The organism is Oceanobacillus luteolus (assembly GCF_042678205.1).
In the GTDB taxonomy this organism is placed as follows: Bacteria; Bacillota; Bacilli; order Bacillales; family Amphibacillaceae; genus Oceanobacillus; species Oceanobacillus luteolus.
Genome location: NZ_JBHUDE010000040.1, coordinates 57,672 through 115,342, shown reverse-complemented (window position 1 = coordinate 115,342; position 57,671 = coordinate 57,672). Strand labels below are relative to the sequence as shown.

59 protein-coding genes (2 of these 59 cut by a window edge) are annotated in these 57,671 nt (G+C 38.6%); 4 read left to right on the top strand and 55 right to left on the bottom strand.

Annotated features, from left to right (window positions below; all coding sequences use genetic code 11):
* The 27 genes from fliF to smc all read right to left on the bottom strand — a co-directional run.
* Positions 1 to 443, bottom strand: the 5' end (the start) of a protein-coding gene (gene fliF / locus ACFSBH_RS08465) for a flagellar basal-body MS-ring/collar protein FliF (RefSeq protein ID WP_251510778.1). 1,159 nt of this gene lie to the left of the window's left edge; only the first 443 of its 1,602 coding nucleotides appear in the window; it begins with the start codon at positions 441 to 443; its stop codon lies beyond the left edge, outside the window.
* Positions 444 to 512: 69 nt separating this feature from the next.
* A complete protein-coding gene (gene fliE / locus ACFSBH_RS08460; RefSeq protein ID WP_251510780.1) occupies positions 513 to 812 on the bottom strand; it encodes a flagellar hook-basal body complex protein FliE in 300 nt (99 codons plus the stop codon).
* A 21-nt stretch (positions 813 to 833) separates the two neighbouring features.
* Positions 834 to 1,286 (bottom strand): flagellar basal body rod protein FlgC, encoded by a 453-nt coding sequence (gene flgC, locus ACFSBH_RS08455; protein ID WP_251510782.1) that lies wholly within the window; start codon positions 1,284 to 1,286, stop codon positions 834 to 836.
* Between the two features lie 2 nt (positions 1,287 to 1,288).
* Complete coding sequence (gene flgB / locus ACFSBH_RS08450; protein WP_251510784.1) at positions 1,289 to 1,684, bottom strand: flagellar basal body rod protein FlgB; 396 nt, start codon at positions 1,682 to 1,684, stop codon at positions 1,289 to 1,291.
* A 423-nt stretch (positions 1,685 to 2,107) separates the two neighbouring features.
* A complete protein-coding gene (codY, locus tag ACFSBH_RS08445) occupies positions 2,108 to 2,887 on the bottom strand; it encodes a GTP-sensing pleiotropic transcriptional regulator CodY (RefSeq protein ID WP_379597047.1) in 780 nt (259 codons plus the stop codon).
* A 27-nt stretch (positions 2,888 to 2,914) separates the two neighbouring features.
* Complete coding sequence (gene hslU / locus ACFSBH_RS08440) at positions 2,915 to 4,306, bottom strand: HslU--HslV peptidase ATPase subunit (RefSeq protein WP_379597045.1); 1,392 nt, start codon at positions 4,304 to 4,306, stop codon at positions 2,915 to 2,917.
* Between the two features lie 19 nt (positions 4,307 to 4,325).
* Entirely contained in the window at positions 4,326 to 4,871 is a 546-nt protein-coding gene (hslV, locus tag ACFSBH_RS08435) for an ATP-dependent protease subunit HslV (RefSeq protein WP_285853512.1), read from the bottom strand.
* Between the two features lie 27 nt (positions 4,872 to 4,898).
* Positions 4,899 to 5,810 carry a tyrosine recombinase XerC gene (gene xerC, locus ACFSBH_RS08430; protein WP_251510793.1) on the bottom strand — a complete coding sequence of 304 codons (912 nt, stop codon included), beginning with the start codon at positions 5,808 to 5,810 and terminating at the stop codon, positions 4,899 to 4,901.
* Between the two features lie 487 nt (positions 5,811 to 6,297).
* Positions 6,298 to 8,376: a type I DNA topoisomerase gene (topA, locus tag ACFSBH_RS08425; RefSeq protein ID WP_251510794.1), complete on the bottom strand. Its 2,079-nt coding sequence runs from the start codon at positions 8,374 to 8,376 to the stop codon at positions 6,298 to 6,300.
* Positions 8,377 to 8,652: 276 nt separating this feature from the next.
* Positions 8,653 to 9,570, bottom strand: coding sequence for a DNA-processing protein DprA (dprA, locus tag ACFSBH_RS08420; protein WP_251510796.1), 918 nt, complete (start codon positions 9,568 to 9,570; stop codon positions 8,653 to 8,655).
* Positions 9,571 to 9,700: 130 nt separating this feature from the next.
* Positions 9,701 to 10,603, bottom strand: a complete 903-nt coding sequence (gene sucD, locus ACFSBH_RS08415; protein ID WP_251510798.1) for a succinate--CoA ligase subunit alpha — start codon at positions 10,601 to 10,603, stop codon at positions 9,701 to 9,703.
* 54 nt (positions 10,604 to 10,657) lie between these two features.
* On the bottom strand, positions 10,658 to 11,818 hold the full coding sequence (gene sucC / locus ACFSBH_RS08410; RefSeq protein WP_251510801.1) for an ADP-forming succinate--CoA ligase subunit beta: 1,161 nt from the start codon (positions 11,816 to 11,818) through the stop codon (positions 10,658 to 10,660).
* Between the two features lie 100 nt (positions 11,819 to 11,918).
* Positions 11,919 to 12,194, bottom strand: a complete 276-nt coding sequence (locus ACFSBH_RS08405) for an EscU/YscU/HrcU family type III secretion system export apparatus switch protein (RefSeq protein ID WP_251510803.1) — start codon at positions 12,192 to 12,194, stop codon at positions 11,919 to 11,921.
* On the bottom strand, positions 12,191 to 14,014 hold the full coding sequence (locus ACFSBH_RS08400) for a hypothetical protein (RefSeq protein ID WP_379597041.1): 1,824 nt from the start codon (positions 14,012 to 14,014) through the stop codon (positions 12,191 to 12,193). Before ACFSBH_RS08400 ends, ACFSBH_RS08405 begins: the two co-directional genes overlap by 4 nt.
* Positions 14,015 to 14,028: 14 nt before the next feature.
* A complete protein-coding gene (locus ACFSBH_RS08395) occupies positions 14,029 to 14,835 on the bottom strand; it encodes a ribonuclease HII (RefSeq protein ID WP_379597039.1) in 807 nt (268 codons plus the stop codon).
* On the bottom strand, positions 14,832 to 15,689 hold the full coding sequence (ylqF, locus tag ACFSBH_RS08390; RefSeq protein ID WP_251510809.1) for a ribosome biogenesis GTPase YlqF: 858 nt from the start codon (positions 15,687 to 15,689) through the stop codon (positions 14,832 to 14,834). The genes ACFSBH_RS08395 and ylqF overlap by 4 nt, the downstream gene beginning before the upstream one ends.
* Positions 15,690 to 15,698: 9 nt before the next feature.
* Positions 15,699 to 16,259 carry a signal peptidase I gene (gene lepB / locus ACFSBH_RS08385; protein WP_251510811.1) on the bottom strand — a complete coding sequence of 187 codons (561 nt, stop codon included), beginning with the start codon at positions 16,257 to 16,259 and terminating at the stop codon, positions 15,699 to 15,701.
* 154 nt (positions 16,260 to 16,413) lie between these two features.
* Complete coding sequence (gene rplS, locus ACFSBH_RS08380; RefSeq protein WP_251510813.1) at positions 16,414 to 16,758, bottom strand: 50S ribosomal protein L19; 345 nt, start codon at positions 16,756 to 16,758, stop codon at positions 16,414 to 16,416.
* Between the two features lie 637 nt (positions 16,759 to 17,395).
* A complete protein-coding gene (gene trmD, locus ACFSBH_RS08375; RefSeq protein WP_251510815.1) occupies positions 17,396 to 18,130 on the bottom strand; it encodes a tRNA (guanosine(37)-N1)-methyltransferase TrmD in 735 nt (244 codons plus the stop codon).
* Positions 18,130 to 18,642: a ribosome maturation factor RimM gene (rimM, locus tag ACFSBH_RS08370; RefSeq protein WP_251510817.1), complete on the bottom strand. Its 513-nt coding sequence runs from the start codon at positions 18,640 to 18,642 to the stop codon at positions 18,130 to 18,132. Before rimM ends, trmD begins: the two co-directional genes overlap by 1 nt.
* 13 nt (positions 18,643 to 18,655) lie before the next feature.
* The gene (locus tag ACFSBH_RS08365; RefSeq protein WP_285853514.1) at positions 18,656 to 19,048 is read right to left on the bottom strand and encodes a YlqD family protein; all 393 of its coding nucleotides are present in this window, start codon (positions 19,046 to 19,048) and stop codon (positions 18,656 to 18,658) included.
* A 111-nt stretch (positions 19,049 to 19,159) separates the two neighbouring features.
* Entirely contained in the window at positions 19,160 to 19,387 is a 228-nt protein-coding gene (locus ACFSBH_RS08360; protein ID WP_379597034.1) for a KH domain-containing protein, read from the bottom strand.
* Positions 19,388 to 19,396: 9 nt separating this feature from the next.
* Positions 19,397 to 19,672, bottom strand: coding sequence for a 30S ribosomal protein S16 (rpsP, locus tag ACFSBH_RS08355; RefSeq protein ID WP_251510823.1), 276 nt, complete (start codon positions 19,670 to 19,672; stop codon positions 19,397 to 19,399).
* Positions 19,673 to 19,770: 98 nt separating this feature from the next.
* Positions 19,771 to 21,123 carry a signal recognition particle protein gene (gene ffh, locus ACFSBH_RS08350; protein WP_251510825.1) on the bottom strand — a complete coding sequence of 451 codons (1,353 nt, stop codon included), beginning with the start codon at positions 21,121 to 21,123 and terminating at the stop codon, positions 19,771 to 19,773.
* A 13-nt stretch (positions 21,124 to 21,136) separates the two neighbouring features.
* Complete coding sequence (locus ACFSBH_RS08345) at positions 21,137 to 21,454, bottom strand: putative DNA-binding protein (protein ID WP_251510827.1); 318 nt, start codon at positions 21,452 to 21,454, stop codon at positions 21,137 to 21,139.
* An 81-nt stretch (positions 21,455 to 21,535) separates the two neighbouring features.
* Positions 21,536 to 22,531: a signal recognition particle-docking protein FtsY gene (gene ftsY, locus ACFSBH_RS08340; protein ID WP_379597031.1), complete on the bottom strand. Its 996-nt coding sequence runs from the start codon at positions 22,529 to 22,531 to the stop codon at positions 21,536 to 21,538.
* A gap of 13 nt (positions 22,532 to 22,544) precedes the next feature.
* Positions 22,545 to 26,111, bottom strand: a complete 3,567-nt coding sequence (smc, locus tag ACFSBH_RS08335; protein ID WP_379597029.1) for a chromosome segregation protein SMC — start codon at positions 26,109 to 26,111, stop codon at positions 22,545 to 22,547.
* 362 nt (positions 26,112 to 26,473) lie between these two features.
* Here smc and ACFSBH_RS08330 point away from each other — a divergent pair, with 362 nt between their 5' ends.
* The gene (locus tag ACFSBH_RS08330; protein ID WP_379597027.1) at positions 26,474 to 26,698 is read left to right on the top strand and encodes a DUF1128 domain-containing protein; all 225 of its coding nucleotides are present in this window, start codon (positions 26,474 to 26,476) and stop codon (positions 26,696 to 26,698) included.
* Positions 26,699 to 26,727: 29 nt separating this feature from the next.
* Here ACFSBH_RS08330 and rnc read toward each other — a convergent pair whose 3' ends face one another.
* From rnc to ACFSBH_RS08275, 11 genes are all read right to left on the bottom strand, one after another.
* Positions 26,728 to 27,417 (bottom strand): ribonuclease III, encoded by a 690-nt coding sequence (rnc, locus tag ACFSBH_RS08325; RefSeq protein ID WP_379597025.1) that lies wholly within the window; start codon positions 27,415 to 27,417, stop codon positions 26,728 to 26,730.
* Positions 27,418 to 27,472: 55 nt separating this feature from the next.
* Complete coding sequence (gene acpP / locus ACFSBH_RS08320) at positions 27,473 to 27,706, bottom strand: acyl carrier protein (RefSeq protein ID WP_251510846.1); 234 nt, start codon at positions 27,704 to 27,706, stop codon at positions 27,473 to 27,475.
* 31 nt (positions 27,707 to 27,737) lie between these two features.
* The gene (gene fabG, locus ACFSBH_RS08315) at positions 27,738 to 28,478 is read right to left on the bottom strand and encodes a 3-oxoacyl-[acyl-carrier-protein] reductase (protein WP_251510847.1); all 741 of its coding nucleotides are present in this window, start codon (positions 28,476 to 28,478) and stop codon (positions 27,738 to 27,740) included.
* Positions 28,479 to 29,417, bottom strand: coding sequence for an ACP S-malonyltransferase (gene fabD, locus ACFSBH_RS08310; protein ID WP_251510848.1), 939 nt, complete (start codon positions 29,415 to 29,417; stop codon positions 28,479 to 28,481).
* A 5-nt stretch (positions 29,418 to 29,422) separates the two neighbouring features.
* Entirely contained in the window at positions 29,423 to 30,418 is a 996-nt protein-coding gene (gene plsX, locus ACFSBH_RS08305; RefSeq protein ID WP_251510849.1) for a phosphate acyltransferase PlsX, read from the bottom strand.
* Positions 30,419 to 30,994: a transcription factor FapR gene (gene fapR, locus ACFSBH_RS08300; RefSeq protein ID WP_251510850.1), complete on the bottom strand. Its 576-nt coding sequence runs from the start codon at positions 30,992 to 30,994 to the stop codon at positions 30,419 to 30,421. It lies immediately after the preceding gene.
* 97 nt (positions 30,995 to 31,091) lie between these two features.
* The gene (gene recG, locus ACFSBH_RS08295; protein WP_379597021.1) at positions 31,092 to 33,125 is read right to left on the bottom strand and encodes an ATP-dependent DNA helicase RecG; all 2,034 of its coding nucleotides are present in this window, start codon (positions 33,123 to 33,125) and stop codon (positions 31,092 to 31,094) included.
* Between the two features lie 18 nt (positions 33,126 to 33,143).
* Entirely contained in the window at positions 33,144 to 34,019 is an 876-nt protein-coding gene (gene sdaAA / locus ACFSBH_RS08290) for an L-serine ammonia-lyase, iron-sulfur-dependent, subunit alpha (protein ID WP_251510852.1), read from the bottom strand.
* A 14-nt stretch (positions 34,020 to 34,033) separates the two neighbouring features.
* Entirely contained in the window at positions 34,034 to 34,696 is a 663-nt protein-coding gene (sdaAB, locus tag ACFSBH_RS08285) for an L-serine ammonia-lyase, iron-sulfur-dependent subunit beta (protein ID WP_251510853.1), read from the bottom strand.
* Between the two features lie 302 nt (positions 34,697 to 34,998).
* Entirely contained in the window at positions 34,999 to 36,657 is a 1,659-nt protein-coding gene (locus tag ACFSBH_RS08280; protein WP_251510854.1) for a DAK2 domain-containing protein, read from the bottom strand.
* Between the two features lie 124 nt (positions 36,658 to 36,781).
* Entirely contained in the window at positions 36,782 to 37,144 is a 363-nt protein-coding gene (locus tag ACFSBH_RS08275) for an Asp23/Gls24 family envelope stress response protein (RefSeq protein ID WP_251510855.1), read from the bottom strand.
* A 326-nt stretch (positions 37,145 to 37,470) separates the two neighbouring features.
* Here ACFSBH_RS08275 and rpmB point away from each other — a divergent pair, with 326 nt between their 5' ends.
* Positions 37,471 to 37,659 (top strand): 50S ribosomal protein L28, encoded by a 189-nt coding sequence (rpmB, locus tag ACFSBH_RS08270; protein ID WP_251510856.1) that lies wholly within the window; start codon positions 37,471 to 37,473, stop codon positions 37,657 to 37,659.
* A 276-nt stretch (positions 37,660 to 37,935) separates the two neighbouring features.
* On the opposite strand, the gene spoVM is transcribed toward rpmB, so the two are convergent.
* The 10 genes from spoVM to coaBC form a co-directional block, all read right to left on the bottom strand.
* On the bottom strand, positions 37,936 to 38,019 hold the full coding sequence (gene spoVM / locus ACFSBH_RS08265) for a stage V sporulation protein SpoVM (RefSeq protein ID WP_156855553.1): 84 nt from the start codon (positions 38,017 to 38,019) through the stop codon (positions 37,936 to 37,938).
* A gap of 29 nt (positions 38,020 to 38,048) precedes the next feature.
* Complete coding sequence (locus tag ACFSBH_RS08260; RefSeq protein WP_251510857.1) at positions 38,049 to 38,711, bottom strand: thiamine diphosphokinase; 663 nt, start codon at positions 38,709 to 38,711, stop codon at positions 38,049 to 38,051.
* Between the two features lie 2 nt (positions 38,712 to 38,713).
* Positions 38,714 to 39,370 carry a ribulose-phosphate 3-epimerase gene (rpe, locus tag ACFSBH_RS08255; protein ID WP_251510858.1) on the bottom strand — a complete coding sequence of 219 codons (657 nt, stop codon included), beginning with the start codon at positions 39,368 to 39,370 and terminating at the stop codon, positions 38,714 to 38,716.
* Position 39,371: 1 nt separating this feature from the next.
* Positions 39,372 to 40,256, bottom strand: coding sequence for a ribosome small subunit-dependent GTPase A (rsgA, locus tag ACFSBH_RS08250; RefSeq protein ID WP_251510859.1), 885 nt, complete (start codon positions 40,254 to 40,256; stop codon positions 39,372 to 39,374).
* A complete protein-coding gene (pknB, locus tag ACFSBH_RS08245; protein WP_379597016.1) occupies positions 40,257 to 42,299 on the bottom strand; it encodes a Stk1 family PASTA domain-containing Ser/Thr kinase in 2,043 nt (680 codons plus the stop codon).
* The gene (locus ACFSBH_RS08240; RefSeq protein ID WP_251510861.1) at positions 42,296 to 43,054 is read right to left on the bottom strand and encodes a Stp1/IreP family PP2C-type Ser/Thr phosphatase; all 759 of its coding nucleotides are present in this window, start codon (positions 43,052 to 43,054) and stop codon (positions 42,296 to 42,298) included. Before ACFSBH_RS08240 ends, pknB begins: the two co-directional genes overlap by 4 nt.
* A gap of 76 nt (positions 43,055 to 43,130) precedes the next feature.
* Positions 43,131 to 44,480: a 16S rRNA (cytosine(967)-C(5))-methyltransferase RsmB gene (rsmB, locus tag ACFSBH_RS08235; RefSeq protein WP_251510863.1), complete on the bottom strand. Its 1,350-nt coding sequence runs from the start codon at positions 44,478 to 44,480 to the stop codon at positions 43,131 to 43,133.
* Between the two features lies 1 nt (position 44,481).
* Positions 44,482 to 45,423: a methionyl-tRNA formyltransferase gene (gene fmt / locus ACFSBH_RS08230; protein ID WP_251510864.1), complete on the bottom strand. Its 942-nt coding sequence runs from the start codon at positions 45,421 to 45,423 to the stop codon at positions 44,482 to 44,484.
* Positions 45,424 to 45,461: 38 nt separating this feature from the next.
* Positions 45,462 to 47,870 (bottom strand): primosomal protein N', encoded by a 2,409-nt coding sequence (gene priA, locus ACFSBH_RS08225; protein ID WP_379597013.1) that lies wholly within the window; start codon positions 47,868 to 47,870, stop codon positions 45,462 to 45,464.
* Entirely contained in the window at positions 47,867 to 49,075 is a 1,209-nt protein-coding gene (gene coaBC / locus ACFSBH_RS08220) for a bifunctional phosphopantothenoylcysteine decarboxylase/phosphopantothenate--cysteine ligase CoaBC (RefSeq protein WP_251510870.1), read from the bottom strand. The genes priA and coaBC overlap by 4 nt, the downstream gene beginning before the upstream one ends.
* A 114-nt stretch (positions 49,076 to 49,189) precedes the next feature.
* Here coaBC and ACFSBH_RS08215 point away from each other — a divergent pair, with 114 nt between their 5' ends.
* Positions 49,190 to 49,348: a hypothetical protein gene (locus ACFSBH_RS08215; RefSeq protein WP_379597010.1), complete on the top strand. Its 159-nt coding sequence runs from the start codon at positions 49,190 to 49,192 to the stop codon at positions 49,346 to 49,348.
* Positions 49,349 to 49,627: 279 nt separating this feature from the next.
* On the opposite strand, the gene rpoZ is transcribed toward ACFSBH_RS08215, so the two are convergent.
* The 5 genes from rpoZ to ACFSBH_RS08190 form a co-directional block, all read right to left on the bottom strand.
* Positions 49,628 to 49,831: a DNA-directed RNA polymerase subunit omega gene (rpoZ, locus tag ACFSBH_RS08210; protein WP_379597008.1), complete on the bottom strand. Its 204-nt coding sequence runs from the start codon at positions 49,829 to 49,831 to the stop codon at positions 49,628 to 49,630.
* A gap of 1 nt (position 49,832) precedes the next feature.
* Complete coding sequence (gmk, locus tag ACFSBH_RS08205) at positions 49,833 to 50,447, bottom strand: guanylate kinase (RefSeq protein ID WP_251510877.1); 615 nt, start codon at positions 50,445 to 50,447, stop codon at positions 49,833 to 49,835.
* A 53-nt stretch (positions 50,448 to 50,500) separates the two neighbouring features.
* Positions 50,501 to 50,764: an extracellular matrix/biofilm regulator RemA gene (gene remA / locus ACFSBH_RS08200; protein WP_251510879.1), complete on the bottom strand. Its 264-nt coding sequence runs from the start codon at positions 50,762 to 50,764 to the stop codon at positions 50,501 to 50,503.
* Positions 50,765 to 50,858: 94 nt separating this feature from the next.
* On the bottom strand, positions 50,859 to 51,740 hold the full coding sequence (locus ACFSBH_RS08195) for a YicC/YloC family endoribonuclease (RefSeq protein ID WP_251510882.1): 882 nt from the start codon (positions 51,738 to 51,740) through the stop codon (positions 50,859 to 50,861).
* A gap of 130 nt (positions 51,741 to 51,870) precedes the next feature.
* The gene (locus ACFSBH_RS08190; RefSeq protein ID WP_251510884.1) at positions 51,871 to 54,525 is read right to left on the bottom strand and encodes a cation-translocating P-type ATPase; all 2,655 of its coding nucleotides are present in this window, start codon (positions 54,523 to 54,525) and stop codon (positions 51,871 to 51,873) included.
* A gap of 94 nt (positions 54,526 to 54,619) precedes the next feature.
* Between ACFSBH_RS08190 and ACFSBH_RS08185 the strand changes: the two genes are divergently transcribed.
* Positions 54,620 to 56,326 (top strand): Rqc2 family fibronectin-binding protein, encoded by a 1,707-nt coding sequence (locus ACFSBH_RS08185; RefSeq protein WP_251510886.1) that lies wholly within the window; start codon positions 54,620 to 54,622, stop codon positions 56,324 to 56,326.
* 381 nt (positions 56,327 to 56,707) lie between these two features.
* Here the strand turns inward: ACFSBH_RS08185 and ACFSBH_RS08180 are convergent, their stop codons facing one another.
* Positions 56,708 to 57,130: an organic hydroperoxide resistance protein gene (locus tag ACFSBH_RS08180; protein ID WP_251510888.1), complete on the bottom strand. Its 423-nt coding sequence runs from the start codon at positions 57,128 to 57,130 to the stop codon at positions 56,708 to 56,710.
* Between the two features lie 59 nt (positions 57,131 to 57,189).
* Positions 57,190 to 57,671 carry the 3' portion of a LysR family transcriptional regulator gene (locus tag ACFSBH_RS08175; RefSeq protein WP_251510891.1) on the bottom strand. The gene runs 379 nt beyond the window's last position, so the window shows 482 of its 861 coding nt (coding positions 380–861); its start codon lies off the right edge, out of view; it ends in the stop codon at positions 57,190 to 57,192.

Genomic DNA, 57,671 nt, shown 5'->3' with positions numbered 1-57,671 from the left:
CTAGTGATTAGATTAGCAAGTTCTGACTGCATTGCATCAAGTTTCATCATATTGAATTCATTATCAGTGATACCGAAAGACGAATTCTCGCTAAATATGGAATAATCGATATTACCATTATTCGGTAGACCTTTACCTGCCAATTCCACCAGCAAAGTGTCCACTTGATTTTCTGGAACGGTAATGGTTGTACCACCGTCCTTCAATTCATACGCAACACCTCTAGAATCCAATTCCGCTTTTATTTGACTTGCTTCCTGCACGGATAAATCCGAATACAATGGAACCAATTTCTCTTTGGAATTAAACGTAAAAAAAGAGATGGCAATGATAACTAGGATGCTTGCAACTGCCGTCCCAATATATATTTTTTGATTTTTTTTTGATTGCCTTTTCCAAAAGTCCTTAGATGAATCTTTCCAATGTAATAACTTTTCCTTCATAGCATCCTCCACCAATGTGTACGCTAAAGCGATTATTTTTCTCTATATCGCAATATACCAATTATTAAACTAGACTTGCATCCTCATTACCTCATTATAAGCATCGATTACTTTTTGTTGGACCTGAACAGTCATTTCAAGTGTAATACTCGCTTTTTGAGCTGTAATCATAACGTTATGTAAATCCTTCACTTGTCCTGTCGCTAACATATTAGTCATTTGATCCGATTTATTTTGAGCTTCATTTAGTTTTTCAATTGCCCCTTTTAGTGTGTTTGCAAAGTTTGATTGTGCTTCAGCTGGGGTAGACTTGTTTGTAGATGTAAGTATCCTTTCAGTCCCAACGTTAGGATTTAAATTAATATTCATTATGGCAACTCCTTACTCCCGTTATTTACCAATCTCTAGTGCCTTCATGAGCATCCCTTTACTAGCATTTAATGCAGTAATATTCGCTTCATAGGACCTGGTTGCGCTCATAAGGTCAACCATTTCTTGTAAAGGGTCCACATTAGGCATTTGTACGTAACCAGTCTCGTTAGCATCTGGGTGGTTTGGATTAAAGACCATTTTAAAAGGTGTCTGAGCTTCCGTGATAACTGAAGCTTTCACACCTGATGTCTCGATCCCGTTATTTCTTGCAGCATTAAAATGTGATTTAAAGCTGCTTCCATCGCTGTTAAAAGAAACTAACTTTCTACGATAAGGCTCCCACTCTCCATTTTCATTCACTCTAGCGCGTGTAGACTCGCTATTCGCAATATTTGAGGATACGACATCCATACGTAGACGTTGTGCGGTAAGTGCACTAGAACTAATATTCATACTATGGAAAATAGACATCCCTATCTCCCTCCTTTAATTACAGTTTGAAGGCTTCCGAACTTTCCATTGATTCGATCAATTAAACTATTATAATAGATTTGGTTTTTAGCTAACTCAGACATTTCTTTATCAATATCAACATTATTTCCATTATGGTTGTAAGTCGTACGGTTGTTTGTAATTATTTGATGGCCCGCTCCTTTAGAGCTGTTAAAGGGGATATGCCGTGGATTTGTACGCTTTGCATGAAAAGAATTACTGAGGGTATCGTTCAATACTTCTTTAAAAACCACTTCTTTTGACTTGTAATTTGGTGTGTCTACGTTTGCTATATTGCTAGATATCGTACGGTTTTTCGTAGCTGAGTAATTCAGCGACTGCTCTAAGTTGGATATAGTTCCTCCAAACAAGTCCATGTCAACTTCCTCCTAATTAAAAAGTATCATTCCTACGGACACATAATAGCTAACTCCTACGAACATTGTATGTTAATTCATTATCAAAGTCTATCTTTTTCGCTAATTTACTCCAACTTTCGACAAAATAATTATAAAATACCAGTTCTTTAGCACTAAATTTCAGTTTTAATTATTTGAATTTTGACTGAAAAATGGTTATTTTGCTGTTTTTGGTACCAACATTTCCATATTATACCATAGATTTGTTATCTAGTTAATTTTGTAGGGGTATAAATCCTTATTAATATAACTAAGTTTTTCCCCAAAAAAAATTGGAAAACACTCATTTGAATGTTTTCCAATTTAATATATAAGAATCAGAGAAACGCTAATACATTATTTAGCAGCTCAAGATAAGAAAACTTCTCAACTGGTTACTTCTTATCTAGAACGTAATTTTTCTAATTCCACAAGGAACTTATCATTCAGTACTTTAATATACGTCCCTTTCATACCTAGAGAACGAGATTCGATGACACCCGCACTTTCAAGTTTACGAAGTGCATTTACAATAACTGAACGTGTAATACCTACACGGTCTGCAATTTTACTTGCGACAAGCAGACCTTCATTACCATTAAGCTCTTCGAAAATATGATCAATTGCCTCAAGTTCACTGTAAGATAGAGAGCTGATAGCCATCTGAACAACCGCTTTACTTCTTGCCTCCATCTCGATCTCTTCTGTTTTTTCTTGTAAGATTTCCATACCTACAACAGTTGCACCATATTCTGCAAGTAATAAATCATCGTCATTGAAAGCATCTTCCACACGACCTAAGATTAACGTACCAAGACGTTCTCCACCGCCAAGAATCGGAACAATTGTCGTTAAACCATTTTGAAATAGTTCTTTGTTCTCTACCGGAAACACAGTTTGTGGACTATTTATATCTAAGTTAGCTGTCGTCTCATATACGTTATATAAACCTTGAGTATAATCCTCTGGGAACTGTCTTTGCTCGAGCATGTTCTTCATACGCTCATTTTGAATTTCCTGGCTTACTGCAACCCCTAAAAGCTTACCTCTTCTGCTGACGATATATACGTTACCGCCAATTACATCACGTAGTGTCGCGGACATTTCGTTGAAGTTAACTGATTTACCTGCCGCTTTTTGTAACATTGCATTAATTTTTCTTGCTCGATCTAATAGTTTCATGATAATCCTCCATTTGCATTTGAATTTTTATAATATAAATTGACTTAAGTCCTTGTTTTTTACTATATTTCCTAGTTTTTGATCCACGTAAGCAGAAGTGATATCAATTCTTTCCAGGGTAATATCCGGTGCCTCGAACAATAAATCTTCGAGTAATTTTTCCAAAATTGTATGAAGTCTACGTGCACCAATATTGTCGGTATCTTGATTCACTTGGTATGCTACTTCCGCAATACGTTCAATGGAATCTTCTTTAAATACAACTTCTATTCCTTCCGTCCTTAAAAGAGCCTCATATTGTTTTGTTAGAGCATTCGAAGGATCGGTCAGTATTAGTTTAAAGTCCTCTACGGACAATTTCTCCAATTCGACACGAATCGGAAATCTTCCTTGTAATTCAGGTATTAAGTCGGATGGTTTTGACATATGAAATGCACCGGCAGCTATAAAAAGAATGTGATCTGTTTTTACCGGCCCATGTTTGGTCACAACGGTAGAACCTTCCACTATCGGCAAGATATCGCGTTGAACACCTTCCCGAGAAACATTCGCCTGCTCTTTTGCACCACCGGCAACCTTATCGATTTCATCAATGAAGATGATACCCGCTTGTTCAGCACGCTCAGTAGCCTCCTGGGAAACCTCTTCCATATCGACTAATTTCTGTGCTTCTTGTTGAGTCAATATTTTTCTAGCTTCCCGAACAGGGACCTTTCGTTTTTTCTTTTTAGTTGGCATGAATTGTCCAAATGCATCTTGCATATTCATCCCCATTTGTTCCATACCCGAACCCTGTAGCAAGTCAAACATGGAGGGCGGAGTTTCGGTAATTTCAACCGTTACTATCTTATCCTCCAACTCTCCAAGTGCAAGCATACGCTCTACTTGTTGGCGTTTATTTCTAACTTCCTCATCCTGCGTGTCATTCTGTGTTTCACTATCATGAGGAGTTTGATTGAAGAGCATCTCAAACGGATTTTTAATGGATGTCTGCTTTTTAGTCTGAGGTACGAGTAAATTGACTAAACGTTTATCTGCTTCTTTTTTCGCAGCATCTTGGACTTTTGCCAACTTCTCCTCTTTTACCATTCGAACCGACATCTCAACCAAGTCTCGAACCATGGATTCCACATCTCTGCCGACATAGCCAACTTCAGTAAACTTTGTTGCTTCGACTTTGACAAATGGTGCTTTTACCAACTTAGCAAGTCTCCTTGCAATCTCAGTCTTACCTACACCAGTTGGTCCGATCATCAAAATGTTTTTCGGTACAATTTCATCTTTGATTTGCTCATCCAGCTTCATCCGTCGGTATCTGTTTCTTAGGGCTACTGCTACAGAGCGTTTGGCATTCTTCTGCCCGACAACGTACTTATCTAATTGTTCAACAATTTGTCTTGGAGTAAGCTCCATCCCCATATTTTGGAAATACCTCCTATTAATTAAGTACCTCTACAGTCAGCTGATTATTTGTATAAACATCAATCTCTCCAGCGATTTCCAGAGCAGTTCGCGCTATTTGTTCGGCAGACAAACTATTTGCATGTTTGACAAGTGCTCTACCTGCACTCAAGGCGTAATTCCCACCCGAACCAATAGCGAGAATTCCGTCATCAGGTTCTATTACTTCCCCTGTTCCGGAAACAAGATACATACTTTCCTTGTTCATGACGATCAACATCGCTTCTAGCTTCCTGAGCACTCGGTCACTGCGCCATTCCTTAGCCAGTTCAACCGCCGCGCGGGCCAAGTTTCCATTATATGCATTCAAATTGCTCTCAAATTTCTCAAAAAGTGTGAAAGCATCTGCAACAGAACCGGCAAATCCCGCTAAAACTTGGCCGTTATACAGTTTTCGAACTTTTTTTGCTCGGTGTTTCATCACTACCGCATTCCCCATTGTGACTTGGCCGTCACCACACATGGCACATGCACCATCATGCTGAATAGCGAATATCGTTGTGGCATGCATCTCTTGGGTCAATTCCCATCACCTCGCATCTGATTTTAACTAATTATCATTTGCCCTCGGGTGTGTCTTCATATAAACCTCACGCAAATGATCTTTTGTAACGTGGGTATAGATTTGCGTGGAAGATAGATTTTCATGCCCTAATAACTCTTGCACAGTACGTAAATCTGCTCCTTCATTCAATAAGTGGGTAGCAAATGTATGACGTAATTTATGTGGATGGAGGTTTATTGTAAGAGCAGCGGTTTCTACCATCTTATTCAGGATGAGTCTGATTCCTCTTGTAGTGAGCGGATTTCCCCTTGCATTCAGAAATAAGGCATCCGTTTGTTGATTTGATTTTTCAACTAAACTTAAACGACCTTCATTAATATATGTTTCAAGAGCTATCTCTGCAAATCTACCAAAAGGTACATATCTTTCTTTTCTGCCTTTCCCTCTAACAAAAATGGTTCCAATAGTAAAGTCGATGTCACCTAGCCGCAATCCCTGACATTCACTTACACGGATTCCCGTTCCGTAAAGAACTTCCAACAATGCTTGATCTCTTTGACCAAGAGGCTGCGTCATGTCATTCACCTCAAAAAGCTTTTCCAATTCCTCTTCATAAAGAAAACCAGGAACGTTTCGTTCTTGTTTTGGCAAATGGATATGAATGAACGGATTGACTATCGCATCATCCTCTCTCTCCAAATACTTGAAAAAGCTACGAAGAGATGAAATTTTTCTGGAAACGGATTTTCTCGATAATTGTTGATCATATAATTGAGTAAGATATAAGCGGACTACTTGTGCATCCACATTGGAAAGGTCAGTAATTCCTTCTCCTTTCAGAAATTGGTGAAAGGAGTGAAGATCGTCTTGATAATATTTGATAGTATAAGGGGAAGCATTTTTTTCAATTTGTAAATAAGCTACAAATCCTTGACAATTTTGTACAAAATTCTCCAATTCTTCACCCCATATTTTTCCTGAATAAATAATAACATAGCCTATCTTCAAAATCAATTGATTTACCAAAATTAAAACAAAATTCAGAATCGGTCTACATTATGGCATATCAAAATAATTCGACTTATTCAATCGGTCCAGTTTGTTATTTTACCCACCACCTGGTAATTATATTCATTTGTAATACTCGAGTCAATCAGAATATATTAGATTTTTCTTAGAAAAATACAATTTGGTGAACATTTTGTGAATATATTTTTACATTGACGAGCAGCAGTACAAAAATTCCGTTGATTAGTATCTCATATTTCAGGAAAATTACCAAACAAAACAATACTATCAATTATATTATTATCAATATTGCCATTCTATTCCATATATATTCATGCTTTGAAAGAATTTTTAAGAAATAGCGAACAATCGAAATGAATTATAATTACGTTAAAACCACAGCAAAATAAAACTAGCCGTTCGTATCATGGAACAGCTAGCTTTGTTCTACTTCTTTATAGTCACAATTGGTACATTGGACTTGAGTTGCCTTTTTGACTTTCTTCTCCACTAAAAGTGATTCGCATTTTGGACAAGGACGCGCAATTGGTTTATCCCATGATACGAAATCACATTCCGGAAAGCGATCGCAACCATAGAACACTCGGCGTTTTTTCGATTTACGTTCAACTATATTGCCTTCTTTACATTTCGGGCAATCTACACCGATTTCTTTCAATATCGGTTTTGTATTGCGGCAATCCGGGAAATTGGAGCAAGCCATAAATGTACCATACCGACCAAGCTTATAGACCATTTCATGTCCACACTTTTCACAATCTATGCCAGCAGGTTCATCTTTAATTTCGATTTTTTCCATCTCTTCTTCCGCAAAACTTAACCGTTTTTTAAAGTCTTGATAAAACTCATCAATAACTTTTACCCATTCTGTTTTTCCTTCTTCAATTGTGTCTAAATCTTTTTCCATTGATGCAGTAAAATCCACATCGATGATTTCAGGAAAATACTCTTCTACAGCTTCACTTACAATTGTTCCTAATTCTGTTGGAATAAATCTTTTGTTATCGATAGAAACATAGCCTCTACGTTGAATGGTATCTAATGTCGGCGCATAAGTGGATGGCCTTCCGATTCCCAATTCTTCCATCGCACGGACTAGTCTTGCTTCTGTAAAACGTGGTGGAGGTTGAGTAAAATGTTGATTCGGGTTAATTTCTTTTGAAGTTACTACTGTTCCTTCTTCCAGTTCAGGAAGCAGTTTATCTTCCACTTTTTTATTGTCGTCGGTACCTTCAACGTAAACCTTCATAAATCCACTAAATTTCACCTGCGAACCGGTAGCTCTAAACTCCACCTCATTATTTTTGAGATGTACAGTTACCGTGTCCATAATAGCTGGTGCCATTTGGCTCGCAATGAACCTCTCCCAAATCAGTTTATACAGACGATATTGATCATTGCTCAGAACATCTTTCAAAGAACGCGGGTCACGTAAGGCGGAAGTCGGACGAATAGCCTCGTGGGCGTCTTGGGCTCCTTGCTTATTCGCAGTATCCTTTTGAGAGCCTACGTATTTATTTCCATATTTACTCTCAATATATTCCTTCGCTTCTTTTTTTGCAGTTTCAGAGATTCGTGTAGAATCTGTACGCATGTAGGTAATTAAACCGGTAATGCCTCCTGCTCCTCTTCCAAGATCAATACCTTCATAAAGTTGCTGAGCCACCATCATTGTTTTTCTTGCTCGGAAATTTAATTTCCTAGCTGCTTCTTGTTGTAGCGAAGAAGTAATGAACGGTTTTGCGGGATTACGTTTTCTTTCTCGTTTATTTACCTTGTCGATAAGGAAACTATTTCCCTTCATTTGTTGTTGAATCTTTTTGACATCTTCTTCTGATTTCAATTCTTGTTTTTTACCGCCTACTCCGTAAAAAGCTCCTTCAAAAATTTCTTTTTCCTTTTCAAAAACAGCTTCAATTGACCAATACTCTTCTGGTTTGAAATTTTCAATTTCTTTTTCTCGGTCGATGATCATCTTGAGTGCAACAGATTGCACCCTACCAGCACTTAGTCCTTTTTTCACTTTTTTCCAAAGCAGAGGACTAATATTGTAGCCGACTAATCGATCAAGTATTCTCCTCGCTTGTTGGGCATCTACTAAGTCATGATTAATGGATCGTGGATGTTTAAACGATTCTTTGATAGCATCCTTGGTAATCTCGTTGAAAACGACCCGACAATCGGAATCCCCGTCAACATTGAGTGCATGGGCCAAATGCCAAGCAATTGCTTCACCTTCGCGATCCGGGTCAGCTGCAAGATAGATTTTCTTCGCCTTTTTTGCAGACTTGCGAAGTTCTTTCAACACTTCACCTTTACCACGGATGGTAATGTATTTTGGCTCGTAACCATTCTCTATATCAACGCCCATTTGGCTCTTAGGCAAGTCACGAACATGACCCATGGAAGCTTTAACTTCATATTTTTTTCCTAAATAACGTTCGATTGTTTTGGCCTTAGCAGGCGACTCTACAATCACTAAATAATCTGCCATACTGTTTCCTCCTAAAATGAGGTTGTAAAACAAGTTCTGATAAATTGAATTGATTGACGAGGACAATCTTGTCCAAGCCATCAATTTTCCAATTGAATGAATGAAGGTATAAACTTATACCTTTAGGATTTACATTATTTCCTCGAAGTTTTTTAAAAGTAAAGATTTCAAGCAAACTGTTAAAAGTGAAATCCTCACTTATACTAATGACTTAATCTTGTTTTGTCAAACTTATTATCTAAAATAACTATTTATCTCATCAATAATTGAAGTCTTTTAGTTAGATGTGCTAACTGCTGTATTTTCTTTCCCATACTCCTGCTGCCTCAACCATTCTTCACGTATATCATTGGCATGGTGGGTCAATTTTGCACCTTCTTGTATCAGGAGATGGCAACCTTTCGTTTGTTGAATCAGAGGGGATCCTGGTACAGCAAAAACTTCCCTACCCTGCTCCAACGCTTGGTCAACGGTAATCATTGTTCCACTTTTTTCCATTGCTTCAATCACAAGTGTACCAAATGATAGGCCACTAATAATTCGATTGCGCTCGGGGAAATGGTACCTCGCAGGTTTTGTAAAAGGAGGGTACTCGCTAATAACGAGACCTGTTTGAACAATCTCTTTAAATAATGGAATATGTTCTGACGGATAAATATATTCGAATCCGCCACCTAAAATTGCAATTGTCCTACCTTTTAACTTTAAAGCGAGCTCATGTGCATAACCATCAATTCCTCTTGCCATCCCACTGACAATAACCCAATGCTCCTTCACCAGTGGCGTAAGAATATAATCCATTTTTGGCCTTGCTTCCATTGATGGTTTTCTAGAACCTATCACACTAAGCAATTTATTCTGCTTTAGTATTTCTATGTCGCCAAGACAGTATAATACCATTGGAGCATCCTTTATCGTTCTTAACACAGCTGGATAGGTTTCGTCAACTATTGTAATTATTTTGTATGTGTTAAGTGCATCGATAACAATTTTTCTGAGGTGTGGGTCACGGAGGGTTTGATACAGATGGGTTGCTGTTTTCATTGGTATAGAGTAATGGAGATTCAGTTCCGCAGGGCTAAATTCATATATCGATGATAAAGTGGGATCCTTCGACAAAAATTGACGTAATAACCGTCTGCTTAAAAGGTTAGTCATGGAGAGATGGATTAATCGGTAACGGGTTCGTTTCATTTACTCACTTCCTCTTATATTTATTAGAAAAAAGGGCCAAAAGTCAGCACTTTTAGCCCTTTTACTACAGGTATCACATAAGTCATACCGTGCAAAAATCATCATTTAAGCTCATTGTATGATTTATAGCTTAATGTGTCTTACACTTTTCCGCCAATCCTTTTTCTTTAAGGAGTTTGATCATTGTTTCGCCCATGACGGAAGGAGTTTCTGCAACCGCAATTCCACATTCCTTCATCACACGATTTTTCGCTTCAGCAGTTCCTTCGCCGCCAGAAATGATTGCACCAGCATGCCCCATTCTTTTACCTGGAGGTGCTGTTGCTCCGCCAATGAATCCAACTACAGGTTTTGTCATATTCTCTTTTACCCATTGTGCAGCTTCTTCTTCGGCTGTTCCACCGATTTCACCAATCATGATAACTGCTTCAGTTTCAGGGTCTTTATTGAATGCATCCAACACATCAATAAAGTTTGTACCGTTAACAGGGTCGCCACCGATCCCTACTGCGGTAGTTTGCCCGTATCCTGCTTCAGTCAATTGATGTACAGCTTCATATGTCAATGTACCTGAACGGGAAACAACCCCAATATGACCTTTTTTATGGATATATCCAGGCATAATACCGATTTTACATTCATCAGCCGTAATGACACCTGGGCAGTTTGGACCAATTAATCGCGTTTTCTTACCTTCCATATATCGTTTTACTTTTACCATATCTAATACTGGTATATGCTCGGTAATACAGATGACAAGATCTAGCTCCGCATCTGTAGCTTCGATGATTGCATCCGCAGCGAATGGAGCAGGTACGTAGATTACAGATGCTGTAGCACCCGTAGCCTCCACCGCTTCCTGAACAGTGTTAAACACCGGTACACCTTCGACTTCTGTTCCACCTTTTTTCGGAGAGGTACCTCCAACAATTTTTGTCCCGTATTCTAGCATTTGCTTCGTATGAAATCTAGCAGTTCCCCCGGTAATACCTTGGACAATTACTTTTGTATCTTTATCAACAAATACGCCCATATCGTTTCGTCCGCCCTTTCTCCAAAATTACGTTTTTCTGATTTCTAATTTGAGTTATTTTACTAGAGAAACAATTTTCTGTGCCCCATCAGCCATGGAGTTCGCTGGTGTGATATCTAAACCAGATTCGTTTAGAATTTTCTTACCTAAATCTACGTTTGTTCCTTCTAAACGGACTACTAACGGAATTTGTAAGCCAACCTCTTTTGTAGCGGCAACAACTCCCTCAGCAATAACATCACATTTCATAATTCCACCGAATATATTAACAAAAATCCCTTTAACATTTGGATCTGAAAGGATGATCTTAAACGCTTCCGTAACTTTCTCAGCCGTAGCGCCACCTCCAACATCAAGGAAGTTTGCCGGATCGCCACCATAATATTTGATGATATCCATCGTTGACATGGCAAGACCTGCCCCATTAACCATACAACCAATGTTTCCGTCAAGCGAAACATAGCTTAAGTCATGTTTGGAAGCTTCGATTTCTTTTTCATCTTCTTCATCTAAGTCACGTAATTCGACAATGTCTGGGTGACGATATAACGCATTATCATCAAAGTTCAACTTTGCGTCCAATGCCAATACTTCTCCGTCACCAGTTGTAACGAGTGGGTTAATTTCAGCAATCGAGCAATCTTTAGCGACAAACGCTTCATATAATGAAGTCATAAATCCGACTGCTTTATTTATTAATTCATGCGGGATATTCATATTGAATGCCAATCTTCTAGCTTGGTAAGGTGCTAGTCCAACTACAGGATCAACAACCTCTTTAAAGATTTTCTCAGGTGTTGCCGCTGCAACCTCTTCAATTTCGGTTCCTCCTTCTTCGGAACCCATTAGCACGACACGGGATGTTGCTCTATCAAGAACCACACCTATGTAATATTCTTTTTTAATATCGCAGCCTTCTTCAATCAAGAGTCTTTTAACTTCTTTACCTTCCGGCCCAGTTTGATGCGTAACAAGTACTTTGCCTAGTATTTCATCAGCATATGTACGAACCTCATCCAAACCTTTAGCTACTTTGACTCCTCCGGCTTTTCCACGTCCCCCTGCGTGAATCTGCGCCTTTACTACAGTTACATCAGTTCCAAGCTTTTCAGCAGCCTCTACCGCTTCATCAACGGAATAAGCTACATGCCCTCTAGGAACTTTCACACCAAAATCGCGCAGTAATTCTTTAGCTTGATATTCGTGAATGTTCATCTTTCATCCTCCCCAACATATTAAATGCAATTCCATTGTATTAAATTAAAACCGTTTTCACAAGAGATAAGAGATAAGAGATTGTAAATCTTTTATTCATTCACTCTTTATCTTCCAATTGTTTATCTGTTTCATAGATAAAAGCGAATACTTCAGCGACAACTTGATAAAGTTCCTCAGGTATATATTCATTCACATTCAATTCAGCCAATAGCTCTACTAATGAGGAATCTTCAACGACTGGGATATCATGCTGATCAGCAAGTTTAATAATTTCTTCAGCGATATATCCTTTTCCAGCTGCACTTACAAATGGAGCGGAGTCCTTATCTTTGTTATAACGTAGGCTCACGGCCTTCCTTTGGCTTTCCATCATATACGAAAATCCACCCCCTGGCTATCATCCCTGCGATATGCTTCTTGACCGATAGAATGCTTCTCCTTCTCTTTCAACTTTCTAAATTGAATAGAAGATAGCCGATAATTTAAAGCGTCCAGACCTGTTTCAAGATTTTCTTTAAATTGTTTCGAAATGACTGGAAGACCTTTTGTATTATTAAAAACAGTAATTGCCACAGCCCGTTGTTGGATGTTTACATCAATCACCGTCTCTTTAAGCTTCTCTAATTCTAGGTAAAAAATGATTCGACAGTAATCAGGGTCAATTTCTCCATCTTCATTTTTCTTACCTTCGAATTCAAGGGCGAGATCATTGACGAGCCCCAATCTTTCTGCAGGAAGCTGCAGAGCAGCCTGTACAAAAGTTGCCGTATCATTGACGCTTTGTATTTGTACTCCTTGAATGACGTTAAGTAATCTTGAATACTGATCCTGGCTGATATACTCCTGTCCTCCTATTAGCTGGAGTAACAATCCTTTTATCGTCTGTTGTAAGTTACTGGGAACCTTCTCAGTTACCAAGCGATGTTCATAGTCCAAACCCAACATTGTATATGATTGGCGGATATGCTCAATAAACTTCTCTTTCGTAGAGAGTTCCAAAAAGTTCTCTTGTTCCATCGTGGTCCTTGCTAAGCGTAATATATGATCCAGATGCTCCCCATTATTTAATGCTTGCAACCCTCGGTATACAGCTAAAATATTTTGCTGTGATTGAAGTAGAGAATTTAAAGTTTGATGGTGGTTTTGCGGAATAAAAGGAAAAATGTGCTGTTTCAACTCGCTTTGCAATGAATTCAATAACTCACCTGATAATGCGTTTCCTGTTGCTTGTTGAAGCATGATTCTCGGAGTCCATTTATCTAGGAATAATTGCACTGCTTTCGTAAATTCGTTTCTTCGTGAATCGATATGATAAAATACCCGAAGAATATCTCGGTCATTCAATTGAATAGGGAGTTGATTAGTGGGATTAGTTAGATTTTTTCCCGTAAAATGACTCCATTCTTTGACCCATGTTGTAAAGTCCACCTTATGTGAAATAAAGCCTAAACCTTTTAAGATCCGATACATCGCATCGTTATTAGATTTATTTTGGGTGTTGATATATTGTAATAATCCATCCCGAAAGCTCACTGGCTTTTCAGTTAATTTATCAATCATTTCAAGCAGTTGCCGCTCCGTGTTGACAAAATGTCTGTCTAAATTCCTCCTATTTTCACTAGTAAGAAAGTTCAAGTTAGAAGAGGAATGCTCCTTTAAGGCAGTCAATTCCTCACTAATACTTGTCGACTTGCTAGCTAAAAGAGACTGAAAAGTAGATTCAGTAATCGGCAACTTTTTTAAAATCATTTCAAATAAAACCATGGAAACCAATCCACTATTTTTCTCCCCCTTTAGGAGTTGAATAGCGGATTGAAGCTCAGCTTTATCAAAAGGTATAGCATAATTTGTAAGCAGTTGCAGCAACTGCAAATTTTGCTTTGAGCTCTTAATTCCAAGACTTTTTAATAGTTTGGCTAAATTGGTTGTTTCTTCTCTTTTCAATTGGTCTCCAAGCACTCTTAATTGCAGCATACTTGCATTTGCAGTAACCTGAAAATGATATCTTGCTCCAAGCTCTAATCCAACCTCTAGCTTGGCAACAAAACGGTTTCCACCAAGACTGATTTCAGCCTTATTTTCCGGATAAAGTTTTAGTACTTTCCCCTGAATGATTTGACCTGAACGGAGTGGTACTGGACCATTGCGTATTGGATTTAAAGAGGGCATGTTTGATACTTTGGAAAAATGCAATGGTGAAACCTCCTTTATTGACCAATGAATTTCCGGACTGGTGCGAAAGATCTACGATGATATGGAGACGCACCATACCTTTCTAAGCTTTCCATATGTTTTTTTGTACCGTAACCCATATTAGAATTAAAGTCATACATCGGGTATTCATTATGTATTTTTCTCATTAAACGATCACGTGTCACCTTAGCCAATATACTTGCAGCTGCAATAGTAATACTTTTTGCATCACCCTTAACGATTACATCAAACGACATAGTCAATTGAGGTAAGGCAACTGCGTCAAGAAGCACATGATCAGGCTTTTGCGATAAACCATCAACCGCTTGATACATAGCAAGCTTTGTAGCTTCCAGTATATTTAAATGGTCAATTTGTTCGTTGGAAATCACTGCCACATTATAACTAACAGCTTGTTCTATGATGATGTCAAAGAAATTCTCTCTTTCTTTTTCCGTAAGTTGTTTGGAATCATTCAAGCCAAGCAGGACAAAATCATCCGGTAAAATAACAGAAGCCGCGACTACAGGCCCCGCTAAAGGACCACGCCCAGCTTCATCTACACCCGCTATATATTGATGACCGTTATTCTTAGCATGTTTCTCATATGTCAACATTTCTTCAAAGTTAGCAAGCTGTTGCTCTTTCTTTAATTTTTCTTTCTCATATTTATGAAGGAGAACTTGAACCCCTTTGCGTTCATCCCGCTTTAATTGCTCTATTAATTCCTCCGTGATTTCATTATGTTCAAACATCTGTCTTATAACAGCAATCGATTTAGTATTCATATTCAACATTTCCCCCGCACACATCTTGTTCATGATTCTAGTTGTTCCGGTTCTTCTAGTGAAATCCGCCCTATTCTGCCAGCACGAAGATCGCGTAGGAGTAACTCAGAGACTTTATCGAAATCAACTTCTCCTCCGCTTTCCAATGCACCACGCTTTTTGCCGATAATTTCAAACACTTCCAACATATCGTCTAATTCTGCCGGTACTGAAAAACGATCAAAAAGCTCATTAGGATAATGTACTTGCAGAAAGCGGATCACATATACTGTAATATCTTGTAAAGATAAGATTGTATCTTTAATAGTGCCAATGGCTGCAAGACGATATCCTACCGTTTGATCTTCAAATTTTGGCCATAGAATACCTGGAGTATCTAGCAGTTCAAAATCTTTTTTTATTTTAATCCATAACTGTTGTTTAGTTATTCCTGGACGGTCACCCGTTTTAGCTGCTTTTCTATTGGCTAATCGATTGATTAAAGTGGATTTCCCTACATTAGGTATACCAAGTATCATTGCGCGATGTGCCCTGGGTTTTACCCCCTTAGCCACTAACTTATCAATTTTCTTTTGACCGATTTTTTTCGCTAATGATATAACTTGTTTTATATCTTCTTTATTGTTCACATCCACAGCCACTGCTGGTATATCGTTGTCTTTATAATAAGATAACCATTTTTCTGTTACTTTTGGGTCAGCGAGATCCCGCTTCATTAGAACTACCATTTTATCTTTATTCTGGATAATCTGGTGCAGTAAGGGGTTCTCTGACGACTGTGGTGCCCGAGCATCCAAGAGTTCTATTACAAAGTCAACTAGTTTTAAGTTTTGTTCGACTTCTCGTCTAGCTTTGGCCATATGGCCTGGAAACCATTGTACTTGCATCTATATCACCTATTCTCCCACAAATTGAATACGATCAAATGGCCAATAAATCAGACTGGCTTTTCCTACAATTTGATCCATATCTATTAATCCGATCATTCGACTATCAGTGGAATTCCCACGATTGTCACCTAGTACCAATACATAACCCTCTGGGATTACTTCATGATTGCCTGGTAGTTCTTCGAGAGTAAAATCATTCTTTACAGACTGGAATGTAGCCGATTGCTTATTTTCCGGTAAAAATTCCTCTTCAACAGGCTCACCGTTTATGTGGAGAACATTATCGACCACTGCTACATGCTCACCAGGTAGACCAACTACACGCTTAATGAAATCTTTTTGGGCGTCCGCATGAAAAACCACAATATCGAATCGCTCTGGATCTTTAAAGTTATAACTGAACTTATTCACAATCATCTGATCCCGGTCATGTAATGTTGGCAACATGGATGGACCATCTACAATGATTGGAGCGAATAAAAACATCCGAACGATAAAAGCTATACCAAGCGCGACCAATAAAGCTTTCATCCATTCTAACCATTCATTCTTCTTCTTTTTCGCCATATGTTCTCCTCCGACACTCACATTTCCTTATCCATTCATAAGTTTAATCAATAAGTATGTACATTATAACATTTAACGACTAACTATAAAATTATAAAAGGAGCTTGAACAATTGCTCAAGCTCCTTTCGTGTTTTATTTGATCTGTTTTGAAATTAGCGACGTTCTTTAATACGTGCAGCTTTTCCACGTAGATTACGTAGATAGTAAAGCTTAGCACGACGTACAATACCACGACGAGTAACTTCAATTTTGTCAACACGTGGTGAGTGTACTGGGAAAGTACGTTCCACACCTACACCGTAAGAGATTTTTCTTACTGTGAATGTTTCACTGATACCACCGTTTTGACGTTTGATTACTACACCCTCAAAAATCTGGATACGCTCACGAGTTCCTTCAACAACTTTCACGTGAACTTTTACCGTATCTCCAGCTCTGAATTCTGGGTGATCTGTACGAAGCTGATCTTTAGTAATTTCTGCAATTAGTTCTTGCATTTGCTTCACTCCTTCCAAACCAATGTTCATCATTCTCTATAGGAACAGCGGAACATCGTTTATACGTGCATAAACACAAGTTTAAATATAGCATAAACAAACAACATATTCAACTTATTTTTAAAAATAATCTTTGTAAATTTTGTAGCTTACATAGATTGTATAATAATTAATGATTTCTTTATATGCGAGACAACTCCGCTCCAAGGTCCGCAGTCCGGATACACCTTCGCTTTCCGCGGGCGGCTGATGAGCCTCCTCGGGCTACGCCCCGCGGGGTCTCATCGATGCCTCTCTTCCCGCAGGAGTCTTCGGTGTATCCGAGCCGCTCCCAGAAAAATCTATTAGTTGGATCTTTGAATGGTATTAATTAATATATAAGCTTTTACTTACTAATATATATTATAAATTAACAATTAATAGAAATGTAATGAAATAATTGTCGCTAAATACAATACCCATAATCCACTGAACTAATAAATGTATAGCAGGGAGCAGTCCAAATACCTCGTAACTCCTGCGGAAGGAAAGGCCTAGGGGGGAGACCCCACAGGGCATTTATGCCCACGGAGGCTCCCCCAACCGCTCGCCGAAAGCGAGAGGTATTTGGACTGCGGACTTCAGATGGAAATGTTTTTTATTCTATTCGTTTTAGTTCTTGTATGATTTGTTTTTCTTCTTCTGTGAGTGGATAGGTTTCTAGGAGATCGGGTCTGCGTTCAAGTGTGCGTTTTAGGGATTGTGTTTTTCTCCATTTGGCAATTTTAGCATGGTCTCCAGAGAGCAGAACATCAGGCACGCTCATATTGCGATAAGTTGCTGGTCTTGTATAATGAGGATGTTCCAGTAGACCGGTTGAAAACGAATCTTCTACCGCGGACTCTTCATTTCCTAATACATCAGGCAACAAACGGACAACACTGTCAACAATCACCATTGCTCCCAGCTCGCCACCAGTCAATACATAATCCCCAATCGAAATTTCATCCGTTGCTAATCCTAAGCGAATACGTTCATCATAACCTTCATAATGTCCACAAATAAAAATGAGATGATCCTCTTTTGCCAATTCCTCAGCCTTTTTTTGTGTATACTGTTCCCCTTGAGGGCAAAGTAGAACAATCCGCGGCTTCGTATCTTTCTCTTCAAGCAGGGCATCTACAGCATCAAATACAGGCTGGGGAGTGAGAACCATCCCGGCTCCTCCGCCATAGGGATAATCATCAACTTTTCTATGTTTATTTTCTGTATAATCTCTGAAATTCACTAGATTATATGAAAATTTATCTTTTTCTTGAGCTTTTTTTAATATGGACGATTGAAATACCCCTTCCATCATTTCGGGAAATAACGTTAAAATATCTATATGCATTAATCCAGCAGTCCTTCCATCAGTTCAATAAAAATTTTCTTATTTTCAATGTCAACTTTTTTTACAACAGGCTCTATATAAGGGATATAAGCATCTTTTTTTCCATGACGGCTCAACACCCATACATCATTCGCACCGGGAGCTAGTATTTCTTTAATATCGCCTAACTTTTCACCATTGAGATCGAATACTTCACATCCAATAATCTCATGGTAATAGAATTCATCCTCTGGTAACTCTAATTGTTGTTCTTCATGAATTTGCAAGTAGAGTCCCTTATATTTTTCGACATCATTGATGTTGTTCAGGTTCTTGAACTTTAAAAGGTCAAAACCTTTATGTATTCGATGACTTTCAATAATCAAGGGTACTGTATGATTTTCATCCTTAATATAAACTGTTTCACCGCTTGCAAACCGTTCTTCAAAGTCTGTAATTCTTTTTACTTTCACTTCTCCACGAATCCCATGGGTATTTACAATTTTACCGATATTAAACATTTTATTCGCCATTACTTCCACCTACCTATTCGTCTATTCGCACAACGATGTCATCTTTAATCACAATCGCTTGTCTCTTCATTAATTGTTCCCAATTTGCACCAATACTTACTTCAACAAGAGATTCAACTTCCCCCTCGACAATTTCACTTCCGTCTTCCAATATTTCTAGCTGTTCCTCTTTAAATGTAATCAGTTCAATTTCATCCTTACGTTTACTGATTTCCTTTTGGAACCTCAACTCTATCTCCTGCTTCGGCACACCTTTTTTATTCAGCATTTTTCGCTTTTCAAATAGGAGTTGTTGACACTCTTGTTCAAGTCGCATTTTTTGTTCAAAAAAATTGGATTTTATTTTGGCTTTACTTTGTTCGGTAATTACCTGCTTAATTTCAACTTTTTTAATAATTTTCACCATGTTCCCCCACTCTCGAGTATCAATAGTTGTATTCTTGAGCTCCCATTATCTTCAGGTGATTCGGTGAGAATGTATAAAAAGGGAAAGAAGAACCATTGGCTCCTTTCCCTTTTACATAATATCTAAGTAGATTCGCTTGTTCTCATCCGTTTTCGCTGCGTATACAACGGTTCGGATCGCTTTTGCAATACGTCCATTTTTGCCGATAACTTTGCCAACATCTTCTTCATGAACTTGAAGATGGTAAACAACTTTTGTTTCCTCTTCTCTTTCTGTAACTACGATATCCTCTGGATTATCGACAAGAGAAGTGACAATAGTTTCAATTAGGGCTTTCATGGTATCACACTACTTTGCTTGATTTTTCTGTTCGTGGAATTTCTTCATGATGCCTTCAGTTGAAAATAGATTACGTACTGTATCACTTGGTTTAGCACCATCAGCTAACCATTTAAGAGCTTTTTCTTCATCAATCTTCACTTCAACCGGGTTAGATACCGGGTTATATGTTCCGATTTGTTCGATTTGACGTCCGTCACGTGGAGAACGAGAATCTGCTACAACGATACGATAAAATGGATTTCTTTTAGAACCCATACGTTTTAAACGAATTTTAACAGCCATGTAAATTGCACCTCCAATTAATAGTTATTCACAAGTTTAAATTCTAACAGAAAATAATAGGTCTGTAAAGTGTTTTTACATTACAAAGAAAAAACATTTTACATAAACGGCAGTTTAAAGCCACCTCTACCTTTTTTACCCTTGCCTTTTTGCATATTCGTCATTTGTTTCATCATTTTCTTCATGTCTTCGAACTGCTTCAGCAATCTATTTACTTGGGATACAGTCGTACCTGATCCCTTTGCAATCCGCTTCTTCCTGCTTGCGTTAATGATACTTGGTTCTTGGCGCTCTTGTTTTGTCATAGATTTTACAATTGCTTCAACTTGACCTAATTGTTTTTCATCTACTTGTACATTTTTCAAGCCTTTCATCTTTCCAGCACCCGGAAGCATATCAAGCAGCTCATCAAGTGGACCCATCTGTTTGACTTGGGCCATTTGTTCAAGAAAGTCATCAAAAGTAAATGACATCGAACGCATTTTTTCTTCTAAAGCTTTGGCTTGTTGTTCATCTACGTTAGTTTGTGCCTTTTCTATTAACGATAGTACATCACCCATACCAAGAATCCGGGAGGCCATCCGTTCAGGGTGGAAGGCTTCTAGCTGATCGAGTTTCTCACCCATACCAGCAAATTTTATAGGTTTATCCGTTACCGCTTTAATGGATAGTGCCGCTCCACCGCGCGTATCCCCATCAAGCTTCGTCAGTACTACACCAGTGATATCGAGTTGTTCATTGAAGCTTTCTGCTACGTTTACTGCATCTTGACCCGTCATCGCATCCACAACAAGGAAAATTTCGTCCGGGGAAACAGCTGCTTTTATTTCCGCTAATTCATTCATTAAGTCAGAATCGACATGTAAGCGACCAGCAGTATCAATGATGACATAGTCATGATGTTCTTCTTTCGCTTTATCCATCGCTTGTTTTGCAATATCAACAGGATTTGCTTCTGTACCTAGGGAAAACACAGGCATATTCAATTGTGTACCTAATGTTTCCAATTGCTGGATCGCAGCAGGACGATATACGTCACAGGCAACAAGCAATGGTTTGCGATTATGCTTTTTTCTCAGTAAATTTGCTAGTTTCCCAGTTGTCGTTGTTTTACCTGCCCCTTGCAATCCAACCATCATGATTACAGTAGGTGGACGGTCTGCTACAGCAATCTTGCTGTTTTCCCCACCCATTAGTTCGGTTAATTCATCACGGACAATTTTAATAACTTGTTGTCCAGGAGTAAGACTTTCCATTACTTCCTGACCTACCGCTCGTTCTTTAATACGGTTGATCAAGTCTTTTACTACTTTAAAGTTAACATCAGCTTCTAGAAGAGCAAGTCTAATTTCACGGGACATTTCTTTAATATCTTGTTCCGAGACTTTTCCCTTCCCAGTAATTTTTTTTATCGTACTTTGCAGGCGTTCGGCTAACCCTTCAAATGCCATAGAAGGTAACCTCCTAATCTAATTCTTTTAGTTTATTTAGCAATTGCTTTATTTCTTTGTTCGGAGCATTTTTTTCCAATTCTTCAATAATCTCTTGGCGTCTTGTAAATTTCTCGTATAGATTCAACTTATCCTCATAGGATTCAAGCATAGATTCAGTACGTTTAATATTGTCATAGACAGCCTGACGTGAAACGGAAAACTCCTCAGATATCTCACTAAGTGAAAGATCCTCCAAATAATACATTTTCATGTATTTCTGTTGTTTTTCGGTTAAGAGATCCTGATAAAAATCAAATAAAAAGTTAATGCGCATTGTCTTTTCCAGCAATGAAAACGCCCCTTGTTAAGTGAAATCTCTTTACAAAACATCATAACGAATCAGTTGCTTCTATGTCAAGAAAGGTTTATATTAAGCTTCTTCTTCCAACATGTCAGCAAAAAGGCCATAAACGAAAAGGGAAGCATCGAATTCTTGAAGATCTTCCATCTTTTCTCCTAACCCTACAAATTTCACTGGAATATCCAGGTCTTTTCGAATCGCAAGTACAATTCCACCTTTTGCTGTACCGTCAAGCTTTGTTAATACGATTCCGGAGACATCTGTAGCTTGCGAAAAAGTTTTCGCTTGATTAAGAGCGTTTTGTCCAGTAGTAGCATCCAACACAAGCAGCACCTCATGTGGCGCCCCGGGAACTTCTCTTTCAATTACCCGTTTAATCTTTTCCAGTTCTTTCATCAAGTTCACTTTATTTTGCAATCTTCCTGCAGTATCACAAAGCAATACATCCGCTTCACGAGATTTGGCAGCCCGGATTCCATCATAGATAACTGCAGCTGGATCACTTCCAGCACTTTGTTTAATCACTTCAACGTCAGCACGCTTACCCCATTCTTCCAATTGCTCGATCGCACCAGCTCTGAATGTGTCTCCAGCAGCAAGCATGACTTTCTTCCCTTCCTGCTTAAATCGATGAGCAAGTTTACCGATGGAAGTTGTTTTACCTACACCATTAACTCCTACAACGAGAATAACCGTCATTGCATTTTCTTGGATATTTAACTTCTCAACTTCACCGCTATCATCGCCGTAATAAATCTCAACAAGTTTTTCAGAAATGACTTCCTTTACTTCTTCAGAGTCCTTTATATTCCGGCGTTTGACTTCCAGTTTCAATTCATCCACTAAATCCATCACAGTGGTGACACCGACGTCGGCTGAAATTAGAACTTCTTCCAGCTCCTCGAAAAAGTCCTCATCCACTTTTCGATACCTTGCAATTAAATCATTGATTCTCCCTGAAAATGCTCCCCGGGTCTTTTTCATACCTTCTTTATATGTTTCTTGGACTTGTTCTGTCTTTTCATCTTGTTTAAAACGTTGCTTAATTTTTTCAAAAAAACTCATTTTCCTAGCCTCCTTATGATTCAATTAATGTAGCAGTTTCCTCTAATTTTACAGATACCAAACGGCTGACGCCCGATTCTTGCATCGTAACCCCATATAATACATCAGCCTCTTCCATCGTCCCTTTTCGGTGGGTAATTACAATAAACTGCGTATGTTTGCTATAAAGTTTTACATATTTAGCAAACCGGCTGACATTCGCTTCATCCAGCGCAGCTTCGACCTCATCAAGGATACAAAACGGAACAGGACGCACCCTTAAAATGGCGAACAATAACGCTATCGCTGTCAAAGCCCGTTCACCACCTGAGAGAAGACCTAAATGCTGCAATTTCTTACCAGGCGGTTGTGCAATAATTTCTACTCCGGTTTCTAACAAATGGCTTGGATCAGTAAGCTTCAGCTCAGCCTTACCTCCACCAAAAAGTTCTTTAAATACAATTGTAAACTCTTTTTTAATCGCTTCAAAGGTTGTTTCAAAGCGCTCAATCATCTCTTTATCCAGTTCACTGATTACATTGAACAGTGTGTTCTTTGCATTAAGCAAATCTTGTTGTTGCTCACATAAAAACGTATACCTTTCGTGGATCCGGTCATATTCATCGATGGATCCGAGGTTGACCGTGCCTAAATCAGTGATTTTACGTTTTAATTCCTGTACTTCTTGTTGTGATTTGTCCACATCATCAGTTTTTTCATACTCTTTCCTTGCTCTTTCATACGTGATTGTATACTCGGTCTGAAGATGGTTTAGACGATTTTCTAATCCTACATCTAAACGGGTCATTTGTACTTCTTTATCTTGGATCTCAGCAAGTAGGATCTGGCTGCGTTTATTTTCTTCCTTCAGTTCCATTTCTTCATCACTAATTTCATGGGTTATCCTGCTTCGTTCATTACGCAATTCCTGAATTACTTGTGTGTATTCGGTTTTCTTTGTTTTTTCTTCCGCTATTGATTTATCAATTGTTTCTTCGGATTCTATATTAGCAGCAAATTCATCCAAATCCATTAGCTTTTGAGCTTCTTCAGCCAACAAGTTTTTTGTTGTTTGTACGAGCTCCTCGAGGCTTTTAACCCTGTCATACTGATTACGATAACGCTCTTCTTGTTTAGCAAAGATTAGTTTCTGTTCATGATATTTCTCTTGCAATAACGCTTTATTTTCTTTCACAGCGGCTTCTTCTTCCGTCAGCTTTTGTATGTGTTGCTCAATCTCATTAAGCTTCTCTTGAAGTGCAGTGAGTTGGTCATCAAGTTCAGCTTTTCTTTGTTTCAGATAGTTTGTATCTTCTTGATATAATTTTTCCTCTTGATCATAGATTGAAAGGCTGTCATTTAATGATTTTAAGTTCAGTTCAATCTCATGGAAGGATGTTTGCAACTCCTGAAGGTCTTGTTGTTCTTTTGCAAATTTTATCTCCGACATTTCGAGTTGATTCTCTCTATCATCCATAATTGATTGTTGTTCTTTTACTTTCTCCGCAAATGTATTTGCTCGTTCTTCATAATTCGTTAATTTTTCACGGATTTCTTCCAATTCTTTTTCTCTTGTAAACAATGATTGGTTTGTTTTTCTATTGGCTCCACCGGTCATAGCTCCACCTGGGGCAACGACATCACCTTCAAGTGTAACAATACGGTATTTCCTGCCCGTTATGGCGGCAATTTCATTGGCATCCTTTAGTGTTTCGGTAATTAATACATGTCCCATCAAATGATTGACAGCTCGTTGATACTCCGTTTCTGTTGATACTAAGTCAGCAGCTACTCCTACAAATCCGTGATGACTTTTTATCCGTTCAATAAGATGATCAGGGATAAAACGCTCTTGGATTGTGTTTAGCGGTAGAAAAGTTGCTCTTCCATTATTCGTTTTCTTTAACCAGGAAATAGCAGTCCGCGCTGTACTCTCATCCTGGACAACAATGTGTTGCGCTTGCCCACCTAGTACAACTTCTATAGCGGGTATAAACTGTTTTGGAACATCAATCAATTCAATGACTGCTCCAGCAATCTGCTGTAAACTGCCATTTTCCCGCGCTTTCAAAATAGCTTTTACACCATGGAAGAATCCTTGGAAGTCTTCTTTCATTTCCTCGAGCATTTCTTTTCTTGATTTTAACTTCTCAATATATTGATATCCTTGATATAACTTGGTCTGCATTTCTTGAAACTGTTTTCGATCTCTTTCAATATCGGATTTCAATTGTTTTATATGTTGCTCACTGTTTGAACAGATTTCTTTATGCGAGGAAAGTCTTTCTTGCAATTTTTGTTTTTCTTCTTCTAGTTTCTTACGTTCTTCTAATGACGCTTGAAACCTTTCAGACTGTCTCGTATTCTTAGAGTAGAGCTGTTCAAGCTGTTTTTCAATGGATTGCTTCTCATTACGTGATGCTGCTTGAACATTTAACTGCTCAATGTATTCCGATTTTAAATCCTCAATCTGATCGGCTATCGCCTCTTCATTTCGTTGAAGCTTCGTCTCCAATTCTTTAATACTAGCTTTCGTTTTTTCCTTTTCATGTTTAAGCTGTTCCAGTTTCTCTTTTTCTTCGGCCAATTCATTTTCATGATTAGCCAGCTGGATTTCAGTCTGTTTTTTCTCTTCAATTAACTTTTGTTTATTCTCCCCAAAATGCTTAGAACGCTCCGAGAACAGCTGCTTCTTTCCTTCTAATTTTTCAAGCTGTTCGGTTGATTTAAGTAGCTTTCCTTGCATTTCCTCAATTTGTTGATCAAGTTTTAAATTTGCTTGTTTTTGCTCTTCAATCCACGCTTCCCGCTTTTGGATACTCGTGGAAAGGGCAATTTGCTTTTGTCTTTCTTTTTCAATCTCTTGTTTTATCCGTTCCCATTTAATATGCAACGTTTCAATTTCAGCAATGAGCAGTGAGATTTCTTTTTCCTTCAATTGCTCCTTCAACTCTAAATACTGATTAGCAATATTTTTTTGTCTTTCCAAAGGACCAAGCTGTGATTCCAATTCGTACAGGATATCCTCTACACGGTTGAGGTTCTCTTGGGTTTCAGCTAACTTATATTCAGATTTTTTCTTTCTTTGCTTATATTTAAGGACACCAGCCGCTTCTTCAAAGATTGTACGCCGTTCTTCGGCTTTTGAACTCAAAATTTCTTCCACTTTACCTTGGCTGATGATGGAGAAAGCTTCTCTACCTAGACCGGAGTCCATAAATAAATCAATGATATCCTTTAAACGACAAGATTGTTTATTAATATAAAACTCACTTTCTCCTGAACGATATACTCTTCTAGTTACACTAACCTCTTCATAATCAAGCGGCAGTGATTTGTCTTGGTTATCCAAGACCAAGGTAACTTCAGCAACATTCAATGCTTTACGTGTATCACTACCCTGAAAAATAATATCCTCCATTTTGGAGCCACGTAAAGATTTAGCAGATTGTTCACCGAGTACCCAACGGATCGCATCTGTAATATTACTTTTGCCACTTCCATTGGGTCCTACAACTGCAGTTACTCCTGGAACGAATTCAATAGAAATACGTTCGGCAAATGATTTAAAGCCGACACTGTCTAATTTTTTCAAATACATACACATTCTCCTATATACCAAAGTGCAACCGTCCATAAAAACAGATGTTTACAAGAATAAATAATAAAAAACGGACGATCCAAAACCACTTGGGCTTTCTTACAACGGGAGTTAAAAAACATTTTGAATGGAATTCCCGTTGAATGATGTTTCGGTTAAAATTGATTTGCTAGATCAACCTGCATTAAACGATTGTGCATACAGGGTTTTCAACCTATTCATTTTATCATAATCTAACAGCCAAAAGAAGTCTGGCCAATATTTTCAGGTTGTCTTGCATGTAGCTCGTTATATTGATATATTTAGAGGTATATTTTCATTTCTTACAGGCTTATAAATAAATGAGTTAGGGGAGAGTTTACATGAATTTAGAGGATGCAAACAAAGCAAATCTGGCATTGATGCTGAATGAACTGGCAGATCGTATGAATGTTGCTAATCGTGGGCTATTTGATGTCGAAGACTATGATTTAAGTAAATATAAAGATTTGAAATTTCTTTATCAAGTAGTTGTAGACAAAGGAAGATTAAGTGCGTCAGAGACACAAGCATTCGTTGATGAATTAGCGGCAATCCGCAAGAAATAAATTCAGTGGGGTATAGCCCCACTGTTTTTTTAATTTGATACATTAATCTTACCTAAAGCGATTTTTGCCGCATGTTGTTCCGCTTCTTTTTTGGAACGGCCAACCCCTTCTCCTGCAGCATCATCATTAATATAAACACGAACCAGGAATTCCTTGTCATGCGAAGGACCCTTCTCTTCGATTACTTTATAGGTCACCTTTTGATTTTTATCTTGTTGGATAATTTCTTGCAGTTGACTTTTATAATCCATCCCATGCGAAAAAGCGCCAGTGTTGATTTTCGGGAAGACATGCTTCTCTAGAAATTGAATCACCTTTTCATACCCTTGATCAAGATAAAGAGCTCCTAAGAAAGATTCGAATACGTCTGCCAAGATAGCAGGACGTTCTCTTCCGCCAGTTTGCGCCTCACCTTTTCCAAGTAAAAGAAACTTGCCGAAGTCTAATTCCTGGGCAAAGTTCATTAAAGACGGTTCACAAACAATGGCTGCCCGTAATTTTGTCAATTCTCCCTCAGGTAACTGCTTATACGTATTGAATAGGTATTGTGAGACTCCTAATTCTAGAACCGCATCTCCAAGAAACTCTAGCCTCTCATTGTCTTCAAATTGTTCCTGACGATGCTCATTCACATAAGATGAATGGGTAAAAGCCTGGACGAGTAATTCTTTCTGCTTAAATTCTATGTTCAGCTGTTTTTCTAATTCACTTATGTCCATACAGCTCACCTCGTATAAATAGTTGAAAGTCTCGCATCAAGCGAGACTTCCCTTATTATTTAACACTGTTGATATAATTTACAGCATCACCAACTGTATTAATCTTTTCAGCTTCTTCATCAGCAATTTCCATATCGAATTCGTCCTCAAGCTCCATTACAAGCTCAACAACGTCAAGAGAATCAGCTTCCAAGTCATCTTTAAAAGATGCTTCTAATGTTACTTTTTCCTCATCTACATCTAGACGATCGACAATGATTGCTTTAACACGGTCAAAAACATCTGCCACACCGTTCACCTCCCTTCAAAAGGATAATAATCTACATTACCATTCCACCGTCGATATGTATCGTTTGGCCAGTAATATAGCTTGCATCGTCTGAAGCCAAAAAGCGGACAACTTTTGCCACATCTTCAGGCGCGCCAAATCTTTCAAGTGGAATCATGGCAAGCATTGCTTCTTTTTGTTCATCTGTAAGTGCATCGGTCATATCCGTAGAAATGAAACCTGGTGCAACAGCATTGACTAAAATATTTCTTGTTGCAAGCTCTTTCGCAGTTGTCTTTGTCAATCCAATTACCCCTGCTTTTGCAGCAACATAGTTGGCTTGTCCTGGATTTCCACTCACACCGACAATTGAAGCAACATTAATAATTCGACCAGCACGTTGCTTCATCATTTGTCTTGTTACAGCTTTAGTGCATAGGAACACACCTTTTAAATTCGTATTGATCACTTCGTCAAATTCGTCTTCTTTCATACGCATTAATAAATTATCTCTCGTAACTCCAGCATTATTCACAAGGATATCTAAACTTCCAAATTGACCAATAACTTCTTTCACCATTGCTTTTACACTATTTTCATCAGAGACATCAGCTTGAATAGGGAATGCTTTAACGTCATAACTGATAAGCTCCTCCACTACTTCCTTAGCTTTCGCCTCACTTCCTGCATAGTTAACCGCTACGTTTGCTCCCTGTTTCGCAAACTCAATAGCAATTGTTCTACCAATACCTCTTGAAGCACCGGTGACCAGGACATTTTTTCCTTTTAACATTTACTCATCTCCCTTAAACCACGCGACAAATTCTTGTAATGATTTTATATCTTGCACGGCAAAGGTTTTTGTCTTCCTATCAATTTTTCTTAATAGACCGGAGAGGACTTTCCCATTGCCGACTTCTACGAATGCATCAACTTCTTCTTCCATCATCGCACGAATGGATTCTTCAAAGCGAACTGGAGAATAAAGTTGCTTAATGAGCAATTCTTTAATTTGCTCCTTTTCTGTTACAGGAGAAGCCGAAACATTTGCGTAAACAGGAATACTGGCATTGTTAATCGTTATTCTATCCAAATAATTTGCAAATTCCTTATTAGCAGCTTTCATCAGTCTTGAATGGAACGGGCCACTGACATTTAAAGGGATAACCCGCTTTGCACCTTTTTGTTTCAACTGTTCCGATGCTATCTCCACTCCTGCTTGTGACCCGGAGATGACAATTTGTCCTGGGCAATTCAAGTTGGCAAGGTCGACAACTTCATCTGTGATGCCTTCTAGCACTTCAGTAATTTCTGCTTCTTTGAGACCAAGGACAGCCGCCATCGTTCCCTGCCCTTTTGGAAAAGCTTGTTCCATTAAACGCCCACGAGTTGCGACAAGAGGCAAAGCATCATCAACTGAAATGGATCCTGCAGCAACTAATGCACTATATTCACCTAAACTATGACCAACAGTCATAACAGGTTGAATGCCTTCAGATATCAACACTTGTTGGATAGCCGCACTTGTAAGTAATAGTGCAGGTTGTGCATTTTCAGTTTCTGTCAACGTTTCCTCTGGACCAGAAAACATAATTTCTTTTATATCTTTATTTAAATAATCATTTGCTTGATGAAATAGCTCCTGAACCTGCGGATAAGCATCATAAAATTCCTTTCCCATCCCGACTGCTTGAGAGCCTTGACCAGGGAACATAAATGCAACACGTTTCACGACGTTCACTCCTCAATATTCATAGTTTCAACTGTTTTGCGGATTGTTTCAGTTACATCATGATCCACCATATGCTTCGCCTGACGAATCGCACTGACGATCGCTTTTGCTTTAGACGAACCATGAGCTTTAATAACTGGAGCAGCTAAGCCAAATAATCCGGCTCCACCATACTCGGAATAATCAAGGCGATTTTTCAAAGCACGCAAATCATTCATTACAAGACCAGCAGCCAATTTTGTTTTCAATGACGAGGAAAATGTTTCTTTCAGTAACGAGAATACCGTTTGGGCAGTTCCCTCGATTGTTTTAAGTGCAACATTTCCGCTATAACCATCTGTTACAACAACATCAGCAACATGATCAAACAAGTCCCTTGCTTCCACATTTCCTACAAAATTAATTGGTGCATTTTTAAGTAATTCAAAGGCATTTTTTGTCAGGTCGTTTCCTTTCGAATCTTCAGTACCTACGTTTAGCAGGGCCACGCGAGGATTAGGAATGCCTCTAACCTTTTCCGAATAGACAGAACCCATGATGCCGTATTGTAAAAGATGACTCGGTTTTGCCTCTACATTGGCACCAACATCTAAAAATAAAAAGCCTTTCTCGTTGATCGTCGGCAGTGTTGGACTTAAGGCCGGGCGGGCAATGCCTGGTATTCGGCCAACAATAAACAATCCCGCACTCATTAAAGCACCTGTATTCCCTGCTGAGATACAAGCATCAGCCCTACCCTCTTTAACTTCTTTTGCCATTAGGACGAGGGATGCATTTTTTTTGCGACGTACTGCTCGTACAGGTTCATCTTCTCCTGTAATTACTTCTTCTGTATGTATAATAGAAATATTTTTTGGGTTTGTTAAATGCTGTCTAATTTTCGATTCGTCACCCACTAAGGTGATTGTTAAGTCATCAAATTGCGAAATGGCTTCCATCGCCCCTAATACAATTTCCTTAGGGGCATGGTCGCCACCCATTGCATCTATTGCTAGTTTCATTTAGTTGTCACCTATCTCTTCATTGGATTGGTACATCTGGAATGTCCCAGTAAATACAATTTCTTTATCTACAAAACTTTCCACTTCAACAACAGTAAGCCCTTTATCATTTTTACCAGCAACTATTGCCTTGGCGATAACCCGTTCACCTTCTTTTACCTGACGGGTAAAAGTGATTTCAGACTTTGCCGTTAAAGCCAGTTCATCATTTATTACAGCAACAGCAAGTGAATTTGCCTGTGCAAACAAATGATGCCCTCTGGCAATTTTATTTCTTGAAAAAACAAGATCTCCAGTAATATCCAGGATAGATATGGCTCGTTGATCAAGCTCTAAATCTATGATTTCACCAATTACTTCATCGATTTGTAAAGTCCGTAACGTCTCGTTCCATTGGTCCTTTGCAACAGATTTTATCCGCTCACGCATTTCAGGTATTCCTAGTTCCATCCTATCTAAACGGATTGTTTGGATACTCACTCCGAATTCTTTAGCTAATTGTTCATCTGTTACAAAAGGAATTTCCTCTATCTTTCCCTTTAATAGTTGTTGCCTCTCTGCTTTTGTTATTTTCAATGTATGCACCGTCCACCATATAACATCATTTTATGACTTGGTACTAATAGTAATATATAATACGAAAAATAATTATGCAAGCAATTCTCAAATAGAATTAATCCATTTTTGTCTGAAGACTTGGATCTTTTTCTAGAAGTTTACGTAGATTCTCATAAGAAGGATCATTGTAAAGCAGACCATTTTGCACGATATGTTCAGCATCTTGTCTCGCTGTCTCCAAAGCTCGATAATCATGAACCATGTCTGCCAATTTGAACTCGGGAACTCCACTTTGTTTTCTGCCAAAGAAATCCCCTGGACCTCTAAGTTGCAAATCTCTTTCCGCCAATTCAAAACCGTTATTGGTTTCAGTCATAATACTCATTCGTTCTTTTCCAACTTCATTTTTAGGTTCGGCTATTAAAATACAGTAACTCTGCTTATCACCTCTACCTACTCTTCCACGAAGTTGATGAAGCTGAGACAGCCCAAACCTTTCTGCATCATAGATGACCATAATTGTAGCATTTGGAACATTAACACCTACTTCGACAACAGTCGTAGATACTAAAACTTGAATATTATTTTCTGCGAATTCTTTCATAACCGATTCTTTTTCATCGGACGGAAGCCGACCGTGCATTAAACCAACTTTGATTTCCGGCGGGAAAAACTCTAATAGAGTATGATATAAATCTACGGCATTTTGGATATCCAATTTATCCGATTCCTCAATAAGTGGGCTAATGAGATATGCTTGCTCGCCATTATTTACATGTTTTTCAATAAACTTGAGAATTCGCTCAAACATATTCTCTTTAACCCAAAGCGTCTCCACTGCTTTTCTCCCAGCTGGCATCTCATTGATGGCTGAAACGTCCATATCACCAAATGCCGTAATCGCAAGGGTTCTTGGTATAGGCGTTGCGGTCATAAACAGGACATCGGGTTGGAGGCCTTTATCCCTAAGTGTGCGTCTCTGTTCCACTCCAAATCTATGTTGTTCATCAACAATCACAAGACCCAAATCATTAAATTTTACATCATCTTGTATTAAGGCATGTGTGCCGATGATGATGTCTACCTCACCATTTTCAAGGCCTTCAAGAATAGTCCTTCTCTCTTTTGTCTTTGTTGATCCTGTAAGCAAATGAACGCTCGCCAAATCTCCAAATAATTCCTTCAATGATTGATAATGCTGTTCGGCAAGAATTTCTGTTGGAACCATTAATGCACCCTGTTTTCCAGCTGTAACAGAAGCGTATAACGAAACGGCAGCAACTGCTGTTTTTCCTGAACCTACATCACCTTGAAGTAAACGGTTCATACGGTATGGAGAACGCATATCCCTCAAAATTTGTTCTAATGATGATTTTTGTGCATTCGTTAATTGAAACGGAAAACGTTGAATGAACTGTTCAAGTTTATCTTCATCATAGTTTTGGGTATTTCCATCCGTCGCTTCTCGATGTTTTTTCCGTAGTAATTGCATTTTCAATTGAAAAAGTAGTAGTTCTTCATAAATATACCTTCTGCGGGAATGCTTCAATTCGAGGTTGTTTTGTGGAAAATGCAACATCCGAAGAGTGTCCTTTCTCGTCGGAAGTTTATACGACTTCAAATAAGATGATGGTAGAATCTCGGTTATTTCGTCTCCATAATCTTTGAATGCCTGAGAAATAACTTTTTTTAATTTATAAGATGTCACATCACCTTTTACGGAATAAATTGGTTGGATATCAGTACTCTCCTCTTGAGCACCTTTTCGATAGTTACTTACCGTAATCTGCAGACGATGTGCATCCCACTTCCCAGTGAGCGTCACTATATCACCTGGCTTTAATTGTTTCTTGGCGAACGAACGATTAAACATCACCGCCTTAATCGCAACATTTTCCACTTCTACCGTCAATACTAATCGGGACTTTTTACGTCCATAAAAAGTAAGGGAAGGCTCGTATAAAACCCTTCCCATAATGGTTACTTTATCATCATGAATAAGTTCGCTCAGTGGTAAGATTTCCAGCACATTATATTTATACGGTAAATAATGAAGTAAATCTTCAATCGTGAAGATACGCATATTGGCTAAGTCTTCAGCGAATTTTTCTCCAATACCTTTGACTTGTAATACGGGTTGATTAAGCACAAAATCACTCTTTCTCTTCTAAACAGATACGCCAAATATTTTTTCTTTCAGAAGTCTCCCAGTAGGTGTGTCAGCAAGTCCACCTTCACCTGTTTCACGTAGACTTGGAGGCATCTGTCTGCCTATACGATACATTGCACCCACTACTTCATCAGCAGGAATACGGCTAGTAACACCTGCCAAAGCAAGGTCTGCAGAAACAATAGCTTGTGAGGAACCTAATGCATTACGTTTCACACAAGGTACTTCAACTAAACCTGCAACAGGGTCACATACTAATCCGAGCATGTTTTTTAATGTGATGGCAAAAGCATCAGCTGATTGCTGTGGTGTCCCGCCAGCCATCTCAACGATCGCGGCTGCAGCCATTGCACCAGCTGAACCAACTTCAGCCTGACATCCTCCCGCAGCACCTGAGATGAATGCATTATTGGCCACAACAAAACCAAACGCACCTGCTGTAAACAAATAACGGATCATCTGTTCTCTAGTCGGGTTGAGCTGATTTTTCACAGCAAATAGGGTACCAGGTACACATCCTGCACTTCCTGCCGTAGGTGTGGCACAAATGACACCCATAGCTGCATTTACTTCATTAGTCCCCATCGCTTTACTTACCGCGTCAAGTAAAATCGGTCCTGATAAAGGGGTTTTTTCTTTCATATATTGTTGGACGCGCACAGCATCTCCCCCAGTAAGCCCTGTTACAGACTGGACTCCTTGAAGCGCCCTCTCTATTGCATCTTCCATAACTTGCAGATTTTTTTCCATTTCAGCAAATACTTCTTCACGAGTTTTTTCTTTAACATCCATTTCTTGTAGAATCATTACTTCTGAAATCGGTATTTCTTTCGTTTCTGCAATTTCAACTAATTCAGCGATTGTACGAAACATTATTTTACCCCCTTCTAACTATCTATTTTCGAAATTTGAATGATATGGTCAGCATATTGCAGTTCTTGTAATATATCATCTCCAACATTTTGGTCGACTTCAATGACCATCAACGCTTCCTTACCAACATCTTTACGATTCACTTCCATGTGGCCGATATTTATTTCATGTTTAGCCAGTATTCTTGTCACGGAAGCAATCGCTCCGAACCTATCATTATGCATGATAAGTATTGCTGGATGATTTCCAGATAATCGGAGTTCAAAACCGTTTAATTCTGTTATCTCGACTTTTCCACCACCTATGGAAATTCCGACCAATTCTAATTGGTCATTCTCATCACCAATTACAAGCCTAGCTGTATTTGGATGATCGACTCCAGAATTGTCTTCAATAAATTCTATTTTTAAACCAGCTTCTTTTGCTATATCTAGTGCCTTACTCATACGAAGATCATCAGTAGCAAATCCTAATAGACCTCCAGCTAGTGCAAAATCCGTCCCATGGCCTTTATATGTTTTCGCAAAGGATTCATATAGATAGATTTTTGCCCAACTAGGCTGCTTACCAAATAGATTACGTGCAGCAAGTCCGATTCGTGCTGCTCCCGCAGTATGTGAACTGGAAGGTCCTATCATAACCGGACCGATTATATCAAAAACGGAATTATACTTCATTTTAGCACCGCCTTTACAGACTAGTAAATTTCTCTATAAGTATATCAAAAATAGCAAGAATCTGCATTAATTCACTGACAAGAGACTGAATCATTTGAATTATTATAAAGAAAATTGTTTGAGCAAATGATAAATACATAAAAATGAATTGCTCCTGGTAGTCCGCAGCCCCGATACACCAGAGACCCCACGGAAAGCGAAGGTGTATCGGGGTCTGCGAACCTCAGGAAGAATGTAAGACTAATTTCATATAGAAAACAAAATAACCGCATCAGACCATTGATTGGTTGATGCGGTTATGATTATTCTACTGAGAAGATATAAGAATAGATTGGCTGTTCTCCATTGTGAATCTCAATTTCGACGTCTTCGAAGTTTTCTTCAACAAAAGCTTCGATTTCATCTACTTCTTCTTGACTGATATCCTCACCATAAAGAATAGTTAATATTTCATCATCTTCAGTAATCAATTTATTCAGTAATAATTTGACGGCTTCTTGTTTACTCTCATGGGAGGTAATGATTTTACCATCTTCAATTCCCATGAAATGATCTTTTTCAATTGTGATGCCATCTATTTGAGTATCTCGTACAGCATAAGTTATTTGACCAGTTTTAACTTCCTTACTTGCAGATTCCATTGTCTGCTGATTTGAAACAAGATCAACTTCTGGATCAAATACAAGCATCGCACTTATACCTTGAGGAATGGTACGAGTCGGAACCACTGCGACATCTGCTTCAGATAATTCAGCAGCTTGCTCTGCTGCCATTTGAATATTTTTATTATTAGGTAGCACAATGACTTTTTTCGCATTAGCTGATGTAATTGCATCCGCAATGTCCTGTGTACTAGGATTCATGGTTTGTCCACCTTCAATAACGACGGTCACACCCAAACTTTCAAATAAGGTTTTGAGGCCATTCCCCATAGCAACAGTAACTACAGCATACTCAGATTTTTGCTTTGGTTTATTATCCTTCTCTTTCTTACCAACGATTGCACTATGCTGTTCACGCATATTTTCTATTTTCATATTGATTAAACTTCCAAAACGCTGGCCTAGCGTCAAGCAATCTCCTGGCCTTTCTGAATGGACGTGAACCTTAACAATTTCATCGTCAGAAACGACTAGTAATGAATCACCAAATTCACTTAACTCTTGGCGGAATTTTTCTTCATCGTATGGGTTATTCTGTAATTTATCATCTTCAAACTTAACCATAAACTCCGTACAGTAACCATAGACAATTTCTGAAGTATCCATAAAATCTTGGGTTACTTTGTGATGTTCAGCATTTATGAGTTCTTCCATTTCAATTCCTGTGTCTTCAGGAAGTTCTTCACCTTTTAACGCTGCAAGAAAACCTTCGTAAATGGTTACAAGACCTTGCCCTCCTGAATCGACTACTCCCACTTCTTTTAGAACAGGAAGTAAATCTGGTGTACGCTTTAGAGAAGCTTTTGCCTCTGATAGTATCTTCTCCATCAACGCAATGATTTCTGTCTCTGTTTCTGCCGCTTCAACTGCTGCACGTGCAGCATCTTTTGCTACCGTAAGGATTGTACCCTCCACCGGTTTCATCACTGCTTTATAAGCAGTCGCAACTCCTGCATCAAACGCTTCGGCAAAGTCTTTCGCATCAAGAGTTTCCTTGCTCCCCATCCCTTTAGCAAAGCCACGGAATATTTGTGATAAGATTACCCCTGAATTACCTCTTGCACCCATCAATAAACCTTTTGCAAGTGCATTAGCTACTGCGGAAGCATTATCCGATTCATTTTGTTTCACTTCATTAACGCCTGAAGTCATGGAAAGATTCATATTTGTTCCTGTATCTCCATCTGGAACCGGAAAGACATTTAATGCATCAATCTTATCCGCATTATTAGATAAGTGATGAGCTCCAGAGAGGATCATTTGTGTTAAAAGACTACCATTCACACTATGTATAGACACCATATTTCCTCCTTAATTAAACCAAGCCTGTCTTCATTTGTTATTACGCACCAAGAACTGTTCAGTAATTTTTACCGAACAGTTTATAGTGAAGTGCTAAGACAGGCATTCTTTAATAGACTCATTAATCTTTAGATACCCTAACACCTTGAATGTATATATTTACCGAGTCAATGGATAGACCTAGAGATTGCTCTAACGTGTACTTCACCTGGGATTGTACGTTACTTGCAACCTCAGAAATTTTTGTACCGTAACTGACAATAATATATAAATCAATGTGCAGCTCGTCATTTTCCTGACGTACTACTATTCCACGAGAATAATTCTCTTTTCTAAGTATTTCTGCGATACCATCGCGTATTTGACTTTTTGATGCCATTCCTACGATTCCATAACATTCAACCGCAGTTCCACCAGCAATTGTTGCAATCACATCATTTGTAATTGTCACTTGACCGTCATTGGTGTGAAGTTCAATGGACATGAGCATCCTCCTTCATCTCATTCAATATAAATAAAAAACACTTTTTTATAAGTCCATCCTATAACATATAAAGCATAAGGTTATTCTACTACATCCCGACATAATTTAAAAGCGGCTACTGAATTCCTTACTAGTAATTTTCTCTTATAAGAATGGCGGAATTTATTCCATCTGTCAAGTATATCTTCTTTGCATGATTGAATACAGAAATTATTCTACAACTTAACGTTCTTCTCAACAGAAAAGTTTAATTGCATTCTTAACGAACTTATGGTAAATTGTATAAGTATGAAAAACGATATTTGGTAAAGTAAGGAGGGACTGTCATGGCTAGAAAATGTGTTGTAACTGGACGTAAAACTAGCACAGGAAATCTACGTTCTCACGCTATGAACTCCAACAAACGTAAATGGAAAGCTAATGTACAAAAAGTACGTATCATGGTAGATGGTAAGCCAAAACGCGTATATGTATCAGCTCGTGCACTAAAATCAGGAAAAGTAGAACGTGTATAATCTACACAACTACAAGACTCAATCGTATGAATTTACGATCAAAAAAGTACTCTATTAACGAGTGCTTTTTTTATTTTAAGGGAAATACGACGAGCGTAAAATCTACTTACTCAAGACTTCCTGTGGTGAGTGAAGCCTATTGCCCGTCGTATTTTGGCTTCTCCAAGATACTAACAATCTTGTGAGAACTGAAGGATTTATAGTTCAAATAATATTATTCCTGGACATGCACAAAAAACACAGCTTCTGCCACGGAAGGGACAAAAGCTGTGTTCTTTATTTATCTTTTTTAAAAACACCCATGACTACTTTGACAAAACCACCGATAAACCTTGGGAGCTTAATCGTATAGAATTTAATAGGTTCCCCCTCCTTCGTAAAACAAGGCTTTACATTTTAAAGGAATCTCGACTCTTTATTAATAATAATATGCCTCGTCTGTACGAAAAATTCCCACTTTCTGAAGATAGTTCATTTGATATGCAAAGTGTGGATCCCCAAGATATATCAGCATTATTCAACGGATAATAAAATCCTTCCAAATGGATACCTTCCACTTTTTCAGTAAACGGAATAAAAGAAATATACGGGAATTCGGGATTTCTAGTAATCAGATAGGAACCTGGTTTCGTCATTATGATTTCATTTTGTTCATCAATTATCTTACCTGTAATCCCTTGCTCTAACAATCGGTATAGCAATTGGATATTGATTAATTCATGATCTTTCCGTCCTGCCGTTACTCCGAACAAGCAAATGGTCTCAGGCTTCAACTTACACGCGAGGTTTATTGCCAATTCAAGATCCGTTTCATCTTTCTCGCTGGGCATCCGAATCATTTCTTTTGTATTCTCCCTGATTTTCGCTATTTCATCAGCTGTGACCGAATCGAAATCCCCAACGGCATAATCGATGTTGAGCTTGTGTTTCAATAAATATAAAGCACCTCTGTCTGCACCGATCCATAAGTCGATATTTTTATCGTAAGGGAGGAGATCGGGAATTGCCCCTTCTGGACCGCTCCCGACAATTCCAATTGTTATCTTTTCCATGCTTAATCCCTTATTGCATGTAGCAGATCCTGGATAGCTTGCTTCCTATCTGACTTATCAAAGATAGCACTGCCGGCTACAAGGACGTCCGCTCCTGCATCGGTGCATAACTTAATAGTTTCCACATTAACTCCGCCATCTACCTCAATCTCATATGAAAGGCTCATTTCCTCTCTCCATGTGCGGAGTTGCCTAATTTTCTCTACAGCTCCCTCAATAAACTTTTGACCACCAAATCCTGGGTTCACAGTCATAACAAGGACAAGATCTACGTTTGGAAGAATAGGCTTCAAAAGTTCGGCAGGTGTAGCAGGATTAATCACGACCCCCGCTTTTACATCGTTATCTTTAATCAGTTGTATGGTTCGATCAAGGTGTACACAAGCCTCTTGATGAACAGTAAGGATATCAGCCCCGGTTTTTGCAAATTCCGGAATAAACTCATCAGGATTCTCAACCATTAGATGTACATCAAGAGGAAGGCTGGTCACAGGTCTGATTGCTTCGACAATTAAAGGACCAATTGTTATATTGGGAACAAAATGACCATCCATCACGTCTACATGAATATAATCGGCACCATGAGCTTCTACTTCCTTGATTTCCTCTCCTAATTTTGCAAAGTCAGCTGATAATATAGATGGTGCAATTTTTACCATATTAATACCTCGGCTTTCTTAACATTATTTCTTCTAAAAACCTTTGATAATTATCATAGCGAAAGGACGCTATCTCTTTGTCAGAAACAGCAGCTTTCACAGCACATTTCGGTTCTTTCACATGCATGCAACCCCTAAATTTGCAACCCTGCATTCGATTGCGGAATTCTGGAAAACAGTAAGACAATTCATCCGCTTCTAATGTTTCAAGATCCAGCGAACTAAACCCGGGAGTATCAGCGACAAGCCCGCCATGAATCTCAATCAATTCAACATGACGTGTTGTATGTTTCCCCCTGCCTAGGCTTTCCGATATTTCGCCAGTTTTTAAATCGAGGTTGCTATCCAGCATATTAAGTATGGAAGATTTTCCGACTCCTGATTGACCTGCAATGACAGTAATGTGGTCTTTAAAATAATTCTTTAATTCTTCAAAAGAGGGTTTATCTTTTTTCGATAATAATTCCACGCTATATCCAATCTTTTCATAAGCCTCTTGGTAAGATTCGATTTCCTTCCTTTCTTCCAGTGATACCAAGTCCATTTTTGTAATAAAAATCACAGGCTTGATATCCATAGATTCAATCAGTACAAGAAAACGATCTAATAAAGAATGATTAAAATCTGGCGCTTTTGCAGAAGTCACAATAATTGCCTGGGTTATATTGGATATAGGTGGACGTATTAGTTCATTTGAACGGTTTTTAATTTCCATGATATATCCTTCATTAGGATCGTCATATTCAAAGACAACAAGATCCCCAACTAGAGGGGTTATCTTCTGATTACGGAATACCCCTCTACCACGGCATTGGACTATCAGACCTTCATCAGTTTTAACATAATAAAAACCACTCAACGCCTTAATAATTCTGCCTTCTGCCATTTAGTCACCTTCTTCGTAAGATATTACATCATTTGCTACGGTCTCATCGTCTCTTTTAATTATATACTCCGCATCTCCGTTGGGAGGTATAAGCAATGTGAAAGTAACCGGAGTATCTTCTGTAATAGGTATTTCCTCATAGACATCAGCAATATCATTGTTGACATCCCTAATATATATCCGCACGATTTGCTCAACAGGTTCGGAACTTTCTTCTTCATTTCCATCATCAGCTTCCTCTTCCCCTTCATCACCTGTGTAGAGGACTGTATGAGTTATTCGATGGGAAGCCGGGCGGACTTCCTCAGGACCGATGGAAATGTATACATCTACAGCATCCCCTTCTTGTAATTCAGTGCCTGAATCTGGAGATTGCCGGATTACCTTTCCTTCTTCCACCGTATCAGAATGTTCCTCATGTTTCCTGAATACGAGATTATTTTCATCCAAATAGTCGCGCGCTTGTGATTCTGTCATACCGGTTAAATTATTCAAGCTTATCTTTTCAGGTCCCATACTAACTTCAAATATGACCTTACTCTCGCTCGGAATAACCTCTGTTTCCGGTGAAGGTTGAAGTTGGTTTAAAATTTCACCGTTCGGCTGATCTGAATACTTCTCAATCGTTATAATACTATCCGACTCAAAACCAAGCCCTTCTAGAATCTTCACAACTTGATTTATATCCTGTCCAACGTAGTCGTCTACGACAATCCGTTCCTTACCCTCACTAACTACTAATGTGACTGTTGATTCTTCTTTTACAGTTCTTCCCGCAGATGGACTCATGGAAACAACATACCCTTCTTCCACATCTTCAGAATAGGTCAATTCCTCTTCAACGACCAGATTCAAACTTTCGAGTGCTTCTTTTGCCTCTTCATATTCCATGCCCACAACATCCATCAACTCAACGTCCTTTGGTTGCAGTAATCCGGGGATGAAGAACAATGCTGTAATACCTGCTGCAAGAAGTATAAACAAAATACTGAATATAACTAAGAATTTTTTCTTCTTACCTTTTTTCTTTTTTTCTTTTGTTTTTTTCTTTTTGGCCTTTTTATTTGGTGGGTAGGCCTTTGTCTTATTTACAGTACCTGTGTTACTTATTATCGTATCTTCATTTTCTGATCCAGAAAATTGATCATCCGTAATGATAGGGATTGCCTTGGTCTCCTCACCAACTTCTATCGGAGGCTCATATGGTTCTTCGTTTAGCCGTTCAGGATCTAATGCACTGTTAATTGTATCTTCCAAATCATAAATCGAATCATAACGATGGAATGGGTCTTTCGCAGTCGCCTTTAGAACAATATTTTCTACACTCTGTGGGATGCTTGGATTATGTTTCCTTATCGAAGGGGTCTCATTTTGCAAATGTTTTAAAGCTATGGAAACGGGAGACTGGCCAGAAAAAGGTAGTCTTCCTGTTAATAATTCATAAAATAAGATGCCAATTGAGTATATATCCGATTTTTTAGTAGCCATCCCACCTCTTGCTTGTTCTGGTGATAAATAATGGACGGAACCCAAAATCGAATTCGTTTGAGTAAGTGCAGTTGCACTCAACGCAATAGCAATTCCAAAGTCTGTGACCTTCACTTCTCCAAAGTTATTCATTAGTATATTTTGTGGCTTAATATCACGATGAACAATGTCATTATCATGAGCATGAGCAATAGCAGAAGTGACCTGCTTCATAATATCGATCGCATCATTAACATTAATTGGACCGTACTGTTGTATGTATTCCTTCAACGATAAGCCGTCTACATATTCCATAACCATATATAGGATGTCTTCTTCTTCCCCGACATCATATATACTTACAATGTTTGGATGACTTAAACTGGTTGCAGCTTGAGCTTCACGATCAAAGCGAGTCGTAAATTCATGGTCATTGATATATTCACTTTTAAGAGCCTTTATTGCTACATCTCTTTCCAAAATTGTATCTCTTGCAAGATAAACTTCAGCCATTCCGCCGCTACCTATTTTTCTTATTATCTTGTAGCGTTCATTCAAAAGATGGCCTTTTCTCATTCATTCTCACCTGCTCTCGCTGTCCAGTCATAATGTACAATTGCCAATGAAATATTGTCTTCTCCACCACGGCCATTGGCAAGATCTACTAATTGCTCCCCTATTTCGCTAATCGCTTCATCCTTACCCAAAAATTCTGCCAGTTCATCAGCATGGACTTTATCCGTTAGTCCGTCAGAGCAAAGCAGTATCTTGTCACCATATTCCCAACCAATTGTCTGAATATCGGTTTTCACTGCTTTATCCGTGCCTAATGCCCGGGATACGACATTTTTCCTTGGATGATATGCAGCATCATCGGGTGAGATTTGACCAGCGCGAAGGAGCTCGTTAACTAACGAGTGATCCTCAGTAAGCTGCTTTAATCCCCCTTCGTTCGAAAGGTAACAACGGCTATCTCCAATATGTGCAACCGTTATAAATTCTTCCATACAAGCAGCTAGAACAAGTGTGGTGCCCATTCCTTCCAAATCTGCTTTCTCCTTAGATTCCTTATAAACGATTTGGTTTGCTTCTGAAACCGTCTCCGAGATCCATTGTTCAATGTTAGCTGCAGTTTGAAAAACTTCTGTTTTTTCCCATTTATCCTGAACAATTTGCGTTGCTAACTGGCTAGCGATTTCTCCACCAGCATGGCCACCCATCCCATCAGCAACAACGGCCAACACTTGTTTACTTTTATTGCGAAAAATTCCACCAGAATCTTCGTTATTACTCCTTACTTTTCCTACATCAGTCATAAAACAAGCCTTCATATTGCCCCCCCTAATCCAAACATTTCCATTCCATTCTTCTTTGATTATTGCATAATAAGAAATAATAAAGAATAGTTTATTTAACTTTTTTCAAACGAGTCAGGAAAAAACCATCTGTCTTGAAACTTTGCGGAAATAGTTGTACCCCAAATTCAGTTATTCCTATAGAAGATTGGAGGACTTCTGGCAACTCGTTGAAAAAGCTTGTATCTACGATAAATTCTGGATTTTTTTCTAGAAACTGATGAATTACCTCTTCATTTTCTGTTTTCTCAATCGTACATGTACTATAGACCAATAATCCATCGTCTTTTAGAAGTTGTGCTGCATGATTCAAGATGTCCGATTGAACCGATTGTAACCGCTCAATGTCTTCGGCAGTTTTTTCGTATTTAATTTCTGGCTTACTTGTAATAACTCCAAGGCCTGAACAAGGAGCATCAACAAGAATTCTATCAAAGCTGGTATTCTTATATTTATCTTGTAGCTTACGCGCATCATAAGCTGTTGCTTCGATAATGGATAGTTGAAGGTTTCTTTGCTTTTCTTCTATAAGATTTACCTTCTTTTTATGCAAATCATGTGCATAAACAATGCCATCATTTTTCATTTTCTCAGCAATATGCGTTGCTTTGCCTCCTGGTGCGCTACAAGCATCAAGAACCGTCATTCCTGGTTCAGGTTTCAACACTTCAGCAACTAACATGGAACTTTGATCCTGAATGGTTAGCATGCCTTGTTTAAATAGATTATTAGTTAAAATATTTCCTTTTTCAATAATAATTCCCTGTTCAGAGAAGATGGAAGGTTTGACTTGGAAGCCTTCATTCTCCAAATATTGTATCGCTTCCCCCCTTGCTATTCGCAGGGGTTGAATTCGTACGGATATAGGTTTTTCTTCAAGATTTGCCAGACAGATTTCTTGTGTGGTCTGAAAACCGTATTGCTCTATCCAACGCTTTACCAGCCAAAGGGGATGACTTGTTTCTATCGATAATCTTTCAACCGGATCACTAATCTCAGAAATGTCTCGTACTCCCTTTCTTTGGACATTTCGTAATACTCCGTTAATAAACCCTTGAGTTCCTCTATGCCCCTTTTGCTTAGCGATTTCTACCGCTTCATGGATAATTGCATGATCCGGGATTTTATCCAAGAAAATCATTTGATAAACAGACATCCGCAGTAACACTTTCACCCAAAGGTCGAGTTTTTTTGTTGGATCAACATAGCTTGAGAGATAATAATCCAACGTCAGCTTCCTCTCAAGTGTTCCATATACAATTTGTGTAAGGAGAGCCTCATCTTTTGTTGTAAGGTTACTTTTTTGTATTTCCCGATTTATTAAAAGATGACTGAAGCTGCGATCTTTTTCAATCCGGAGTAATAGTTCTAAAATTAACATTCTCAACTGTGCTGTTTTCATATTATTCTCCTAGTATAACACCGACTTTAATTCTATCACTGGATCCTTGTAAATAATCTTTCACCGACATCCGCTTTTTACCTGCTGGTTGAATCTCTGTAATTCGAATACCTCGCTTATTTCCGCACAAAACAACAAAGTCATCCTGTTCATTTTTCTTTACGATTTCTCCAGGTTTCCCATCATATTCGCTGTTATCCAATTCACCCCACCAGATTTTTAACGTCTTTCCAAGATAGGTGGTATAAGCAACGGGCCATGGATGTAAACCACGGATTTGGTTATAAATATCAGTGTTGTCTTTACTCCAATCAATCCATTCATCCTCACGCTTTATATTTGCAGCGAATGTAGCCTTTTCCTCATCTTGTTTTATCGGGGTGAGCTCTTCATTAAATAACTTAGGCAATGTTTCTATTAACAAGCTTGCCCCAGCGACTGATAGTTTATCATGTAAAGTCCCAACATGATCTTCCGCTTCAATAGGTACATTAACCTTCGTTAAGATATCACCAGCATCTAGTTTCTCTACCATATACATAATGGTTATACCTGTATCTTTTTTTCCTTGAATAATCGCATGATGTATCGGTGCACCACCTCGTAATTCCGGCAGGAGCGACGCATGCACATTAATACAACCGAACGGAGGCGCTTCTAGCAAATTAGTGGGTAGTAATTGACCATACGCAGCGGTTACAATTAAATCTGGTTTTACTTGTAAAATTTCTTCAAAGTTATCTCTTAAGCGCTCTGGTTGGAATACTGGCAATCCTAGTTCTACTGCCTTCTGCTTCACTGGAGATGGAGTAATGATACGTTTTCTTCCCTTTGGCCTGTCAGGCTGGGTAACGACTAAAACAACTTCATAATCTGACTTGGCCAGTGATTCAAGAACTGGCACCGAAAAATCTGGCGTTCCCATAAATACGATTTTTTTCATTAAATCTTACCTACTTTCTTTACTTACCATCTAAGTTGTTACATCATTTGATAAGGTTGCATATCAACTATAATTTGTAAATCATTTTTTTGAATTTGGTCTTTGAAATAATTCATGACTGCTTGAATATTTTTACGCAAGTTAGGTTCGTGTTTGTATTTTATCATGCATTGATAGCGATATCTATCTTTGATGCGAGGTATTGGCGAAGGGGTTGGGCCTAGTATTATCGATCCTGGTTGGACGATCTGCTGCAGTTGTTTGACCATCTGCTGTGCACTCTGTACAACCACTACTTGATTAGGATGGGTAATCGTAATCAATGCTAAATAATAATAAGGCGGGTATTGAAAAGCCCTCCGCATAGCCATTTCTTTTTTATAAAATTCTTCAAAATTATACTTACTCGCAAGCTCTATGCTATAGTGCTCGGGGGTATAGGTCTGAACAATAACCTCCCCTGTCAACTCATGTCTTCCTGCACGACCACTAACCTGTGTTAAAAGTTGAAAAGTTTTTTCTGAAGAGCGGAAGTCAGGTATATGTAACATAGAGTCTGCGGTAAGTACGCCAACTAATGTTACATTTTCAAAATCCAATCCCTTAGCAATCATCTGAGTCCCTAAGAGGATATCTCCCTTTTTCTCCGCAAAATCTCGAAGCAGCTTTTCATGAGCACCTTTTTTCCTCGTTGTATCCACATCCATACGGATAACTCTTGCCTCGGGAATAATTTGGGCTAATGCCTCCTCCACCCGCTGAGTACCGGTACCAAAATATCTTATGGAATCACTGGAGCACTCCGGACAACTATGTGGTACAAGCTCCTCGTATGAACAATAATGGCATTTTAATGTCTGATTGTTTTTATGATAAGTCAAGGCGATGTCACAGTGTGGACATTCTTTTACATGTCCACAATCACGACACATGATAAAAGTGGAGTATCCTCTTCTATTCAAAAGCAAAACTATTTGTTCGCCCTTTTCCAAGCAGTCCCTGACTTTATCCATCAATAACCTGGAGAACATGGTCCGATTCCCTGCATGTAGCTCCTCCCTCATATCAACCGTTATGACTTCAGGCATCGGCTTGTTATTCGTTCTATTTTTAAGTGTTGCCAGTTTATAGACTCCTTTTGACGCTCGAGCGAACGATTCCAGGGTAGGAGTTGCACTACCGAGAATGACAGGGATACTATTATTTTTCCCTCTCTCAATAGCCACATCTCTTGCATGATAGCGTGGTTGTTCTTCCTGTTTATAACTATTTTCATGCTCCTCATCAATAATGATGATTCCTAGATTTTCAAACGGTGAAAATATTGCTGAACGTGCCCCGACAACTACTTGTACTTCTCTACGCTGAATTTTTCGCCATTCATCAAACTTTTCTCCAGCTGATAAAGCACTATGCATAACAGCTACACTTTTTCCAAACCTGCTCTTAAAACGGTTGACCATTTGTGGAGTCAACGAAATTTCTGGAACAAGCACAATTGCTTCTTGTCCTTTATTAATAACCTCTTGTATCGCTTGAAGGTACACTTCTGTTTTTCCACTTCCTGTTACACCGTGCAACAGGAATACCTCATGCTTTTCATTCTCAATACTTTCTAATATCGGCTCAATTGCTGACTGTTGTTCTGCATTTAGAGTTAGAGGCGCTGTCCTTTCAATTGCATCGTCGTCATAAGGGTTTCGATAGACTTCTTTCCGGTATGTCTCTATTAAGCCTTTTTCAACTAGAGATTTAATCGTACTACTCGTTGTTTGCAATTTGCTTAAGAGTAGTTTTTGTGAAATTTCTTCTGGTTGTTCAATAAAATATTCAATTATTGCCCGTTGTTTTTTTGCTGACTTCGGCAAGTCTTGTAAAGCTTCTTCTAATAAGTGGATCTCCTTTAACGGAGCAACCATGGTAATATATTTTTTGGTAATTCTCGATTGCACTACATAATCAATGGACACGTCACCCGCATCTACCGCCTTTTTTAGTTGGTTATATGTAAGAGGTGAGTTTTCAAATTCCTCAAAAGGAATAACATCCCGTCCTTGAAATAAATCTTCCAGTTCTAAAGGAAGATTTTCTTCGGTTGAACGGACAATCTCTTTTTTGTATTTTGATTTTAATACTTGTGGTAACATAACCTGTAACGCATTGATTGATAGAGAGAGTGTTTCATTTGCCAGCCATCTTCCCAAGTTAAGTAATTCTTCTGTAAGAACGGGGACTAAATCCAATACTTCCAGAATCGGCTTTAACTTATTAAACGACGATTGATCTGTAATTTGAACAACAAATCCCATGATCTTTCTTGGACCAAAAGGAACAATTACACGCATGCCTGGTGTAAGTATATCCATAAAACGTTCTGGGATTTCATAATCAAATGTTTGGTCAATGGCCGCTGAAGGCACATCAACGATTACTTTTGCTACATTCACTTGTTCTCATCCTTCATATCACGGATAATAAACTCCCATAGCTTTTTAGCAATATCTTTCTTTGAAGCCAACGGTAAATTCTCCTGTTGAAGAGATTTGTTCAAATAGGTAACAATATTTGTATCTCCGGCAAAACCTGCTCCGTCAACAGCCACATTATTTATTACAATAGCATCTAGTTTTTTCTTTTCCAGTTTGCCTTTACCATATTCCAAAGGCGTTTGTGTCTCTGCTGCAAATCCTACTAAAAATTGATTGCTCTTTTCTTCCCCGAGAGACTTTAGGATGTCTTTCGTACGTTCCATTTCAACGAGGAGATCACTTCCAGTTTTCTTCATCTTCTCTGTAAAGGTTTGTTTCGGACGGTAATCAGCGACTGCTGCCGCTTTAATTACAATATCACTGTGAGGAAATTCTTCATGAATCGCAGTATACATGTCCTCAGCGGATACGACATCTACTCGTTTGATACGAGCATATTCCAATTGAACATCTGTCGGGCCCGCTACAACCGTCACCTCCGCGCCTAGTTCAGCAGCAGCATCTGCTAGTGCAAAACCCATTTTTCCTGACGAACGGTTGGAAAAGAATCGGACCGGATCCAACACTTCACGGGTCGGACCGGCAGAGATCAAAACTTTCTTTCCTTTTAATGGTTCGTCCTTTTGTTGATGATTTTCAACTACTTCAATAATTGTCTCAGGTTCCTCCAATCTCCCTTTTCCAACATAGCCACAAGCTAAATAACCTGCACCTGGTTCAATAAAATGATAACCAAATTCATCCAATCGGTTCATATTATCAACTACCGCAGGATGTGCATACATATGTACATTCATAGCAGGAGCGATGTAGACATCCGCCCGAGTTGCTAATAGTGTAGTAGAGAGCATATCATCAGCAATTCCGTTTGCCAATTTGCCTATAATATTTGCCGTAGCTGGAGCAATAATTGCAATATCCGCCCAATCAGCAAGGTCGATATGGGCAATCTTCTCAGGATCTTTTTCATCAAAAGTATCTATGTAAACTGGATTTCTGGATAGCGCCTGAAATGTAAGTGGGGAAACAAATTTACTAGCATTTTCAGTCATGACTACTTTCACATTCGCACCTTTTTGTGTAAGTTTACTAGTCAAAGCACATGCCTTATAAACAGCAATCCCACCAGACACACCCAGCAGAATATTCTTTCCACTAACCATACAACAAACCCCTTTCCTAATGAATCAAGTTTAACATATTTTACATCAAAAGCGGAAGCGTGCGCTTAGGGACGTACAAACTGGAGTACTACTGAATGAGATAAAGGAAACACGGTGAGGGACGAACCGATGTTGACTTATCGATTGAAGGAGTACGAAGTTTGCCAGTCCCTGCACGCTGGAGCTAGACGATACCAAAAGCGGAAGCAAGCGGTTAGGGACTTTCAAACTGGACTGCGGCGCAAGGAGATAAAGGAAACACAGCGACCATAGGGAGCTGATGTTGACTTTTCGACTGGAGGTGCAGGAAGTTTGGACGGTCCCTGCTTGCTGGAGTTAAACGAACCAAAAGCGGAAGCAAGCGGTTAGGGACTTCCAAACTGCCCCGCACAGGATGTGGTCTTTTTAGTCAAACTTCCCTTTTAATCAAAAGGAGATAAAAGAGACAGGACAACGCTAGGAGAAGATCTCGACTTATCGACTAAAGGCCGTTGAAATTTGAATAGCCTCTTGCAAATAAAAAGACCTCGCTGTCTAAAAGCGAGGTCTACTTTATGCTTGTGCATTTGCAATGAATAATTTACCAGCCGCGATTTCCTCTAGGGCCACTCCGACAAGTTTATGGGACTTCGGGTCATCCACTAATGGTTTCTGCACATCCGCAAGCGTTCTAGCTCGTCGTGCTGACAATGTAACAAGTTCATATTTTGAATTGATTTTTTCTTGTAGTTGGTCGATGGATGGTTCCAACATCATATTATTCTACCTCCAATATCCTTTTATATTGCTTTTCTACCCGTTCTCTCTTCAAATGCTCACTTTGAATAATTGATTTAACACGTTGGACAGCTTTATCCACATCGTCATTTACGACCACATAATCATATGCGTGCATCATTTCAATCTCTTTTCGAGCTTCTTTTAATCGATTGATAACCAATTCTTCTGTTTCTGTCCCTCGGCCGACAATTCGATTCTTCAGCTCTTCTAAGCTAGGAGGAAATAGAAAAATGAAAACTCCTTGAGGAAAATTATTTTTCACCTGTAATGCTCCCTGAACTTCAATCTCCAAGAACACATCTTTTCCTTTTGCCAACGTTTCCTCTACGAACGCTCTCGGTGTCCCATAATAATTATTGACATATTTTGCATATTCTAAAAGCTCGTTATTAGCAATCATTTGCTCAAATTCTTCATTTGAGCGGTAAAAATAGTCAACGCCCTCTCTTTCACCTGGACGCATTGCTCTTGTCGTCATGGAAATGGAATACTGCAACTCGGTCTGTTCTTCAAAAAGTCTTTGACGAACAGTGCCTTTCCCAACTCCAGATGGACCAGAAAGGACAAATAAAATACCTGACTCGTCTTTCAATTGAATATCCTCCTAAAATCACAATTAGCCTTCCAAAAGGCGAAGCAACAGACTTATGATTCTTCTGTCACTTCTTCATGGTTCATGACCCTTTGACCTACTGTTTCTGGTTGAACAGCAGAAAGAATCACATGATCACTATCTGTTATAATTACTGCTCTAGTTCTTCTCCCGTATGTAGCATCAACTAATTTATTGTTATCCCTCGCAACCGTAATAATCCGTTTAATCGGAGCTGACTCCGGTGATACAATCGAAATGATTCGGTTAGCTGAAACAACATTGCCAAATCCTATGTTTATAAGCGTAAGATTCAACTTCGCTCCCCCTAACTTCAGCCAGACAGACTTCATAACTATACTATACTTTAGAATAACAAAAATTTATAAAGATATCCAATCGAATTCTGGATTACTCAATATTTTGTACTTGCTCTTTGATTTTTTCTATTTCTGTTTTTAATAATACATCTATCTCATTAATTTCTGCGGCTGTTGATTTGGAGCCAATTGTATTCGCTTCACGGTGCATTTCTTGGCAAATGAAATCAAGTTTACGTCCTACGCTCCCAGCTTTATCTATTACCTTCCTCATCTGGCTGATATGACTACTCAAACGAGTCAATTCCTCTGTGATATCACCTTTTTCTGCGAGCACTGCAACTTCTTGAATAATTCTACCATCTTCAATTTGTGCGTATTGTGCAAGGTGCTCATTTATCCGATTTCTTATTCGTTCACGGTAACTTTGTACGACTTTTGATCTCATCGCTTGTAAAGACTCAGTTAGTTCCTCCATTTTGTTTAATCGTAGTAACAAATCATTTTTAAGGTAAGTACCTTCCGTCTGCCTCATCTCCTGAAGTTCCTCACAAGAATTTTCTACTGCTTGAAATAATAGATCCTTTAGAGCCTCATCCTGCTTTTCTTCTTCATCTACATTAAAAATTTCTTCTAACTTAAGTAAATCATCAACAGCAACTTCACCTTTTACTTGATGCCGTTTTTTTATTTCTTCAATTTGTTCTATGTATTGTCCTAATAACTCCCAATCGACATGTAATTTTTTAGTTATATTTCCTTGGCCGGTAATGGAAATATATATTTCAAATTTGCCTCGTGAAAAATAATTTTTAATAATCCTTCTAATTTTATCTTCCAGATGCAATAAGCTCCTAGGCATCTTTAAAGAAATATCAAGAAAGCGATTGTTGACGGAACGCATCTCCACTACAATCCGATAGCTGTCTCTTTCCACAATTTGTCTTCCATATCCAGTCATACTTGAAAGCATACGATCACAACCTTCTGTCGTCTTCTTAAAATATGTATATTGGTACTTAATTGTATCATAAATATTTGATTTATATAGACAAAAAAAGCCCAGCCTATTGTTACAATAAACATTTAGCTGGGCAAGACTTTTATTTCTTTGTTATGGCAAATAAAACAGTTGGTATGAGGCTTAATCCTAAAACTAGAATCCAATCAAATAAACCTAGAGCAGTAGTATGGAAAATAGGTTGTAACGGTGGCCAATAAACAACAATCAATAAAAGGAGAATAGACGAAATTACTGCAAATAGTAAATACTTATTTTCGAATGGATTTCTAGAGAAAATGGATTTTTCACTTCTACAATCAAATACATGGATTAACTGCGCCATGACTAATGTAGAAAAAGTCATTGTTTGTGCATAAATAAGATTGTCTGGATTGTTTTGGAAAGCTATCATGAACGCGATTAATGATACAACTCCAATCATAATTCCACGACTGACTATTTTATAACCGAGACCACGGGCGAAAATTCCTTCCATAGGATTCCTCGGTTTTCGCTTCATAACATCTTCTTCGGATGTATCCATGCCCAAGGCCATCGCTGGCAGACCATCCGTTACAAGATTCACCCAAAGAATTTGCACAGGAACTAGAGGCAAAGGCAATTTAAGCATAACTGCAAATAACATCACTAGAATTTCTCCTACATTGGAGGCGAGCAAGTAACGGATAAATTTCCGGATATTTTCATATATATTTCTTCCCTCGTCAATGGCAGCTTTAATCGTAGCAAAATTATCATCCATTAATATAAGCGAAGAGGCTTCCTTCGTGACATCCGTCCCGCTGATTCCCATACTAATTCCAATATCCGCTGCCTTGATAGATGGTGCATCATTTACTCCATCGCCTGTCATTGCTACAACATGACCTCTACTTTGAAAAGCTTTAACAATCCGAAGTTTATGCTCCGGGGTCACCCGTGCAAACACATAGATATCTTCTATTTTCTTTTCCAATTCTTGTTGATTCATCTGATTCAGTTCACTGCCTGAAACAACTTGTCCTGATTCCGGCAACAGTTCCAATTCCTTAGCGATTGCGGTTGCTGTATTGATATGGTCACCAGTAATCATCACTGTTTTTATCCCAGCTTGCCTACAAGCGAGAATGGCTGGTTTAACTTCTTTACGTGGGGGATCGATCATTCCATACAAACCGATGAAGGTAATATCCATTTCCAATCTATCTTCATCATTAATTGGCTCTTTCCCTAATGGTTTAATGCCAATTCCAATAATACGCAGTGCTTGGCTAGCCATATTTTCAAGTGCTTGATTAAACCGTTCCCGATCAGAAGCAGTTAATTGTTTTCTGCCGTCTTTGGCAAGATAAAAACTTGATCTAGGAAGTAAAACATCCGGCGCTCCTTTTACAATCAGGAACCGCCTGCCATTTTCATCTTCCACAATTACACTCATCCGTTTTCTTTCAGAATCAAATGGGAATTCTTTTAGCAACTGATATTCATTTTTTATATCTTCAGCCATTCCAAACTTCCTTGCAGCAACAATAAGTGCACCATCTACAGGATCACCATCGATAACATATTGACCATTGATAGATTTCAAAGTAGCTTGATTACAAAGCACACCATAACGTAACATAGCATCTAAATTAGGGTAGTTTGCTCCAACCTTTCTATCACCAAGTAAAATGTCACCATTAATTTGATAGCCTTCTCCGCTCAAGGTAAGGAAATTATCATTAAGAAAAATCTTCTTAACTGTCATCTGATTTTCTGTCATCGTTCCGGTTTTATCTGAACAAATGACAGAAGCGGATCCTAACGTTTCTACAGAAGAAAGTTTGCGGACAATCGCCTTTCTTTTTATCATCCGCTGAACGCCAAGTGATAAAGCAACGGTAACAATTGCTGGTAATCCTTCCGGAATAGCAGCCACTGCCAATGACACACCGGCCAAGAACATATCGTAGAGTGGTCTACCTTGTAATACCCCCAGCACGACAACCAATGCAGTGAGTGCTAAAGCCACGACAATCAATATTTTGCCTAATTCAGCCAATTTCCGTTCCAGCGGAGTAATGATTTTTTTAGTCGTCATCATTAAAGATGCGATTTTTCCCATTTCTGTGTTCATGCCAGTTTTAACGACAATTCCAATCCCGTTTCCTTTAGTGACCAGTGTACCCATAAACCCCATATTGAGTTGGTCCTGCGGGTCAAGGTCATTCTGATGTATGGCCCGTCCAGTTTTTGCTACAGGTAAAGATTCACCAGTTAGCGCGGACTCTTCTAACTCTAAGCTGCTTGCTTCAACAATTCTAATGTCTGCAGGGACGCGGTCTCCGCTTTTTATTTTAATCACGTCTCCGATGACAAGATCACGAGAATTAACTTTCTCCCATCTACCATCCCGTTTTACATTACTGATGGGTGCAGAGAGCTGTTTTATTTTTTCTAGAGAATTCTCTGCTTTTTGCTCTTGGAAGTATCCAATACAACCATTCACTAAAACGATGATCATAATCGCAATTGCATCAATGTACTCCCCCAATAAGCCAGCTATTAAGGTAGCACCTAATAATACAAGAACCATAAAATCTTGAAATTGTTTCAGGAACAAAAGCCAACGAGGTTGTTTTTTTTGCGCATCCAGTTCATTTTCACCGAACTTATTTTTGCGGGCTTGTACCTCTTTTTCCGATAACCCTTCAACTATACTAACTTGTAGCTCGTCTTCTACTTTATCAACATCTAATTGATACCAATTCATCCGCATTCCTCCAACATTGCATGATCCGATACTACACCCATATATATGCCGTCGATTTGTAAATAATGCTATAATGCTTAAGAGAGGTGATCATATGCCATTTGACGGAATCGTAACACGAGCAGTAACGCAAGAATTACAGGAGTTGCTGCAATCTGGAAGAATTTCAAAAATCTATCAACCGACAACTACAGAGCTGGTTTTTACAGTTCGAAGTCAAGGGAAAAACCATTCCTTATTGTTTTCTATTCACCCATCATATGCTCGTATCCATTTAACGGAGGATACTTATGTTAATCCAAAAGAACCCCCTATGTTTTGTATGGTGTTACGCAAACATTTAGGTGGAGCAAGCATCCGATCCATCGAACAGGATAAGTTGGAACGAATTATAATTTTCACATTCCTTACGAGAAATGAAATTGGTGATGAAAGTGAAAAACAATTAATAGTAGAATTGATGGGAAAGCATAGTAATATTATTCTCATTAATAAAGATACAGAGAAAATCATCGACAGCATGAAACATATCTCCATGTCGCAAAACCGCCATCGCACTATTTTACCTGGGGCAGATTACATTAAACCGCCTGAACAGGATAAATTGAATCCGTTGTTTACAGACGGTGAAGAAGTGATCAAGAGAATTGATTTCAACGCTGGAAAAATTGATCTACAACTTGTTCAAATCCTTAACGGTTATTCACCCTTTATAACTAAGGAAATTGTCCATCGTGCTAATTTAGGTGATATTTCCACTTACAGAGAAAAGTTCGAAGAAGTAAATCATCAGGTGATAGAAAATATCTACCAGCCTACAATATACACTAATGGAAGAGAAGATTTCCATGTAATCGAAATGATTTCTCGAACCTCACAAAAACAGCTATTTGAATCCGTAAGTGAAATGCTGGATACATTTTATTCTGGTAAAGCAGAACGCGACAGAGTGAAACAACAAGCCAAAGACCTATCCCGATTCATTAAAAATGAATTAAATAAAAACGAAAGAAAATTAAAGAAACATTACCAAACATTAAAAAGAGCAGAAAAAGCAGAAGAATATCAAAAACGTGGGGAGTTATTAACAGCTCATCTCCACTTGGTTCAACCAGGAGACAAAAAAGTCTTGGTAGTGGATTACTATGATCCAGAACAGAGAGAAATGGAGATTGAATTGAATCCACAACTTTCTCCTAGTGAGAACGCACAACGTTTTTATAAAACTTATCAAAAGCTAAAGAACTCGAGAAAAATCGTTGAAAAAGAAATTGAAAAGACAAGAGAAGAAATTGATTATCTTGACCAACTATTGCAACAAATAGAAGTAGCAAGCGTAGAAGACATTGAGGAAATACGAGAGGAACTGCGTGAAGAAGGCTACTTAAAAAAACAACGTGGAAAAAACCAAAAGAACAAAGTTCAAAAACCTAATCCTGAAACATATATCGCTTCAGACGGAACAATTATATTAGTTGGAAAGAATAACAAGCAAAATGAATACTTAACGATGAAACTTGCAAGGAAAAACGAAATTTGGCTCCACACAAAAGATATTCCAGGATCGCATGTTGTTATCCGCGATTCAAAACCGAGTGAACAAACGTTAATGGAAGCAGCGACACTTGCTGCGTATTTCAGTAAATCACAGAATTCCTCTTCCGTTCCTGTGGACTATACAGCAATTCGCCATGTGAAAAAGCCAAATGGTGCCAAACCAGGCTATGTCATTTATGACAATCAAAAAACCATCTATGTCACTCCATCAGCTGACTTTGTTAAAGAACGTAGGAAAAAATAATTCTATCCTTTATATAATTGATACAAGCTGCTAATATATTGAGTTTAGTATAGAAACACTCCTTACTGTGGTCCGCAGTCCAAATACCTTTCGCTTTCCGCGGGCGGCTGGGGAGCCTTCGACGCACAGCGGTCTGCCTCGGGCACAAGTTCCCTTTGGGTTTTCCACTAGGCCTGTCCTCCCGCAGGAGTCTCAAAGTATTTGGACTGCGATTCTAGGAAGAAAAGTATCCTGATTACAATTATTCAACACGTGTATTTAAAATAAAACTAAAAAAGGATCATTCCAAGGGGAGAGTGGAATGATCCTTTTTGCGTCCGGCTCCAGCGCCCAGGGACTGCCAACTTCACGAACCTAAACGGGCGCTTACGCCTTTGTTCTCTATTCAACAGCTTGTGGAAGCAGGGTAACATCAATATTGTTTCTTGTTGCTTTAGAATACGGACACGCCTCATGTGCAGCTTGAGTTAATTCTTCTGCCTCTTCAGGGCTGACTCCGTTCATTTCTATTTTTAGAGTAACGGCTATTTTATAGCCTCCATCTGCTTCATCATTTAAAAAACTGACTTCTGCAGTTGTCTCAGATTCAATTTGTTTATTTTTCTTGGATGCTACTAGATTTAATGCACCATCGAAACATGCTGCATAACCAGCAGCAAAAAGTTGTTCTGGATTTGTACCGGTTTTTTCCTTATCTTTCAGAGGGTTTACAAGCTCAAATTTAAGAGTACCGTCTGAAGATTCCACATATCCGTCTCGGCCATTTTTTGCAGTTGCACTTGAAGTAAAGAGTACATCACTCACTAACTACCACTCCTTTTCTCTTCTAGTAGTCTTGTACCCCTTTTGAGGAAAAGAAAACATTAAAGAAACTTTGTGGATGTAAGCGCATCGATAAAATGATTTACTTGTGGCAATTGTTTTGATTCCTCTTGGTAACAAACCCAAGTATCTCTTGTAACACTCTCACCATCTAACATAAGAGGCAAATGTGGATACTCATTCATCATGGAGTCAGAAACACTCTTAGGCAAAACTGCCATACCAATCCCTTGCTTCATAAACTGTTTACAGGTTTCAATTTGGTCAACTGTCATGGTCTTTATTGTTTTAATCGAATCCTGATGATAATAAAGCCAATTTTCCACTAACTCATGCATACTGTCATCGCTTTTAAAAGATATCAATGGTCTCTTTTTCACTTCATCATCAGGAAAAGGTTCTGTATCAAAAATATATAATGGGTCAGCAAACAATCGGACACAGGCACTTTCCTTCAATTTCTCTCCGCGGATAATACATACATCATACTTCTTATGATCTTGGCGTATATCTTCACTTATCC

Excerpts from the sequence above, each read along its gene's own strand:
- fabG (WP_251510847.1), bottom strand. The coding sequence starts at position 28,478 with ATGTTAAAAGGAAAAAATGTCCTGGTCACCGGTGCTTCAAGAGGTATT.
- fmt (WP_251510864.1), bottom strand. The coding sequence starts at position 45,423 with ATGAAAAAAATCGTATTTATGGGAACGCCAGATTTTTCGGTGCCAGTT.
- flgC (WP_251510782.1), bottom strand. The coding sequence starts at position 1,286 with ATGTCTATTTTCCATAGTATGAATATTAGTTCTAGTGCACTTACCGCA.
- trmD (WP_251510815.1), bottom strand. The coding sequence starts at position 18,130 with ATGCATATAGATATTTTAACGTTATTTCCCGAAATGATGGAAGGGGTA.
- coaBC (WP_251510870.1), bottom strand. The coding sequence starts at position 49,075 with ATGGTTAGTGGAAAGAATATTCTGCTGGGTGTGTCTGGTGGGATTGCT.
- topA (WP_251510794.1), bottom strand. The coding sequence starts at position 8,376 with ATGGCAGATTATTTAGTGATTGTAGAGTCGCCTGCTAAGGCCAAAACA.
- ACFSBH_RS08260 (WP_251510857.1), bottom strand. The coding sequence starts at position 38,711 with ATGGAAAAGATAACAATTGGAATTGTCGGGAGCGGTCCAGAAGGGGCA.
- ACFSBH_RS08240 (WP_251510861.1), bottom strand. The coding sequence starts at position 43,054 with ATGAAGGCTTGTTTTATGACTGATGTAGGAAAAGTAAGGAGTAATAAC.
- ACFSBH_RS08330 (WP_379597027.1), top strand. The coding sequence starts at position 26,474 with ATGAATTTAGAGGATGCAAACAAAGCAAATCTGGCATTGATGCTGAAT.
- ACFSBH_RS08405 (WP_251510803.1), bottom strand. The coding sequence starts at position 12,194 with ATGATGGAAAGCCAAAGGAAGGCCGTGAGCCTACGTTATAACAAAGAT.
- rsmB (WP_251510863.1), bottom strand. The coding sequence starts at position 44,480 with ATGAAAACAGCACAGTTGAGAATGTTAATTTTAGAACTATTACTCCGG.
- sucD (WP_251510798.1), bottom strand. The coding sequence starts at position 10,603 with ATGGGCGTATTTGTTGATAAAGATACAAAAGTAATTGTCCAAGGTATT.
- ACFSBH_RS08395 (WP_379597039.1), bottom strand. The coding sequence starts at position 14,835 with ATGAACAAGATGTGTGCGGGGGAAATGTTGAATATGAATACTAAATCG.
- sucC (WP_251510801.1), bottom strand. The coding sequence starts at position 11,818 with ATGAACATTCACGAATATCAAGCTAAAGAATTACTGCGCGATTTTGGT.
- rpsP (WP_251510823.1), bottom strand. The coding sequence starts at position 19,672 with ATGGCTGTTAAAATTCGTTTAAAACGTATGGGTTCTAAAAGAAATCCA.
- lepB (WP_251510811.1), bottom strand. The coding sequence starts at position 16,259 with ATGGCGAAAAAGAAGAAGAATGAATGGTTAGAATGGATGAAAGCTTTA.
- ftsY (WP_379597031.1), bottom strand. The coding sequence starts at position 22,531 with ATGAGTTTTTTTGAAAAAATTAAGCAACGTTTTAAACAAGATGAAAAG.
- ACFSBH_RS08185 (WP_251510886.1), top strand. The coding sequence starts at position 54,620 with ATGCCATTTGACGGAATCGTAACACGAGCAGTAACGCAAGAATTACAG.
- rnc (WP_379597025.1), bottom strand. The coding sequence starts at position 27,417 with ATGGACATAAGTGAATTAGAAAAACAGCTGAACATAGAATTTAAGCAG.
- codY (WP_379597047.1), bottom strand. The coding sequence starts at position 2,887 with ATGAAACTATTAGATCGAGCAAGAAAAATTAATGCAATGTTACAAAAA.
- ACFSBH_RS08195 (WP_251510882.1), bottom strand. The coding sequence starts at position 51,740 with ATGCTTTCAAGTATGACTGGATATGGAAGACAAATTGTGGAAAGAGAC.
- ffh (WP_251510825.1), bottom strand. The coding sequence starts at position 21,123 with ATGGCATTTGAAGGGTTAGCCGAACGCCTGCAAAGTACGATAAAAAAA.
- sdaAA (WP_251510852.1), bottom strand. The coding sequence starts at position 34,019 with ATGTTTCGTACAATCGCTGAATTAGTTGAAATTGCAGAAACGAAAGAA.
- pknB (WP_379597016.1), bottom strand. The coding sequence starts at position 42,299 with ATGAGAAAAGGCCATCTTTTGAATGAACGCTACAAGATAATAAGAAAA.
- ACFSBH_RS08275 (WP_251510855.1), bottom strand. The coding sequence starts at position 37,144 with ATGTCCATTGAACTTCACACCAATGACGGTCAAGTGACAATTACAAAT.
- smc (WP_379597029.1), bottom strand. The coding sequence starts at position 26,111 with ATGTATTTGAAAAAATTAGACAGTGTCGGCTTTAAATCATTTGCCGAA.
- rplS (WP_251510813.1), bottom strand. The coding sequence starts at position 16,758 with ATGCAAGAACTAATTGCAGAAATTACTAAAGATCAGCTTCGTACAGAT.
- rpoZ (WP_379597008.1), bottom strand. The coding sequence starts at position 49,831 with ATGATGTTGGAACCATCCATCGACCAACTACAAGAAAAAATCAATTCA.
- ACFSBH_RS08360 (WP_379597034.1), bottom strand. The coding sequence starts at position 19,387 with ATGAAAGCCCTAATTGAAACTATTGTCACTTCTCTTGTCGATAATCCA.
- rsgA (WP_251510859.1), bottom strand. The coding sequence starts at position 40,256 with ATGGCAGAAGGCAGAATTATTAAGGCGTTGAGTGGTTTTTATTATGTT.
- rimM (WP_251510817.1), bottom strand. The coding sequence starts at position 18,642 with ATGGCGAATAAAATGTTTAATATCGGTAAAATTGTAAATACCCATGGG.
- sdaAB (WP_251510853.1), bottom strand. The coding sequence starts at position 34,696 with ATGAAGTATAATTCCGTTTTTGATATAATCGGTCCGGTTATGATAGGA.
- ACFSBH_RS08190 (WP_251510884.1), bottom strand. The coding sequence starts at position 54,525 with ATGAATTGGTATCAATTAGATGTTGATAAAGTAGAAGACGAGCTACAA.
- ACFSBH_RS08365 (WP_285853514.1), bottom strand. The coding sequence starts at position 19,048 with ATGGTGAAAATTATTAAAAAAGTTGAAATTAAGCAGGTAATTACCGAA.
- rpmB (WP_251510856.1), top strand. The coding sequence starts at position 37,471 with ATGGCTAGAAAATGTGTTGTAACTGGACGTAAAACTAGCACAGGAAAT.
- rpe (WP_251510858.1), bottom strand. The coding sequence starts at position 39,370 with ATGGTAAAAATTGCACCATCTATATTATCAGCTGACTTTGCAAAATTA.
- plsX (WP_251510849.1), bottom strand. The coding sequence starts at position 30,418 with ATGAAACTAGCAATAGATGCAATGGGTGGCGACCATGCCCCTAAGGAA.
- ylqF (WP_251510809.1), bottom strand. The coding sequence starts at position 15,689 with ATGCAAGTACAATGGTTTCCAGGCCATATGGCCAAAGCTAGACGAGAA.
- dprA (WP_251510796.1), bottom strand. The coding sequence starts at position 9,570 with ATGAAACGAACCCGTTACCGATTAATCCATCTCTCCATGACTAACCTT.
- flgB (WP_251510784.1), bottom strand. The coding sequence starts at position 1,684 with ATGGACTTGTTTGGAGGAACTATATCCAACTTAGAGCAGTCGCTGAAT.
- hslU (WP_379597045.1), bottom strand. The coding sequence starts at position 4,306 with ATGGGGATGGAGCTTACTCCAAGACAAATTGTTGAACAATTAGATAAG.
- fliE (WP_251510780.1), bottom strand. The coding sequence starts at position 812 with ATGAATATTAATTTAAATCCTAACGTTGGGACTGAAAGGATACTTACA.